We start from the raw sequence: 57,671 nt of genomic DNA, 5'->3' as shown, positions 1-57,671 counted from the left end.
AATACACGAAGCAATTTAGCCTGAAGATCAATCGGCATTTCTCCAATTTCATCCAGAAAGACCGTTCCTCCGTTGGCTTCTTCGAAAATACCTTTGCTGTCTTTTATTGCCCCGGTAAAAGCTCCGGCCTTATGACCAAATAATTCGTTTTCTAGTAATTCTTTACTGAAAGCCGCACAGTTAATGGCAATGAATGTTTTTTTACTTCTACCACTATTGTGGTGAATAGCTTGTGCAAAAACTTCTTTGCCTGTACCTGTTTCTCCATGCAATAAAACAGTAGCATCTGTTACTGATACTCTTTCTGCTGCGCGGATGGCTTCCTGAATAGAAGCTGATTTACCCAAAATGCTGGCAAAGGAATATTTGTTTTCTAATCTTTTTTCAAGTTGAAACAATCGTTTTGATAGAGCAACTTTTTCTAATGCTTTATATAGGAGGGGAATGATTTTATCGTTATCGTCTGCTTTGGTTATATAATCAAATGCCCCTTTTTTCATAGCCTGAACCCCATCCGGGATATTGCCATAGGCAGTTAACAAAATAACTTCAATAAAAGGGTATTTTTCTTTGATTTGCCCTAGCAGTTCTACACCATTGGTGTCTGGTAATTTTACGTCACAAAGCACAACATCCACAGAAAGCGTTTCGAGTTTTTTCAAAGCCAGTTTGGCTGTGCCTGCTTCTAAAACGTCAAATCCTTCCAATGAAATAATTCTGGAAAGTAAGGAACGAAGTTTTTCCTCATCGTCAATTATCAAAATGGTATTCACACTACAAATATATTGTTATCTGTTTTTAACGGGATATACGATTTTGAAGCTGTGCGCAAGCCATTTAGAGATATAGGGACGGAATTTACAGTAGCGTCCCGGATGGGCCACCAAAGGATATACTGTAAAAGTGAACGGGAAACCAGCCAATGTAAAAGCAGTGCCTGGATCCTATGTACAAATCAACAGGGTTTGGAAATCGGGCGATGTAGTAGAAGTGAAAATGCCGTTTCAGTTTCACTTAGATCCGGTGATGGATCAGCAGAATATTGCCAGTTTATTTTACGGCCCCATTTTATTGGCGGCTCAGGAAACCGAAGCCAGAAAAGAGTGGAGAAAAATCAGTTTCGATGCAAATGATATTGGCAAATCAATCAGTGGCGATCCAAAGCAATTGCAATTCAATATTGGGGATGTGGTTTTTAAACCGTTTTACGATTCATACGGTAGACATTCAGTTTATTTAGACGTACAGTTCAATTAGCATACGGGGGTTTTTTGGACGGGAAGCAGGATAACACTTGCTTCCCTTTTTTTTGATTAATTTGTGCGTAATCAAATTGAATCAAATGCGGAGGATGTTGGCTATTGCAATTGTATGTTTTGTTTTTTCTGCAGCGGCATTTGCACAAGTACCGAAAGCCTATCCCCAGCAAGTGCAGGGCAATGCCCAGACTGCTCAGCAAAAAATGGACAAAGCTTTGCAATTTTCCAAGGAAGGAAAATATGTGGCATCCATAGAATTGTATCAGGACCTGCTCAAGAACCATGTAGCAGAATTAAAAAAAGACATTGCACTCAAGTCATTGGTGTATCTGGAATTGTCTTTTAGTCATTCCAGTTTGGGAAATCAGAAAGAAGAAATAGACTATGTAGAGAAAGCCATTGAAATAATGGAGAGTCATTTTACACAGATCAAGGAAATAGACTATTTAACAGCCTACAATAATCTGCATTACTATTACGGAGAATACGACGATAAGCAAGGTGAGCAGAAAACCTATCAAAAATTTGCTACTTACTTTAAAGCCCGATTCAAAGGAAAAGAAGCTTCCCCTGCTTATTATTATGCCAGAAGAATACTTAGAAAAATGGAAGTGATTGCTGCCGGACTGGAAGATGATCCTAAAAAAGCCGTAGCGATTATTCAAAGCTTCCAACAGGAAATAAAGCAAAGTCCTTCAGAAGAATTACAGGCCGACAGGTCTTATTTACTTGCCTGTTATTCCAGCCTCTGTGACTATTACAATTACAATTCAACCGATCATGCCGCAGGTATTCAGGCAGGCAATGCTTTCTTGCAAACGGCCACTGCCTTGAAAGACTCTTTCAATATCATGTTGTCGCATTCCAAACTGGCCAATCAGTATCGGGAAATGGGCGACTATAAAAAAGCCCTGTATCATGTAGAATCCTCTTTGCAAAGTTTTCAATTTCCACCAACCAGCATCAGCCGCTTCAGTTTAGAAACCATGAAAGCCATGAATATGGCCAGTTTGCAAGATTATACACCCGCAATGGCCATTGTGGAGCGGAATATACTCTCCCTCTTGCAAACCCATATTGGTCCGAACCAACAGATACTGAGTTTTAACCCTCAACTGATTAAGCAACTGAACAATAGTCGCTATGTAAATATTTTTGCCAGTTCTGCACTGATCTTTATTGAAGCCTATCGGCAACAAAAGAAACCCCTGTACTTAGAGAAAGCAGAGAAGCTGGTATCAACCGCTTCCTTATTGTTTGGCGAGTATTACAAGAAAGGCAGTTACAACAGTACCTTGAATAACCTGCACAAAAAAATTGTGGAAGGATATTTATTTGTTGCAATCGAAAAATATCCCAATGCTTATCTCCCTAAAAAAAGAATTCTTGAGCAAATAGAGAAGAATACTTCCTTTCATTTAGCCAAGTCTTTTGAATTGCAGTTATTAAAACAAAATACCCCGATTGCAAAATTGATGCATGAACTTCAGTGGCAACAACAACAAAAAGAATTCTGGTCGCAGGAACAAATTGAAAAAGGGAAAACAGTAGACTATTCAACAAAAATTCAGGAACAGGTAGTAGCCATACAAAAACTGGAGAAGGAAATAGCCACTAAACAAAAAGCATTTACCAATTTTACGCTGGCCAATTATTCTGTAGACGCCTGCATGCAACTTCTGCAACCCCAACAGGCGATACTTAAATATTATGTGGCTACCAATTATGCCTTCCGTGTATTGATTACCCATGATGATATTGCCATCCAGCAGCTGGGTACCGTAAAAGCGCTGGCTGAAAAAGTAAATGAATACAATGCATTGATTAAAAAACCCAATAGCAATTGGAAGCCCTTGTCTGCTGCATTGTATGAGCAGCTGGTAAAAGGAATTCAACCGCAGCAACTCACCATTATCCCCGATAATTTTTTAAACTATTTGTCTTTTGAAAGTCTGTACAATGCAGCAACCAAACAGTTTTTGGTGAACCATTTTCCCATTACTTATAACTATTCTCTTTCCTTGTGGTACCTGCATCAAAAAAACAGAAACACTACTGATAAGGCAAAACTGGCCGCTTTTGCCCCGGACTATACACAAACGGTTTATAAGAATGCTTCTTTAGCAAAGCTTCCCTTTGCCAAAGAAGAAGCAGAGCAGGTAGCGGGCATATTCAAAGGAGATTCTTTTACTGGTAATGCTGCTTCCAAAGAAAATTTTTACGATCAATCCAACAAAGCCAGTATGCTGCATTGTGCTGCGCATGCGGTTTTGTACGATAACAATTTCAATGAATCCTGCCTCTTGTTCAATCAGGCCCAACCGCTGTATTTAAGTGAACTTTACACAAAAGCCATGCCTCTGGAATTGGTGGTACTCAGTGCTTGTAATACCGGTGCGGGTAAATTGGTAGAGGGAGAGGGACTGATGAGTTTGTCCAGGGCCTTTACCTATGCAGGAGTAAAAAGTACAGTGGTAAGTTTATGGCAGGTACCAGACAAAGAGACGGCAGCAATTATGGTTTTGTTTTACCAGTATTTAAATAAGGGATTGAATAAGGCAGCGGCATTGTCAAAAGCAAAACAGGATTTTGTAAGCCAATATCCATTGTATGCACATCCTTATTTCTGGAGTGGATTTATACTAACGGGGAATGATGCCCCCCTTACTTCATCATCGGGCCCATGGTTCTGGCTTGTTTTGATAGGAGCAGTGTTGCTGGTTGTATCAGGCGCTTACTTTTTGTTCTTAAGGAAGAAAGCCTAATTCAGTTCCTAGTTTTTTTGCGTTGCCTGCAAATGGGTTATCGGTTGCTGCCGTTGATTGAATCAATGGTTTCGCTTTTGCTGGCTGCTCCATTTTTATGTATAACAAACCCAGGTACCAGGTGGCAATGGGTGCCGTTTCTCCTTTTGCTGCTATGGCTGCTTCAAAACTTTTTCTGGCGGCTTCATTTTGGTTCAGTGCCATTTGAGCAATTCCCATATACAATTGCAGGTCTTTCCATTGATCGCTTTGTTGTAATTGCTGAAATGCATAGATGGCTTTTTCGTAATCTCCACCATCATAGTAGGCAAATGCCTGAGATAAACGGGTATCGGAATTGGCCGTTCTTTCTACGGGTGCAATGGTATTGGGATAGGGTTCGTAATAAGCAGCGAAAAGGGCATTATAATCGGGGCCACGCAAAAGCTGAAGGGTTGTAAATAAGGCAGCAACAACAATGGAAGCAGCAGCTGCCCATTGCCAGATATAGCGCTTCTTTTTTGCCGCAATGGATGCTTCCAAAGCCTGTAATTGCTTTTTAGCAGCAGCTCTTTCTGCCAGGTGAATACTGGTAGCTATTTTTGATTCTTCATCCATTGTGTTCGGCAATTAGTGTTTTGAGTTGTTTAATGCACCTTGATTTTTGCGATTTAACTACATCTTTATTTTCATATCCCAACAAGTGAACAATCTCTTCCAGTTTTTTCTCTTCATAATAGAACAGCTGCAGAATCTTTTTACAGTGCACTCCCATCTTTTCATAATAGGATTGCAATAAAACAATTTGCTCCTCTTTTTGGGCAGCTTCCATAAAATCCCATTCTATTTCGGGTAGTTCTTCTATTTCAATGGTTGGTTTTTTTTCTTTTTTAAATGATGAAACAACATGTATTTGCCAATAGCAAACAAATAAGTAGCAACCGAGCTTTTCACCGCAATGGGTTTGTTCTTTTTTATTTGTTCCATCAGCGCAACCACAGCATCCTGATAAATATCAATGGCCGTATCCTTTGAAACGGAATAACCAAGGGCAAAGCCAATGAACTTCTCCCGATTTTCAGTGTACACACGTTCCAGGTCAAAAGACTTGTTGTTGATCATTAGTGTAAATATCCTTAAAAGGTAAATCGGAAAAAAATAATCTCTTTTTGGGGTTTACTTTTTTGTCAATGGTACACTAAAGCTAGAAACCATTCTAAAACCTTCATTATGAATTCTTTAAAGTTATTGTTCTTTTTGAGTTGCTTCTTGATACAATTGGCAGTTCAGGCTCAGGAAGAAAAGAAAAACCTGTTAAAGCGCATTACAGAAAAAACAAAGACTACTTCAGAACAAAGGGCTGAAAATACAGGAGACAAAATCGGCAATAAAATTGGCGATAAGGCAGATGCGGCAGTGGATAGTTTACTCAGTGGAGCCTGGTTCAAGAAAAAGAAAAAGCCCAATGCTGAAAATGAGAAGAGCCAAACAAAAGGGAAGACAAAATCTAAAAAAGAGGGTGATGATGAAGAAGATTCGAATGAAGAAGGGGCCAACGGAGACCGCAAAGCCAATGTAAAAAATGGTCCGCAATCGGTTGGAGCTTATGGAAAGTTCGACTTTGTTGCGGGTGAGAAGCAATTGTATTTTGACAATTTCGATCGGTTGGAAGTGGGAGATTTTCCTGCAGAAATGAATACCAACGCCAGTGGCGAAGTAGTAAAGCTGGAAAACAAAGAAGGCAAGTGGTTGCGATTGAGCAAGAATGGCTCCTTTGTTCCGGATGCCATGCAAAAATTACCAGAGAACTGTACCATTGAATTTCAAGTAGGTATCAATGCCGACCCTACCAATAATATGTCTGGATTTGGATTGAATTTTACTACCATACAGGAAGACCTCATGAAAGATGCATTCTTTTCAAAGGGCACGTCTATCGTGTATCTGCATCCAGGTGCAGCAGAAGCTGGTATATTCATTAATCCTACCAACGGACCAGAAATAGACAATCAAATTAAAATGCCACAGTGGGATGTAAAATCGGGGGATCAGTTTGTAAAAGTTTCCATATGGCGTCAGAAGGGAAGGCTTCGGGTGTATATGAATGAAGACAAAATCATTGATGTGCCCAGGTTCTTTACAGAAACCAGCAGCTACGGATTTGCTTTTTTCAGAAGTTTCTTTAACGACTGCGATATCTATATTACCAATCTCCGCTATGCAGTTGCAGGAGCAGATACCAGAAATAAATTACTTACGGAAGGAAGGTTTACCACCAATGAAATTTTGTTTGATGTAAACAGCGATAAAATAAAACCAGAGAGCAATACCATTCTCTCCGATATAGGAAAAGTGTTGTCAGAGAATGCTACCGTGAATGTTAAAATCATTGGGCATACCGATAACGATGGAGACGCAGCCGCCAATATGGTCTTGTCTAAAAAACGTGCTGAAGCGGTAAAAATGAGACTGGTTTATGGATTCGGCATAGACGAAGCCAGAATTCAGACGGACGGAAAAGGTGCCAGCGTTCCCTTGAATGCCAATAAAACACCGGAAGAAAAAGCCATTAACCGAAGAGTGGAATTCATAAAATTATAATTCTCTAATTCAGAAATCATTGATATGAAAAAAATTATCCTGTTCGTATTGTGTTCAGCCGGTTTTGTAGCCAATGCGCAATTTCGTTTACACACCAAGTGGACCAATTCCTTACAACATACCAGTGGCCCTGATGCAGGTATCACCCGTATTGCCAGAGAATTGATTTTTGCCACACCTGAGGCCAATACCTTAAAGATGGTGGATCCTTTTACTGTTATTGCCCGACCTACCAAGCCAATCAGCATTGATATGGAGAATGGTGTATACGTGAATAATATCAGCGCTTTCGATGCAAAAATATTTGATGCAGCGCTCAACCGATATATCATTGCGCTACCCATGGTTCGTCTTTCCGATACCAAAATAAATGGCAAAACTTTTGGAAGAGGCAAGCGCGTTTATCTGGCTTTGTATAAAAATAATTTCGACAGTACCCGATTAACGGTAGTAGAAAAACACGCATCCCTTAACTGGACAATCGGCAATCAAAGTCCTGCGGTGCAGGTAAGTAGCCCCAGTATCAGCGAGTATACTACAATTGCTGTAAGGTTAGACAGTGTGGAGTTCAGAGCTGCTGCGGGAACCAGTACGGGTTCTTTTCCCAAGCTAATTGATCTTACTAAAGCTATGCCACAAAGTATTCAATCTAATCGACCGATTGTACTTCCTCCTAAACCTGATGATGACGATAGTACTCAGCTGCTGAATGTAACCAGAACCAGTACCAGTTTTCGTTTCATGGTAAAAAGTATTGAGACCCTGAATATTGATACGGATGACGAGAAAGTAGTGCCAAATGCTTCCTTTAAAAACAAGGCAGAGTATCTGGGCGTACTGGTGGCAGAAGCCATTACCAGTAACAAGTTTTTTTCAGTTAACTTTTTCAATTTTCCCTCAAGAACCAATAGTGCAGCCAATCCTGTTCGGTTGGCAATGAGAGAGAAACGTACTATTCCCAATAGCGGTAATACCATTTTTACCATACCCAGAAATCAGTTTGAAACAGCCAAACTAAGGTTCGCAGGAAGTTTATCCGAAATTGATGAAGACTACAAAGTTGAAATGTCGTACACATCTGAACTTATTTTAGACAATAACCAATTCAGAGAAGTCTTAATGAAAAATCTTTTCAGCGGCACCAATTATTTTGATATCAGGCGTACGGGCGTTGGGTTTACTTTGCGGGTCCATTTTGAGATAGAAGAACTGAATTGATTTATTCAAACAGCCTGGTAAAATGGTTCTCCAGATGACTTCTCATGCCATTTCTGAATTCGTCAGGAGAACCATTCTCTAATATTTCAACAAGTTCATTGTGTGAAACGAATGTTTTTAGCATGGGCTGTTTTTTCAGCAAACCACTATTATGTACAAAATCAAACACAGGCAGCAACATTTTCTGGAATTTCTTTAGCGTTTCATTACCTGTAATTTCATACAGCTTTCCGTGAAACGCAATCTCGTGTTCAATATTAAATAAGTGATATTGAGTAGCTGGGGGTTCACCCGCAACAATCTGTCTTAATGCTGCAATATCTTCTTTGGTAATTCTGTGAAATAATAAGTCGGCCATGCCTATTTCCAATACCAATCGGATTTCAAAAATTTCTTTTAATGTTTCAGGAGCTAGTATATGAGGATTCATACTCTTGCTCATCATTCCAAAAATATCCGGACTGGTTATCACAGATCCCTTTTTCTTTTTAGACTCAATAAGACCCATTATTCTCAGACGAGTTAAAGCTTCTCTGATTACGGTCCTACTCACTCCCAAAGCCTCTGCCAATTCAATTTCCTTTGGAATCACATCGCCCACCGATAGTTTTCTTTTTTGCAAAAGATCTACCAGGCTATTTTCCACTTTGTCCACCAGGCTACTAGTGTCCATGGGTTTTATTTCATTCTTAATGAAAGCCAGGGTCATTAGATTATGTATTACTTATTATTTGCGAAATCCAAAGTTACCAAAAATGTAGCGATTTTTCGAATAACTCGTAATGCATTAAAAATCAATATATTATAAAATTGTTAAAATTTATTTGGCAGTTAATAAAAAACATTATTAGTTTTATGTCATACATAATACCAAAATAAAAATTGCTTACCATGAACGTAAATCGCTTTAAACTCAGCCTGATTGCATTGTTTACAATGCTTTCCACTGTGTTGTTAGCCCAAACCAAAAAATTCTCCGGCACTATCCTGAGTGATGATGCCAAACCCATTGCCGGGGTTTCTGTTACCATCAAGGGTAAAAAATCGGGAACCCAAACCAACACTCAGGGTATATTTACCATTGAAGCCAACGAAGGATCAACCCTCGTTTTCTCTATGGTAGGTTTTACTACCCGGGAAGTAGTAGTTGGTAATAGTGCTATCGTAGATCTAACGCTCAGTGCTGTAGTTTCTGAGTTAGAAGATGTTGTAGTAACCGGTTATGGTTCTCAAAAAAGAAAAGAGATCACCGGTGCGGTAATTACAGTGAATCCCAAAGCTTTTGAACATTCACCAACCACAAACGTTGCCACTGTATTGCAGGGTAATGCACCGGGTTTAAGAATCCAGCAGCGTACGGGTCAACCCGGCACCACCCCTTCTATTACTTTCAGAGGAGGTACAGAATTTGGTGGCGGTGGTACCCCTTTGTTTATTGTTGACGGAGTAATTGTTCCCTCTTTGTATGGATTAGACATCAATGATGTAGCAACCATCGATTTATTAAAAGATGCCGCAACTACTGCTATTTATGGTGCAAGAGCTGCAAACGGTGTAGTGTTGGTTACTACTAAAAAAGGAAAGAAAGGTAAAGCGCAAGTAACTTACTCATATCAAAATACAACCAACTATATCCGTAAAAATCCCTCCGAGTATTTGAGTGCATCCGATTATATCCGTATGAACCGTCTGGGTATACAGGCAAGGTTCAGAGGAGATTCCTTAGACAACAATACCGGTGCAATGAACACAGACCGTGGACAGCTTTTAGGTGCATGGGGATGGGCAGTGAACTCAGGCTGGAGAACCGATTTAGGTTTATACACCACACAATTATTAAACAATGCCAACAGAGCACTTTTGAACGATTCCAGATGGAGATTATTGGTAGACCCTAATCCATTTGCTCCTGGCACAATGGATAGCATCATCTTTACCGATATCAGTGCAAGAGAAAGAGAGATGATGATATTGCAACAAAACAATACCAGTGAGCACAATATCAATTTCTCAGGTGCAAATGAGCAAGGTAATTATGCATTGTCGTTAGGTTCTGTAAGAGATAACGGTATGATTATCGGCTCTCAGTTAAAGAGAATGAATTTGAATTTTAACGGGGGATTGAATATTGGGGAAAGATTAAAAGTGTCTACCAATATCAGCGCGTACAATGTGGAACAGGCTTTGCCTTACGGCGGATTTGGCGGTGTTGATCCCGAGGGCGGTGCAGCGGGTGGATTGTTACAGCGTTTTGTAGGGGTGGCTCCAACCATTCGTTATACCAACTATGCAACCGGCGAAATTCTGCCTGGTCCAAACGATGTTACTTTAGGTAACCCGGCATACTGGAGTAATTTAACTGTAAACAATACCAACCAGCAACGTTTCCTGGGTGGTATTAATTTAGAATATACCATTCTGCCCTATTTAAAAATATTGGCAAGTGGATCAGGATATTATCAATACACCAACAATAATTTCTTTACCAAAGCTTATCAGCAAGGTAATGGTGGTGCTATGAATACCAACAGAGCTGCCAGTTTTAATACATCTAAAACCATGCAGTACACCACCAATGCATTCCTGCAATTCAGCAAGCGTTTTAAAGAACACAATGTAACGGCATTGGCAGGGATGGAATTTTATGATTACAAAAACTATGTTACTTCTGGTTTTGCGCAAGGGGCTCCAACCGATTTAATTCCATGGTTGGCAGCAGCTACACCTCCTAATGTGCAGGGAACTACCATCGTAAATCCTGCAGGTGCTTCTTCTAACTTTGATCAGTGGGAAAGAATTGCCTCTTCTATTGCACGGGTAAACTATTCATTTATGAATCGTTATTTATTAACCGCAGTAGTAAGAGTGGATGGTTCCAGCCGATTGAAGAAAGGAAATTATTATGGTACATTCCCCGGTGTTTCTTTGGGATGGAATATGCACGAAGAAGGATTCTATAAAAACTCTTTTTTGTCTAAGTTTATAACAAGAGTTAAACCCAGATTAAGTTATGGTGTTAATGGTAATGTAAGCTCCTTAGGATTCTTTGCTACTTCTCAGGTATACAACAATGCAGGAACCTATAATGGTTTCGGCGGTACCTATGTAGCCAACTATATCAATTCCGATGTTAGATGGGAACGTACGAATAGCTTGAACATTGGATTGGATGCGGGTATCTTAAATGAAAAAGTTACATTCAGTGTTGATTATTTTGTTAGAAACGTATTTGACAAATTAGCCGGATTAAATATCTCTTCTCAAACTGGATTCAGCAGTTTCACCACTAACCTGGGTCAATTACAAAATCGAGGAATTGAGTTGGTAGTGAATGCCAAAATTATTGAACCTAAAACAGACGGGGGATTTGCTTTATCTGTAGGCGCTAACTATTATCATGTAAAAAGTTATGCTAAAAAATTACCTTTCAATGGTCTGGAAGGTAACAGAACCAGCGGCTTCTTTGTATGGGATCCTAAAAATCCGGGTAAACAAATTTATGTGGGTGGTTTAGTAGAAGGACAGCGCATTGGCTTAGATGAAGTATGGGCGCCTAAGTGGGATGGTATTTACACCGATCCTTCAACCATTGCCAGAGATGCAAATGTTTATAATGCATTCTTGCCTTATAATAACAAACGCATTAAGCAATTGGGTGATGCACAATGGCATCAGGTAAATCCTAACGATACCATCGACAGCAGACAATTTGTTTATGTAGGCAGAACTACGCCACAACATATGGGTGGTTTTAATATTGCCAGTTCATTTAAGGGTATCCGATTATATGCACAGTTCGATTACGCATTTGGTTTTGTGGTTTTGAATAACCAGATTGTAAGAGGGTTAAGTCAGGTACAGGGTTCACAAAACTCTACCACAGATGTATTAAAAACATGGACGCCAAACAATCCTACTGCAACCATGCCCAGATACTATTGGGCAAACCAGGGTAGAAACTATGCTACAGATGCAAGTGGAAACAATCCTGCAGCCAACTTATGGGAGAAAGGAGATTATGTAATGCTGAGAGAATTAACCCTGGCATATGATTTACCCGGGACTGTTATCAGCAGATACTTAGCCAACAGAGTTAAAGGATTGAGCGTAAACGTTACTGGATCTAACCTATTCTACCTATCTGGTTACAGCGGTAATTTCCCGGAAGTGGGAGGAGTAGACCAGGGTAAATTCCCTCTACCCCGAAGATTAACCATTGGCGTAAGAGTAACCCTGTAATGGATTGTTCAATTATTAAAAAGAATGTAATGAAACACAATAAAATATTTACAACGGCTGCACTGTTACTTATGTTGGTAGCGGCAGCATGTACCAAAAAATTAGATGAAGTAGTGCCGCAGAGCAGCATTAGTAAAGATCAGGCACTAAAAGATCCCAATGCTGCCAGAACACTCTACTATGGTACTTATGGATTATTCCGTTCTTATGCCAGTACCTTTTATCAGCTGGGCGAGATGCGTGGTGATATATGGGTAGATGGTTTATTCACTGAAAGTGTTGACGGTGGTTTACAAAATTTATACCGTCACAATATTAGCAGTCTGAATGTACCATTTGCTAACTGGGGTGGTATGTACAATCTTTTATACAACTTTAATAATGTTATAAAGATTATACCTCAAACACCTTTGCCGGATGCTGAAAAAACAAGAATCCTGGCGGAAGTTCACGGGTTAAGAGCCTATGTATATTATACCATGCTAAGAACCTGGGGAGATGTTCCTTTGAACACCGAACCAGTTGAAACCCTTACCAATACAGCAGCTACTTACAAACCAAGAACAGGAGCGGATTCAATCATGCTTCAGGTAAAAGCAGATATTGCTAAATCTTTAGATCTGTTTGGAACGGCAACACCTGTATCTACTGATAAACGAGTGGTATGGAGTAAGCTTGCCACACTTGTATTAAAAGGAGATGTTTTTATTTGGTCAGGAACCCATATGGGTGGCGGAGCGGCAGATTTTACCACCGCAAAAGCTGCATTGCAAGAAGTAAGAAACCTGCAGGGTGCCAATTTAAATTTACAGGCTAACTACCGCGACATTTTTGATCCCACCAAAAAAGTGAACAATGCCGAAATGATTTTTGCAGTAAACTACGAATTGCAACAAGCACAACTGACTTTCTTTGGTAATTTCTCAGTTAACTCTATACAGGCAAATACCTTATCATTTGCACAGGCAGCTACACCAACGGTGGCTTCAGTATATCCTTATGTAAGTGGTGCCAACAGAGTGGGAATGAACCAGGCAATGATTACCCGTTTAACTTCAGGAATAGCAGATCAGCGAATCAGCAATACATTCAGAGTAATGTATTCCAATGCCGCTCCCTTTGCTATCAGAGGGGTAATGTTGACCAAATATTTGGGAACAGTAGCGGGCACATCACAAATTTACAATAATGATTATCCTATTTATCGTTATGCGGATGTGTTGTTGTTGTTAGCGGAAGCCAAAACCAAATTGGGAGAAGACCCTTCAGCTGAAATCAATGCGATTCGTTTGCGTGCATATGGATCGGGTTATACTCCTTTTGTGAGTGGAAGCCAATCAGCTAATATGAACGCAATTTTAGAAGAATACCTGCGTGAGTTTATTGGTGAAGGCAAGCGTTGGTGGGCACTTCGCAGAGCTGGCGATAGTTATGTGTATGCCAATACCAATACGGCTTTCCTGAGCCCAAGCAGTACAGCCAAGTTCTTATTGCCACTTTCTTTGACCATGCTGAATGCAGACCCATTGTTAAAGCAAACAGCTGGTTACTAAAAAATAGTTTATTAAGCAAGCATAAATGGTAGTTTTGAAAAACCAGGGGGGTAGCCATACCCCCCTGCATTTATCCTTATAAATTTTTGTTATGGAATTTACCCATTTGCAAGGATTGATTGCTGCCCCTTTTACACCGATGCATGCTGATGGTAGTGTGCATCTGGAATTGATTCCTGATTATTATGCTTTACTAAAAGCCAATGGAATTACGGGTGCTTTTATTTGCGGATCAACAGGTGAGGGTGTTTCCCTTACACTAAAAGAAAAGAAGTCTGTGGCAGAAGCCTGGGCGGCTTGTAGCAAAAATGATCCTTTTTTTTCTGTGATGCCCTTGTTAGGGGGAACCTGTATTGCCGATGCCAAAGAGTTGGCAATGCATGCAAAATCCATAGGATTGGATGCCGTTTCATTTACCGCACCTTCGTATTTTAAACCTGCCAATGTGCAAATGCTGGCTGAATGTTGCAAAGAAATTGCCGCAGTAGTTCCAGATATGCCTTTCTATTATTATCATATTCCCGTATTAACCGGAGTAGGTTTTCCTATGTACGATTTATTACAGGCAGTTGATGGACTGATCCCCAATTTTGCCGGTGTAAAATATACCCATGAAGATTTTATGGATTTTCTTTCTTGTTTACATTTTAAGAATGGCAAATACGATATGGTCTGGGGGAGAGATGAAAATATGCTTCCGGCCCTGGCTATCGGAACCAAAGCATCTATCGGCAGTACGTATAATTATGCAGCTCCTTTGTATCATCGTTTAATTCAGGCATTTGAAGCAGGAGATTTATTAAGTGCACAGCAATTACAACAACAATCTATTAATATGATCAGGTTGTTGGGTAAATATGGTGGAATAGCCACTGGTAAAGCCTATATGAAATTGATTGGACTGAATTGTGGTGAGTTTCGATTGCCTGTAAAGAATATGGATGCAATTGCTTTTGAACAATTTAAACAAGAGGTAGCAACCTTATCTTTTGAACAGTACTGCTCAAAAAAACCCATTGCAACAAAACAATAATCATGCGAGTTCATGTTATTATTTTATTCTTTATACTAATCTCGCAGCATGTGATTGCTCAATTACATTTCAATACTCATCTTAAAACTGCGGTTGCCGCAGAACTACCTAATATAGGAGTGGCAGGGCCTGTTACAGGAACTGTTAATAATTATTTAGTGGTTGCAGGAGGGGCTAATTTCCCTGAAGCAATGCCCTGGAAGGGAGGGGCAAAAAAATATCAGGATCAAATTTTTATTTATCAGCAAACAAACAGCAAACTAAATCTGAAGAGCAAGACACAACAATTGCCAGCGCCGGTTGCGTATGCGGCTGTTTGTAATTCTCCGCAAGGTATAGTATATGCTGGTGGAGAGAATGCCGAAGGTATCAGCAACAAAACCTGGTTGCTGGACTGGAATTCAAAACAAGAATCGGTTGTGTTAAAAGCCTTTCCTGATTTGCCCATTCCACTTACCAATGCTTCTGCTGTTTGTGTTCAGAATAAAGTGTATCTTATTGGTGGAGAAACTGCTGAAAATACCAGTGCCGCATTTTATTTTTTAGATTTAGAAAAAATAAACAAGGGTTGGCAGCGTCTTGGAAATATACCTGCGCCTTTGTCGCATCTGGTTTTAACTGCTGCAGAAGAAAGCAAGCATGCCTCGCTTTATATTGTGGGAGGGAGACAAAAAAATCCAGGCGGTATTAGTAGTTTCAGCAATAAAACCTATCGATACAATATAAAAAATGATTCCTGGGAAACAATGGAAGATATGCCTTATGCGCTAAGCGCAGGAACAGGTGTTTGTTGGAACAATAACCAAATAATCATTTTTGGGGGCGACCGTGGTATTGTATTTAATCAGGTAGAGCAATTGTTGGTTGCAATAGCCAATGAAACAAATACTGAAAAAAAGCAAGAATTGATTCATCAGAAAAATCAGCTACAGGAAAACCATCCCGGCTTTAGCAAAGAAATACTTGCTTACAATATAAATACGAATCATTGGAGTAAAATTGGAGAACTCACACAGGCAACACCTGTTACTACTACTGCTTTTTTTTGGAATAGTGCTGTGTTTATTCCGAGCGGAGAAATAAAAGCGGGTATACGATCTAATAAAATTTTACAAATTAATATTCAACCCCCGAACCGTGAATAAACATAAAAAGTATTCATGGATTGTAGTGGCGTTACTCTGGGTAGTAGCGCTGCTCAATTATATGGACAGGCAAATGCTGAGTACCATGAAACCAGCTATGCAGGCGGATATTGAGGCATTGAACAGTGCTACCAACTTTGGTTATCTAATGGCTGTATTTCTCTGGATTTATGGATTCATGAGTCCGGTATCCGGAATTGTTGCAGATAGGCTAAACAGAAAATGGTTGATTGTTGGTAGTTTGTTTGTATGGAGTGCCATTACATTTGCTATGGGTTATGCAACTACTTTTAATCAGTTGTATTGGTTAAGGGCAGGTATGGGCGTTAGTGAAGCATTGTATATTCCTGCCGCCCTTTCCTTAATTGCAGATTATCACGATAACAAAACAAGATCCCTGGCCATTGGAATTCATATGACCGGGTTGTATATGGGCCAGGCATTGGGTGGTTTTGGTGCAACCATTGCTGCCAGCTACTCCTGGCAATCTGCTTTTACCAGTTTTGGGTTGATTGGAATTGTCTATTCCATTGTGCTGATTTTGTTTTTACGGGAGAAGCCGAAGGAAATAGAGCCAGTAATTGTTAGTTTGAAGAACAGGATATTAACCAACGAACACAAAAAATCTTTTCTAAATCTGTCTGAAAAAAACAAACGAGAGTCTTTATTCAAGGGCCTGACTGTTTTATTATCTAATATTTCCTTCTGGGTCATCCTGTTTTATTTTGCAGTACCCAGCTTACCGGGATGGGGTGTAAAAAACTGGCTACCTACTTTGTTTGCAGAAAATCTGCAAATAGAAATGTCTTTGGCAGGGCCATTGTCTACCATCACCATTGCAGCTTCTTCCTTTATAGGTGTATTGTTTGGTGGAATTCTTTCGGACAGGTGGGTGCAAAAAAACATTCGCGGAAGAATTTACACCAGTGCTATTGGTCTGGGCTTAACCATTCCGGCTTTGCTTTTGATTGGATTGGGTAGCAGTATGCTGCATATGGTGGGAGCGGTGTTTTTCTTTGGATTTGGGTATGGTATGTTCGATGCCAATAATATGCCTATTCTCTGTCAGTTTATTTCGGCAAAGTACAGGGCAACTGCCTATGGTTTAATGAATATGACCGGTGTATTTGCCGGTGCATTCATTACGAATGTATTGGGGAAGTCTACCGACGCAGGAAGTTTAGGAAAAGATTTTGCATTGATGTCGATAGTTGTGGTTTTTGCCTTGGTTTTACAATTGACAGTGTTAAAACCGAAGCCAGTTGAATCTGAAATTTCATCTTAATTGTTTAAGTATCATTCTAATTATTCAGCATATAAATTCTTGCTATGAAAAAACTTTCTATAATTAGTGTATGTATTTTATTGTTGGTGCAACTCGGTTGTGCCAAGAAAGTATTGGCAGTTCCAGGTGAAGTAAAGGCAACCGCTTTTGCTCCGGCTATACCCGTTTTAAAAGGAATGGAACAGAATCCGGTTCTGCGTGTGGGTGTCTTTATACCGGCCGATTTGCCTCAGCAGGATTTTCGCAAAATCAATATGACAGTTAATTCAGGTGCATTAGCCGATATAGAAAAAATTCAATTCTATTTAACAGGCGCAGAGCCATTTAATGCACAGCAATTAATAACAAGTGTTCAACCAACGGCTACACAGATGGAAGTGCCTGTTTCATTAAAACTAAATCCGGGCGCTCATTTTATTTGGGTAAGTGTACAACTAAAGCCAACTGCTTCATTGCAGGGAAATATTGAAATCAGCGCTAAAAAACTCATTTCGGCTAACGGGAAAAACATTATGATTGCCGAACCCGCAGGCCCTTTTGTTAAGTTTAAAGGAAGTGCAGTTAGAAAGGCCAATGATGACGGGGTTCATACTTATCGAATACCGGGTATTATTACCACCAATAAAGGAACTTTGCTTTCTGTGTATGATATCCGCTATAAAAATACGGCGGATTTGCCTGGGAATATAGATGTAGGTTTAAGCAGAAGTACCGATAGCGGCAAAACCTGGCAGCCCATGAAAGTTATTATGGATATGGGAGCGCCGCACGAAAACAACGGTGTGGGAGATCCAGCCATACTATTTGATCCCATCACAAAAAAAATATGGGTAGCTGCCTTATGGAGTAAGGGAAACCGCTCCATTGCAGGTTCTTTACCTGGTATATCTCCGGATACAACAGGACAGTTTGTATTGGTAAGTAGTGATGACGATGGACTTACCTGGTCTGCGCCTTACACCATCACACCACAAATAAAAAATCCAAAATGGCATTTATTCTTTAATGGTCCTGGCTCAGGTATTGCCATGCAAAATGGCAAACTGGTTTTTGCTGCGCAGTATTGGGATGAAGTAAAGAAACCTTACTCAACCATAATTTACAGTGAAGATCATGGTAAAAACTGGGTAGGTAATGTAAATGGACCTAAATCTAATACAACCGAAAGCCAGGTGGTAGAAACTACACCTGGAACAATCATGTTGAATATGAGGGACAACAGAGGTTCTTACAGAAGTGTGGCAACAACATCCAATATGGGAGTAAGCTGGACGGAGCATGCAACTTCGTACAATGCCTTGCAAGACCCTGTTTGTATGGGGAGCCTTATAAAGGCCAGGGTAAAAGTAAAGGGTGTATTAAAGGACGTATTGTTCTTCAGCAATCCCAATACCACCAATGGTCGTTACAATATGACTATCAAGGCCAGTCTCGATTTGGGAGAAACCTGGTTGCCGGCGAATCAAATATTGGTTGATGAAAGAAATGGTTACGGGTACTCTTCATTAACACAAATAGATGCAGAAACCATTGGTATTTTATACGAAGGAACCCGCGATCTGTATTTTGTGAAAGTACCGGTTGCAGCCATTATTAAGTAAGAGAAAAATTTTTCAATTCAATTAATCCGATCAAAAAAGTGAAAATGATGTATTCCGTAAAAGAATTAGCTGAATTAGCTTCCTTCTACGAAAACCAATTGCTGAATAGTACGGTACCTTTTTGGTTTCCAAGGTCTTTTGACGAGGAGTTTGGTGGATTTCTGCTTATGCGTGATGCTGATGGATCGCTGATTGATGATGATAAGGCAGTGTGGATACAAGGTAGGGCAACCTGGTTGTTGGCTACATTATATAATACTGTAGAGCAAAAGCCTGAGTGGTTAGCAGGAGCTAAGCGCGGGTATGATTTTTTAAATCAGTATTGTTTTGATACAGATGGTCAGATGTTTTTTCATGTAACCCGTGATGGAAAACCTATCCGAAAGCGCAGGTATTTTTTTTCTGAAACATTTTATGTGATAGCTGCCGCAGCATATGCCAAAGCATCAGGAGACGAAGAGGCAGCAGCCAATGCAAGAAAAATTTTTGACCAATGTATAAAGTATACCATTACTCCGGGATTGCTGCCGGCTAAATTTACGGAAACGAGACCTGGTAAGGGTATCGGTGTACCTATGATTATGATGAATACTGCTCAGCAGTTAAGAGAAACCATTGGCCATGCACCCTGCGATGAATGGATTAGTCAATGGATCTACGAAATAGAAACCTATTTTGTAAAAGATGATATTCAGTGTGTAATGGAACAAGTAGCACCGGATGGATCTATCATAGACCATATTGACGGACGCACGCTGAATCCGGGTCATGCCATAGAAGGTGCCTGGTTTATTTTACATGAAGCAAAATATAGAAATAACGATCCTCATTTAATTCAACTGGGTTGTAAAATGCTGGATTATATGTGGGAGAGAGGATGGGATAAGCAGCATGGCGGCATTCTTTATTTCAGAGATGTATACAATAAACCTGTTCAGGAATACTGGCAGGATATGAAATTCTGGTGGCCACACAATGAAGTAATTATTGCCACTCTTTTAGCTTATTTAATGACCGGGGATCAAAAATATGCTACCTGGCATAAGATGGTTCACGATTATGCATATTCGCATTTTCTGGATATGCAGCATGGCGAATGGTTTGGGTATTTGCACAGAGATGGTACGATTGCTCAAACGGCGAAAGGTAATTTATACAAGGGGCCATTTCATTTGCCCAGACAGGAATGGTATTGCATGCAAATTTTAAAATCTTATTTATCATGAGACCCTTTGCTGTGCAATTGAGAATCTCTATTAGCTTCTTGATTGTTTGTTCTGTTATCCTTTTTTACAGTGCAAATGCTTCGTTTCATAGGGATTCACTGCTGTTTTCTGTAAATAGCATTTTTTCGGATCATATGGTTTTGCAGAGAGAGCAGCCCATTCATATTTGGGGTAAGGGTTTGCCTGGATCCATTGTTCAGGTTAGTTTAGCGCCTGCAGTTGATCCCAATAAAATAAGCAATCATTTGCAAAAGCAGGTAGCTAAATCAGTCGTAAAAAAAGACAGCAGCTGGTCGGTTTATTTGCCGGCGCAATCCGCCAATGCAGCACCACAGACATTACAAATAGCGTCGAGAAAACAAAAGCTTCAATTCAATGATATTTTAATAGGAGATGTATGGCTTTGTATAGGTCAAAGCAATATGGAGTGGCCCATGCAGCGGGAAATGAATTATAAGGAAGCCATTGCAACAGCCCAGCAGCCATTGTTGCGATTATACAATCCGACCTATGCAGGTAAAAATATTTTCAATCAATTTTTTACCGATTCGGTGCTCCAGCTATTGGCGCCAGAAAACTTTTTTGCAAAGACCCATTGGGAAGTAAGTGATAGCCATCATTTTAAGACCATGAGTGCGGTGGCGTATTATTACGGAAAGGAAATAGTAGAGAAAACCAAAGTTCCGGTTGGTTTAATCAATCTCTCTATTGCAGGTGCACCACTAGAAACTTTTATAGGAACCGATGCCCTAAAATTGAATCCTGTCTTCGCCTCTAAAGCCATGGAGCCCTGGTTAACTAACCCTTATTTACCCGTTTGGGTTAAAGAAAGAGGGAACCAAAATCTGCGAACAGGAACGAACCATCCTTTTAAGCCTGGTCATGTGTATGAAGCGGGTATCAAGCCCTTGTTTCCATTTGCCATAAAAGGGATTGTTAATTATCAGGGAGAAAGTAATGCGCAGGAAATAGAAAGAGTAAATGAGTATGTGGCCTTATCTGCTTTGATGGTGAAAGATTACAGAGCCAAATTTAAACAACCCAAACTACCATACTACTTTGTACAATTGAGTTCCATAGACAGTGTAAAGTACAAGGGGCAATTCTGGCATTTGTTTCGCAACGAAGAAAGAAAATTGCTGGAGCAAATTCCTTATTCGGGTATGGCTGTGATAACCGATCATGGCCTAAGGGATAATGTACATCCAACCAATAAAAAGATAGTAGGGGAAAGATTGGCCCAATGGGCATTGCACAATGACTATGGAAAAGCGGTTGTGCCATCCGGGCCTTTGCCAGATAAAGCTATTTATGAAAAAGGACAAGTAAAAGTGTATTTTAAATATGCAGCGGGGGGATTGCAAACAGCGGATGGTAAATTGTTGCGGGGTTTTTCGCTGGACGGAATTACAGCTGTAGCAGCACAGATTGATTCTTTAAAAAATTTTGAGCAAAAACCTGGCTCAAATCAAGGGAATTTTACGGTAGTGATTCAATCCCCAACCATGCCTGAATATGTTTATTACGATTGGAAACCTTATACAGATGGTAATTTAGTAAACAATGCAGGATTGCCAGCTTCAACATTTAAACTAGAAGTACTACAATCAGCTGTTTCTTCTTTAAACATCATTCCGGCTCCTGTTCGCCTGCAACAACAAAAAGGTGCTTTTCATATTCATGAGCAAACTGCCATTGAATTCTTTGCACAAAATAAAGCGTTGCTTTCTGCAGCCAGATTTCTTCAACAAGGCATCCGGGAAATTTCGGGATTCACCCTGCCTTTAAAGCCAGCCAATGGGCAACTAAAAGCGGGTCAACAAAAAATTGTATTGGCATTTATTACCGATACAACGCTTGGGAACGAAGGTTATCATTTAAAAGTAACGCCTGAACTCATTTCTGTACAAGCCAATACAAAGGCAGGTATCGTCTATGGCATACAATCTTTGATGCAGACATTGCCTGCTATCAGAAACAATGCAAAGCTGCTTGTTCCTTCAATGGAAGTTACCGATTATCCAAGATTCAAGTGGCGGGGTATGCACCTGGATGTGAGCCGTCATTTTTTTGCTCCTCAATTCATTAAACAATACATTGATTTACTGGCATCCTATAAGTTCAATACTTTTCATTGGCATTTAGTAGACGACCAGGGATGGCGTATAGAAATTAAAAAGTATCCAGCTCTAACTCAGACAGGAGCCTGGCGGGTAGACCATACAGATAAGGTTTGGGGATCAAGGCCGCAGGCTAAACTTGGGGAGCCTGCTAATTATGGTGGATATTACACACAGGAGCTAATTAAGGAAATTGTTGCATACGCTGCAGAGCGAAATATTACTGTGGTCCCGGAGATTGAAATGCCAGGTCATGTAGCATCGGCCATTAGTGCATATCCTTATTTAAGTTGTACCCAACAAAAGCAATTGCCGTTAACAGGCGGTAATTATACCGGTATGGCATCTAATTATTGTGCAGGCAATGATTCGGTATTTCATTTTTTAGAAGATGTATTAACAGAAGTAATAGCATTGTTTCCATCCAGATATATTCATATTGGTGGTGATGAAGTAGACAAGACATCCTGGAAGAAATGTGCCAAATGTCAACAAAGAATGCTTGCGGAGCATTTAAAAGACGAAGAGGAATTACAGAGCTATTTTATTAAGCGAATTGAGCGGTTCCTACAATCTAAAAAACGAAAAATTATTGGCTGGGATGAAATACTCGAAGGTGGATTGGCACCTGATGCAACCGTTATGAGCTGGCGGGGGGAAGCAGGAGGTATTGCAGCAGCCAAAATGAAGCACAATGTAGTGATGACGCCGGGTAATCCTGTTTATTTTGATCATTATCAGGGAGATCCTGCAACTGAACCTTTGGCCATTGGTGGATTCAATACCTTAAAGCGTGTATATGATTATGAGCCATTGCCCAAGGAATTGTCATCAGCTGAAGCCAACTATATTTTAGGGGCACAGGCGAATCTCTGGACAGAATATATCACAACACCCAAACAAGTTCAGTACATGGTATTACCCCGCATGTTGGCTCTGTCAGAAGTTTTATGGAGTCCTGCAAACAGTAAAGACTGGTCTAATTTTAATGAAAGACTACAATCTCATTTTATTGGATTTGATCAAAAGGGATTGCATTACAGCAAGGGAAATTTTAAAGTTGATATTAAGCCTTCTTTACAAGCAGGAAAATTATATGCAACGCTTTCTACCGAAGCTTATAAGGGCCAAATACAATATACCACTGATGGAACGCACCCTAATATCAATAGTAGTGAATACGCCAATCCTATTGAAATAAATTCCTCTGTTACCATTAAGGCAATCACAACAGTGAATGGAGAAGTGAAAAGTATTTTTCCTGCCGAGCAAAAATTTGCCATACATAAGGCAATAGGGAAGCAGGTAGTATATACAAACCCTATCAGCCGATATTATATGGCTGATGGTCCTAATTCCTTAACAGATGGCATCAAGGGAACATCTGCGGTTAATAAATTTTGGCATGGCATTTCTGCGAATGACTTAATAGCTACAATTGATTTAGGAGAGGAGAAAATAATTCAGACTCTATCCTTGGGATGTTTACAGCAATATGCAGATTGGATCATGATGCCAGAGTGGGTAAAGTTTGAATTTTCATTGGATGGTATCCATTTTACAGAAATAGGTACAGTTAACAATACAGTATTGCAGCAAGATAAAACACCCACCATCAAAGACTTTATTGCTTCGTTCACACCGGTAAATGCAAGATACGTAAGGGCTACAGCAAAAGTGTTGAATCAATTACCGAAGGGGCATTCAGGTGAAGGAAAACCAGCCTGGATATTTGTAGATGAATTCATTGTTGAATAGTATAACTATGAAACTAAAATTTGTAAATGTGTTATTGGTGATGTTATTCCTTGCTTTACAAAGTAAGGCCCAGATTCAATTGCCAAAATATCCTGATTCAATTTTTTCAACTTATTATCATCAGCGGATAAGTTTGTTTCAATCGTTACAGGGTTTCGATAATAGTAAAGCAGTAAATGAGCAAAATAACCAATCCATAATCTTCCTGGGCAACAGCATCAACGACGGAGCAGAATGGAATGAGCTATTCAGTGATAGTCGCATTAAGAACCGAGGTATCAGCGGCGACATTACTGCGGGTGTGATATATCGTTTGGATGAAGTTGCGAAAAGAAAACCAGCCAAAGTTTTCCTGATGATTGGGATTAACGATTTAGGCAGAGGCCTGACCCCGGACTCAGTTGTTAAAAATATTTTATTCATTAATGATTATTTGCAACAGGAAAGTCCGGAAACAAAGGTTTTCATTGAAAGCATTCTTCCGGTAAATCCATTGTTTGGAAAATTTGCCGGACAAACCAGTAAGACGAAAGAAATTTTGATTGCAAATACATTTCTCAAAAATGCAGCTGAAGCACATCAGTACACTTATATTGATCTGCATTCTTCTTTTACCGATAACCAGGGATATTTAAATAAAAAATATACCAATGACGGACTGCATTTGATGGGAGCAGGTTATCAACATTGGCGACATTTAATTTATCCGAAAGTTTTTGGACTTACAGATAAGCCTGCTTTAATTCCGCTGCCAAAACAGGTAGAATGGAAATCTGGTTATTATCTGTTACAATCCGGAAAAAGTATCAAAGAACAGGTTGCCATTCTTATTGAGAATAGTTCCGAGGGTTTTGAAAGGGATAAAAATGTTGTAGGGGCAAAAATCAAGAAATCGAAAGTAAATCTGCGTAAGGGTGATGCTAATGAATCCTATGAACTCAATGTCTCCGAAAGTCAAATCAACATCAAAGCAAAAACGCAAAAGGGCGTATTCAATGCCATGCAAACATTGGAACAATTGGCTCGCAATGGAAAAACCATTGATGCAGTGGAAATTAAAGACGAACCAGCTTTTGCCTGGAGAGGATATATGATTGATGTTGGAAGGAATTATCTATCCATTGATTTGCTGAAACAGCAAATTGATAGGATGGCAAAATACAAACTGAATGTATTTCATTTTCATGCCTCCGAAGACATTGCCTGGAGAATAGAGAGCAAGCGATATCCGCAGCTTACTTCGCCAGAATATATGCTGCGCAATAAGGGGTTGTATTATTCAGAAGCAGAAATAAAAGAGCTAATACAATATTGCAATGACAGAAATATTTTATTCGTACCTGAGATCGATATGCCCGGTCATAGTGCGGCTTTTAAACGCGCGATGAAAACAGATATGCAAAGTGATTCCGGATTGATTATTGTAAAAAATATACTGGAAGAGTTCTGTACTACTTTTGACGTTCCCTATATTCATATTGGTGCAGACGAAGTTAAAATCACCAACCCGAATTTTATTCCGGAAGTAACTAAATATATTCAAAGCTTTGGCAAAAAAGTAATTGGCTGGCAACCGGGTGGAAATTTTCTAGACAATACTATCCGCCAATTGTGGATGGATGACCTTGGTAAAATTACCAGCGATAAACAAATTCAGTACATTGATTCCAGGCATTTGTATTTGAATCATATGGATCCTTTAGAGGCCGTGACCACTATTTTTAATAGACAATTGGCCAACAAAGATCAGGGTGACCAAAATGCTTTGGGTGCCATTATCTGTACCTGGCACGATAGAGCGGTGGAGAAGCAGGAAGATATATTAAGAATGAATCCGGTATATCCTGCCATGGTGGCTTTTGCCGAAAGAAGCTGGAGAGGAGGGGGGCAACCAGGATGGATTGCTAATGTTAGTGATGGTGACAATAAAGCGTTTGCGGAATTTGAAGAACGGTTGCTCAATCATCGGCAGCAGTATTTTAGTGCAGCAAATACTTCAATTGCTCCAGTTGCTTTTTCTTACCAACGCCAAAGTCATATGCAATGGAAACTTTACGGTCCATTTGCAAAAGAGGTGAATGATCATCAAAACTATTTGAGTGAACAAGCAATGGCTGGCTCTTTTTATAAAAGAGTAACTGGCGGTACCGTGGTGTTGAAACATTGGTGGGCACCCCTGATTAAAGGGGCTATTGATACCCTTACACCCAACACAACTGTTTATGCCGAAACCGAAATCTGGAGTAAGGAAACCGCGGTGAAACCTTTTTGGATTGGATTCAACAATTTGTCTCGTTCACCCGCAACGGATTCGCATCCGAAAGGAGAGTGGAGTTTTAATAGCCCAACTGTTTGGGTTAATCAGCAAATGATTGCACCACCTGTATGGAAGCGTGGAGGTCAAAAAGGCCATTCAGAAATTCCTTTATCAGATGAAGGATATGAATACAGAGCGCCAACAATGATTCTTTTACAAAAGGGACAAAATAAAGTGCGTATCAAAATTCCTATAAAAGAATTAAAGGGCAAAGACTGGCAGAACCCTGCTAAGTATATGTTCACATTTGTACCGGTTGAATAAGCAAAGCATTGTTCCCATCAAAAGCCTCAATAAAAGTATCCGCATGAACAAAATAGCAAAGCGTAGCAGCGACGTCAAAATGTTAAAATTGTCAACATCTATGGGTAATCAAAAATGCTTTTTGATCAGTGTTGTATGGCTATCTATTTCCTTTTTAATGCAACCGAAATACTTATTGGCCCAGCGAGATACTGTTTGGCTGAACAGTAATTGGAAATTTAAAACAGACAAGCAATCAGAGGGTTTGAAAGCTGCCTGGTTTACAGCCCCACTAATCAATAGCAGAACGGTTTCCATCCCTCATACCTGGAATATAGAAGACAGCAATCAAATGCACTATGGGTGGGCCTGGTACCAGCGTAATCTGGAAATTCCTGCAACTTATAAAAACAAACAACTAGTGCTTGAATTCGGCGCCGTTAACCACACAGCGCATGTATACTTAAATGGTATAAAAGTTGCAGATCATATTGGAGATGGGTTCAATAAATTCAAAGTGGATATTAGTAAAGCCGTACAGCCGGGTAAAAACAATCAACTGACTGTTGCGGTTAACAATGATTACGGCAAGAATAAAGTACCTTATGGAAGTTCATTTGACTGGCCGAATGATGGTGGTATCATACGAAAAGTAAAAATGATGGTTACCCATCCGGTTGCTCCCAGTCAAATATGGGTAACACCCACTTTACACAAAGATTCATCTGCTACGGTGAAGATTAAACTGCCATTCAATGCTGCTATACTCGAAAAGAAATATGCAGGGCTAAAGTCTACATTGAAACTCAATATTCAAATTGCTCCTGACTTGGAACAATACAAACAAATGAATCGTCAGCCCAATTTAACAATGCACGAATTGGCCAGAACCCAGATGGTTACTGCCTTGGTAAAGCCCGATTGGGACGGCGTAAATGCTTATGCAACAGTTCAAATTCCAAAGGTAAAACCCTGGCATTTTGATTTTCCGCATTTGTATTTCGTTGGTGTTTTCATTGCGACAGATAAAGAACTGATTGATGTAATTGGAACGAATACTGGTTTCAGAAATCTTGCATTCATCAACGGACAAACCCATCTGAACGGAGAGCGGGTAAAACTGATGGGCGTTGAGTGGACGGCAGGCTCCAATCCGGATTATGGATTTGCAGAAACCGATTCTGTAATACTGGCGAATTGCAAATTGATGAAAAATGTAAATGCAATTTTCACCAGACAGCATTTTCAGCAGGACGATTTGTTTTATGAATTCTGTGACCGAAATGGCATATTGGTGCAACAGGAAGTTCCTTTGTGGGGGCCTGAAACCCCAGCCAGCGAAACCGTTCAGCAGATTGCCATGCAGCAATTGGGAAGCATGATTGATAATCTGTATAATCATCCCAGTATCTTTTCCTGGGGTGCAGGAAATGAATTGCGCGCCAGAGATGCAGACATGAAACCCTTTATTAGTGCATTAATGAAAAAGTCAAGAGAGCTGGATCCAGGCAGGAATACTGCCTACGTGAGTAATACGCTAACACATGGTTATATCACGAATCCCAATTTTGTTCCCGATGCAGCTGCGGAGGGAGATTATTTAATGATGAATGAATACGGGGGAAGTTGGTGGAGTATACCCACTGGGGAAATTCATTTGTATCTGGACAGTGTGCATATGAGTTACCCTGACAAGCCTTTTTTCATTTCAGAATTTGGTTTGTGTGAGCCTAATTTTAAAGGAGGTGATGAGCGAAGAGTAGAAGACCTTATTTATCATATGGCAATCTATGAAAGCAAGCCCTATGTAGAAGGCGCTATCTATTTTGATTTAACGGATTACCGAACGCACTATCCCGGTACTACCGATATTGGAAAGTTCAGAAGAAGAATTCATGGGGTGTATGATATGTATGGAAATCCCAAGCCGTCTATGAAAGTATTAAGGGAGCAATCATCGCCTATTGAAATTCAACACGTGGCCAATGGGGAAAAAGGAAAACTCAATATTACGCTGTATGGTAGTATGGGTTTGCCTCAGCATACAGTGAGTGGATACCAGTTATATATTTCTTCACAACAAGATAATTACCTGCAAACAAAACCTTATTTAATTCCAACGCTGAAACCGGGGCAGCGGCATAGCTTAAAAGTGGAAGCTATAAAGGGTTTAGGTTCTGGTGATTACTTTATTACAATTGTTAGGCCAACAGGCTTTGTAGCTTCGCAAAAAAGATTTGAAGATTAAATGTGAAAAGACTTGGTTGTACTATTTATTTCCGTCAATAAACTTTTCTAGTAGGTTTATTTTTTCTCTTTCACTTTTAAGCAGCGCTTCATAAAGTTCAACCACTTTATCAAATGGATTGAATGTACAATTGTGATTGATTACATTCAATGTGGAATGGTCGTGACTTGTGAATGTGTTAGACAATATGTTAATGGCAGTGTCTTCGTCAAAGTTTTTTATGGCATCAACAGGAACTTTTAAAACATTGGCTACTTTAATTAGTATATTGTCTTCAATCACTTCTTTTTGTTCAATTAAAGAAATTTTTCTTTGGTTCCAGTCTTCTCCCATTTCAGCTGCGAGTGTTTCTTGTTTTATCCCAAGAAGTTCTCTATAACGCTTAACGTTACGTCCTTGATGTATTGTTTTTTCCATGGAATTCCTTTTTTCAAATATAACAAAGAAATTCAGGTAAAATACCTTGCTTTTCAGGTAAAATACCTGTTTTAAAATTAGGATACCTAATTTCTTGATTACAATTTAGTAGCTACATTATTTTATGGAGCTAGTTAAATCTTTTTTTGATGCCTATTCACTGCAGTCTGCAAAATTATATGTCTCCAGCAGTTTTAAAGCAGCAGAAACCAGTAAGATTTGGAATAATGGAGCTCCGTATGATTTGATATACTTTTTTGAGCATTTGTCTAAATTGGTGCATGCCCTTCATAAGTGGGTTAAGCGTAACAAGAAGAAGTCTAATAATATAGTTATTAAGAATCTCATTCAAACATATTCTATAAAGCAGTGGGAGACTAATTTGAACTATATCTTATGCTATGCACTTTCAAATCATAGTTTATTTGAAGCAAGTGTAGACCTGGCAGTCTTGCATTTCTATGAAATAGTAAATCAATTAATAGAGAACGCTTATTTAATGATTTAGTTATGATAAATACATTCATTTATACTGAAGCAACGAAAGTGGTAGATCAAAAATTAAATTGTATTCAATCCATTCAAGATGCATATCAGCCAGATGCTATTTTTTTATTGGGTACAAAACATAATCAATATAAAACAGAAAGTATTTTTTCTGCTCTTTCCAATGAGGGAACATTCATTTCGCAATTGTTCTTATTGGTACTTATTCCAAAACCAGAGAAATATACAATATTGGAAATGCATGAGATGATGGAGCGAAAAGCCAGTAACATTTTGCCAACAACTTGTATACTTTTAGAAACCAGTACATTTATCCATTGGTGTTCTATAGGCCACTCTTTTGCTGTAAAAGTTGTAAACTCAAGTACTCCTGTTTATTGTAATAATCAGTATGCAAATTCTTTCCAGATACATGTTGAGTCAGAAATGAATGCTAATTTGCTTCAAAGAACTTATCGTGAGGGCTTAGAGAAAAGCAATGAATTCTTTTCTGGGGCAGAGCTTTATTTAATTAGAAAGCAATACCAATTAAGTCTTTTTATGCTGCACCAGGCAGCTGAACAGGCACTGAGTACTTTTATTAAAATGGGGTTGGGGTATTACATCCCTATACATAATGTGGAACGCTTATTACGTTATGCAGGCTGGACCAATCATGCTGTTTCATGTATTTTTCCTTTGAAATCAGAAGAAGATAAAAGAGTATTCAAATTGTTTCAACGATCCTATATTGACAGTCGTTATAATCCTGAGTTTACTGTTAAATATTGTGATTTAATTGTTTTGAGGGATAAAGTGTCGGAATTGCTGAATCAATTGAAAATGTTGTAAAATTCCATCATTAATGCCTATATTTGCTATTAATGGTGGAAAAAACCAACATAAAATGGCTTGAATTGACTGATAATGCTATTCTACAGCAATTAGGAGCCTTTATCAAAGAGACCCGTTTGTCCCAAAATAAACCCAGCAAGAACTGGCAACAGCAGCGGGTGTGAATCGTTCTACCATTGTTCAGTTAGAAAATGGGAATAGCGCCACTTTAATCAGTTTTATTCAGGTACTCAGGGCATTGGGTAAACTGGATTTATTTGAGCGATTCCAACAACCCACCATTATAAGCCCATTGCTTTTGGCAAAAAATGCCCTTTCTAAAAAGAAGAGAGTTTCTGCGCATATAGCTAAAATAAAACCAACACCTAAATCTAATTGGTAATGGTAAGCAATGCATTTATTAAAATCTGGGATCAACTGGTGGGTGCAATTGCATGGGATGCCGCTAAGGGCATTGCTTTTTTTGAATTCGAACCCGGATTCCTGACGCGTCAATGGGATTTGTCTCCACTAAAAATGCCCATACGCGAAGCCAATAGAACCATATTTTCCTTTCCTGAATTAGTCCGAAGCAACACATTTAAAGGCTTGCCAGGTCTTTTGGCTGATGTATTGCCCGATAAATACGGAAACAGGCTAATTAATGAATGGCTTGTAAAACAAGGGCGTTCCATGGATAGTATGAATCCTGTTGAATTGTTGTGCTTTATTGGTAAAAGAGGAATGGGCGCATTGGAATTTGAACCCGTTATACAAGATGGCTTTAATAAAGCAACCAAAATTGAAGTGAGTCAATTGATTGAGACTGCACAAGCCATTCTATCCAATAAAAAGCAATTCAATACAAACCTGTCCAGTGAAGAAACAAAGGCATTAAAGGATATCTTAAAAATAGGTACTTCTGCAGGTGGTGCAAGAGCAAAAGCAGTAATTGCCTATAATGAAAAAACGGGTGAAGTAAAAGCAGGGCAAGTAGAAGCGCCCAGAGGTTTTACCCATTGGTTGATGAAGTTTGACGGGGTAAGCGATTCAGAAATCGGCATAACAAAAGGCTATGGCAGGGTAGAAATGGCATATCATTTAATGGCTAAAGCGGCAGGTATTGAAATGATGGAATGCAGACTCTACGAAGAAAATGGAAGAGCACATTTTATGACCCGGCGTTTTGATAGAGTAGGAAACAAACAAAAGCTTCATGTACAAAGTTTTTGTGCACTCAATCATTTTGACTTTAACCTCGTTAATGATTTTAGTTATGAACAATTGTTTCAAACTATGCGGAGTTTAGGTTTGCCTTATCCGGCTGCCGAGCAATTGTTTAGAAGAATGTCTTTTAATGTAATGGCTCGCAATTGTGATGACCATACAAAGAATTTCTCTTTTATCATGGATCAGGAAGGGTTATGGTCATTGGCCCCTGCATTTGATATCTGTCATGCCTACAGACCAGAAAGTAACTGGGTAAGTCAGCATGCACTAAGTATCAATGGAAAGCGATCCAATATTACCAGAGATGATTTGCTGGCAGTTGCTAAAAATATGAATATCAAAAAAGCAACTGTCATATTGAATCAAATTAAAGAAACGGTTGCATCTTGGAAGAACTTTGCTGCTGAAACCAAGGTTGCACCTAAACTAAGAGATGCTATTGGACAAACATTGATTTTGCTTTAGAACATAAACGCACCGGCCATTTGATTTTGTTCTGTCCTTGAAATTCCAATTTGATTCGCAATTTTTTTCCAGTTCTGAACAGATAATTTAACATCATCAATAATGGAATCCATTTTTTTGGAACTAAGCTGAAAAAAAGCCCCCACGCTTTTTGCAAGTTCCAAATCCAATGAATTATTGTTCATGTCAATATTTAGTGCAAGCCCATTTTTATACACCGATGGATTAATGTCATAAGCTGGTGACAGGTGCCATCCGTTATTTTTAATTAGAAAACCATGATTTCTAAAATGGTCATCTGTATTGGATATGGTAATATTAAATACGATTCTTCTCCATAGTTGCTCTAAATCTGCAGAAATATTAGCTCCGTGAAATTGTATAAATTCTGCTATTTCCAAATAGCTTCCCATATTATCTCGTATCAGGTTTTCATTGTTACCTGTCATTGTCATGGCAGAAGCAAAATGAATTCTTTCTCCATTCTCTCTGTCAAATCTTTTAGTAAAAAATGTATGATGCTTTCCTGCAATTTTTTCAATTTTACTCTCAGACATTTGTATGCCTGCATCTCTTGCCAGTAAATAAGCCAGATATTCCCATGAAGCTTTATCTACATCATCCGTTTTTGAAGGAAATTTTGCAATCCATGGATGGTGTTGATTATCGAGGATATTAGCTTTAGGTCTAGCTCCACCAAGTGAAGAACCAGGAGCTATTAAAATTTCAAGCCAATTATTTATAAGGGAGTCGTCATTGTTTAATTCAATGGCTTTTGCTGCGTTTTGAAGTTCTTTAATCTTTGCCCAGTGAGGCGTTGATTTTTTTGGATTATTGTCTATAAATGGTCCACCCTGATCCGTTTTGAAACGCAATCCACCCATTCTGCTTTCGTCATTCACTCCCAATAAAAAATCTATATCTGTTAATTGTCTGTTTTCAATACCACTTTCTAAGGCAAGTTGAGCAGCTCTTTTTTTCATCAATGTTCTCCCCCATGTGTCTGGCATTGAATCTAGAAATACACCAAAATTTTCTTTATTGGTTGGGTGTTGCGTTCCTGTGAACCAATTAATATCCGGGTCTAATAAAAATTGTTCTTTTTGGTTTAACCAGGCATCATCATAGGTAAAACTAAAAGCAGTTTTGCCTCTTGCCATTTGAACAGTTAGCATGCCTATTGCTTTAGGTTCGTTTAAACCCAGCCAATGTGCATATACTAAAATGTTCTTTTTATCTGCCATTATTTATTTTTTGTCAGCAAATTCAGGTCCTGCAATTTCCTGCCATAAGTATCATCAGCCGCTATTTGTAAAAAATCTTCATGTAAACCCAAAACCCTTAAAGTATTAAAATACGCACCCATTGAAACACTAGGATTCCCTTTTTCAATTTCGTAAAGTGTGGATCTATCAATATTGGCTCTTTCTGCTGTTTGAATAGTGGTTAACTTCCTCCTTTTGCGTGCCAGTTTAATATTCTCTCCTAGTTCTGCCAGAATCCGCTGGTGTTTGGGGAATAATATTGTTTTCTTAGATTTCATGTTGTTTAATATCTACAAAATTAATAATATTGTTGAAAATAAGCAACAAATAATTTAATTCACCATTATCCCAGCCAAACAACCATTATGATGAAAATATTTCATAATTTCGACATAATAAATTTTGATGTCGAATAGACTGCCACCAGTTTGGGTTGATGTTGAAATTATCGCCAAAATTCATCATTATGGCTTTTAACCGAAAAATGTCTTTCAACGAGTTGCCCAATTTGCCTCCAATGGGTTTTGTTGAATCGCCCGAAATATTAAGACAACTAGCTAAAGCTGCTCGTTATTTGGGAGAGCTGAATGGCCTTTGTGCGTCTTTGCCAGATTCCCAAATACTTATCAATACAATTATACTACAAGAGAGTAAAGAAAGTTCTGCAATTGAAAATATTGTTACAACACAAGACGAATTGTATAAAGCTGCAGCAGAAGATGGTACGGCAAATCCAGGGGCAAAAGAGGTATTAAGTTACAAAGAGGCTTTGTATGTGGGATTGAAAAGAATGCGTGATCAAAAAAATCTTTTACTTACCAATACCATGGTAGAAATAGTTCAAACCATCAAGCAAAATAATGCTGGAATTAGAACTATACCCGGGACTGCTTTAAAAAATGCTATAAACGGAGAAATAGTTTATACTCCGCCTTGTTGTGAAGATGTGATAATTGAAAAGTTAAGTGCATTGGAACAATTCATCAATGACCCGGCATTATCTACATTAGATCCTCTGATTAAAATGGCTTTAATTCATTACCAGTTTGAAGCAATTCACCCATTTGCTGATGGAAATGGCAGAACGGGTAGAATCTTAAATGCATTATATCTTGTACAGCAAGACTTATTAACACAACCTGTACTTTACCTGAGTTCATATATCGTAAAACATAAAGCAGATTATTATCAGTTATTAAGATCCGTCACTGAAAAAGAAAATTGGAACGATTGGATCATGTATATGCTAACAGCTTTAATTGAAACAACACAACTCACTACAAAAAAAATAAAATCAATGCTTTCATTAAAGAGTGATTATGAAACTCAAATGAAAGTTGCCTTAGGGTCTTCATTTAGTTATGAATTACTTCAGTTGATGTTTACTTTACCCTACTTAAAAATAGATTTAATTGTAAATAATGAAATTGCACACAGACAAACTGCTTCAACTTGGTTAAAGAAGCTCACAGAAGCCAATTTATTGAGGCCACAAAAAATGGGAAGAACAACCTATTACATTAATTATCGATTGATGGAAATCTTAACAAGTAATTTTCTTTAACCAAAAATCGTAAAAACTTGCAACTTCTTTCTGCCATATTCAAACTGTTTTTACTAATTGCCATTCAGATACTTATTGAACAGGCACCGCAATTGATACTGGGTCATCCTGAAGTAGTTGTTAATCTCAGCTTTATCTTCATCATCAATTGCGGATTGCTATTGTTTACCAGCAACTATCGCTGGTTTTATATTCTGCAATATATTTCCCTGGCTATTTATGCCATCGTACTCGTGCCGCAGTTGTTCTTCTTTAATATGTTCAACTTTTATGCACGGATGAACTATATCTTTTTAAGTCCGGGTAATTTTATCATTGCATTTGTTTACTTGTTGATGGTAGCTGCCTTAATTACTGGCATTGTATGGTTACAGGTAAAGCTGATGAAAAGCATGGGCAGGCAGGTGTACGTGGTTCCTGTGTTTGCAGGGCTCTTGCTCATTGCCGAATTATTTGCGCCTCCTGCAGAGTTCTTATCTGCCCGTGTCTGGCGCAAACTGATTATTGACTATATCGGCAATAACAATATTGAGCAGATTCAAAAAGATTATGCCAAGTTCAGCAAGGGCAAGAAGTCTATTACGCCCTATGCCTGTGACGCAGCAAATGATGAGTTAACAGCCAGTATGGCTCCCTCCATGCAATACCTCTACGATACCAATGCCAAAAAAGATTTTTTATTGCTGATGGAAAGCTGGGGCGAACTGGGAGAACCCCGCGAACAGGAGAAACTGATGACCCATATTCGCAATTTGTTCAATCAACATGGTGCAGCACTAACCAATAACTACATATTGGAAATGGGACGCACTTGTTTTCATGGCAATACCAGTTCGGCAGAAGGCCGCGAAATGCTGAATATGAACGATGAAGAATCGTATCGTGCCTTTTTAGAACATGGAGTAAAACCCACGCATAATATTACCGAATACAAAAATCAGCACGGGTATCATACCATTGCCGGATTCACGGCTGCCAAACAATATGGTAGTAATTCCAGCAATGCAGAGGGATTCAGAAGAGCACTCGGTTTCAAGAGCCGCTTTTATTACGAAGAACTTAGTAAACATTATCCGGTTAACAAAGAGAATACCTATAAAGCCGTCTTCGACGAAAACCTGATCGACAGTATTCTGAATGAGAGCAAGCGCTACGAAAAAGTATTTGCCTATGCGCTCACCATTAATACGCATACCCCATTTAGACTGGATGTAAATAACAATATCGACGGCCGATTCTATTACAAGGTAAAGGGCCAACTTTTTAAAAGCTTTAAGGAAAACCAGCAGGCATACGACCAGTATTACCGGATTGCCTCCATCATTGATCATACGTTCAAGCGCCTCGCAGAAGGAGCCGCCACCACGGCCGGCCAACCCGCCACAACTGCCACCCCCTTCGACCGCGTCCTCATCATCGGCGACCATGCCAATCCCGATTTCCGGACCCGCGGCCTATATAATATGAAAACCGTTCCCTTCCTAATGATTCGTCGCAAAAAATAGCGAGGTAACAATTTGGTAACAATCCCGTAACAATTGCGTAACAGTGGCGTAACATTAAGGTAACACTGCGCTGGTAATTTTGCATCATAAAATATTCAAGTGATGCAACAACCCCCGGCAATCAGATTATTTTTTACCTTTTTCTTCACCATTTTGGCCACTGCAGTATTCTCGCAAGCCAAGATCAACGGTAAAGTAATCTCCGCCACCAATGAAAACTTATCCGGTACTTCTATCAAGTTAGAAGGGCCCACCAACAGAACCGTAGCAGCCGATGTAGAAGGTCGTTTCAGCATTTCGGTAAAGCCAGGAAAATACACCCTGACTTTCTCCAGAGTAGGTTATCAAACCAAGGTATTGGAAGATATAGAAGCCAAGGAAGGCATTGAAGGTAATGACCTGAACGTGGTATTGGATCTTAAGACCACCACCACTGAAGTAGTGGTTCGTTCCTCTGCCCGTAAAGAAAGTTCCAATGCCATGATTGTGTTTCAAAAAACCAACACAGCCATGTCAAGTGGATTGGCAGCGGACTTCATCAGAAGAACACCCGATAGAAATACTTCCGACGTATTAAAGCGTGTGAGCGGTGCTTCTATCCAGGACAATAAATTCGTAGTGGTTCGCGGATTAAGCGATCGTTACAATCAGGCTTTATTGAACAATGCTTTAATGCCCAGTTCGGAGCCCGATAAAAAAGCATTCTCCTTCGATATTATTCCGGCTGCCATGATTGATAATATTGTTATCAACAAAACCGCAACCCCGGATTTACCCGGTGAATTCGCCGGTGGATTGGTGCAGGTGAATACCCGCGATATCCCAACCAAGAATCAATTGAATATTACGGTTTCTTTGGGATACAACTCTCAGAGTACTTTCAAAAGCTTCACAGGCAATCAGCGCAGCAACACAGCCTGGTTGGGTTTTGATGGTGGCGACCGCAACCTGCCATCCAGCATGCCGAATACCGTTACGTACAGAGGCTTAACCGATAACGAGAAAATCGCCATCAGTAAGGATTTCAATGGCAATGCTTATACAGAGCGCAACAATACTGCAGCGCCCATCCGTACCATCAATATGGCATGGTCTAATACCAAGACTTTCAAGAACGAAGCCAAGCTGGGATCCATTGTATCTGTGTATTACAGAAACGCTTCCATCATTTATGATGAAGTAGAAAGAGGTCGTTACGAAAAAGTAAGAACCCCCATTTTCACGGGTACAGAAGTGCAGAATCGTTATTCAAGCAATGTAGGGGTAATGGCCAACTTCACTTATATGAAGGGTGCTACTAAAATCTCTTTCAGAAATATCCTGAATCAGGTGTACGAAGAAAATTATTTAAACAGAACCGTAGACAATATCGGTCGTTTACAAACCGTATCTCTACGTTCTAATTTCTTAAATCAGCGTTTGTTAATCAGCAGTCAGTTAGAAGGAGAGCATTTGTTAAGCAGCAACCGTGGTATCAAGTTTATCTGGAATGCCAACGGATCTTTCAACAGCAAATCACAGCCCGATTTCAGAACAGCTCAGTTTGCCAGAAGCTCTGCTACACCTAACGCACCCATGACATTGGATGACGATGATACCAGAAGATTCTTCTCTGAATTAAAAGATTACTCTACTGGTTTAAATGGTACGTTGATTGTTCCATTTAATATGGGGGGATTAAAACAGACGATGAAAATAGGAGGCTCTACCTTACTACGTTTCCGTGATTTCAACGCCCGTGTATTCCGTTACAGACCTGTGAGCAATACTGCAGATTTAACCCTGCCTTATGATCAAATGTTCCAGACCAGCAATATCAATAGCAATGGTTTGTTGATTGAAGAGCAAACACAAAACACCGACCGTTATTTTGGTATTTCAGCATTGAACAGCGGATACTTAATGTTCGATAACAAACTGACCAATAGTTTAAGAGTGATCTGGGGAGCCAGAGCTGAGTTCTTCGAACAGTTCTTAAGCAGCCGTGACCTTGCTTTGAACAGAGTAAGAGTAAATACACAGAAATGGGATTTCTTGCCTTCTATCAATATCACTAATAGTTTCAATAACCAACACCAGATTCGTTTTGCGGTATCTCAAACCGTTGCCCGTCCTGAGTTCCGTGAAATTGCACCCTTCCAGTTCTTCGATTATGAAAGCATCTGGGGTATTGGCGGAGAAACGGGTTTAAGAAGAACCAAGATCTTCAACGCAGACATCCGTTACGAATATTATCCTAAGTCTGGAGAAATGATATCCGTAGGCGTGTTCACCAAGAAGTTTACCGATCCAATTGAATTAAGAATGGACGGAGGAAGTAACGGAGACCGTTGGTTGTTCAGCTACACCAATGCAGCATCTGCAACCTTAGTAGGAGCAGAGGTTGAAATCCGCAAGGGCATGGACTTTGTAAGTGACAAATTAAAAGACTTCACTTTCATTGGTAACCTGACTGTATTAAAGTCAACCGTAAAGTTGAACTCAACACAGGCTAGTGGTAAAGAAACCACACAGAACAGACCTTTATTCGGTCAGTCACCTTACTTAATTAATGCAGGCTTCCAGTACACCAATACAGAGAAAGGATTTAACGCTTCTATCTTATACAACAGACAAGGCCCAAGATTGTCATTGGTAGGCGATCCTGAAGGGGCTGGTTTCTACGATATCTACGAACGAAGCAGAAACTTACTGGATGTGCAGGTTTCTAAGAAAGTAATGAACAATGCAGGTGAATTTAAAATTACCGTATCCGATATTTTCAACAACCAGTTTGCCTTCTACGATAATGCAGACAGCAAGCCAGGATACAGTTATGCAGCAGGAGACAGAATCAACTATGCATACAGACCCGGAACAACCGTAACGGTATCCTTCAGCTACGATATCAACTTTAAGAAGTAATTCAATCGAAGAGAATTCCAACAACTGAGAATAAAAAACTTAAAACAAATAAAATGAATAAGCTTACTCAAATTTTTATCGCAGGAGCCTTAGCGCTAACCGCAACTTCTTGCGTGAAAGTAAACTTTGAAGATCCGATTGCCAATACCGGAACCGGTACCAACGCAGACGATCCCAACACAACCAGAATTTTAAAAGGTTCTTATGAAAGAAGCATTACACTAACCGGTGGTACCTATACCATTCAGGGATATGTATACTTTCAGCAGGGAGCTACTTTAACCATTCCTGCAGGAACCATCCTAAAGAGTGATATATCACAGAAAGGCGCTTTGATAATTGAAAGAGGCGCGAAGATAGAAGCTAACGGTACAGCAAGCAATCCTATTGTATTTACTTCAGGTAAGCCTGCAGGATCAAGATTGCGCGGAGACTGGGGTGGTATCATCATCTTAGGGAATGCACCCACCAACAGACCTTTATCACCTGCGCCCCTTGTAGAAGGTGGTGTAGACAGAAGATATGGCGGTACTACTGCTAACGATAACTCAGGTTCTATGCGTTATGTACGTATAGAATTTGCCGGAATCGCCGCAGAGCCTGGAAGCGAAATTAATGGACTAACACTGGGGGGTGTTGGTTCAGGAACTACACTTGAATATATCCAGGTTTCTTACGGAAACGATGATGCATATGAGTTTTTTGGTGGTACCGTTAACTTAAAGTACTTGTTGTCTTATTCAACTTCAGACGACGATTACGATTTTGATTTTGGATACACAGGAAAGATCCAGTATGCAGTTGCACAACGTAACCCTGAAGTAGGTGATACCGATGCAGGTAACGGTGTAGAAGCAGATAACGATGGATCAGGAACTTCTGCCAGACCCTTCACTCGTCCGGAGTTAAGCAACTTTACCTGGATAGGTTCCAATGGTGCACCTAATACACAGGCATTTGAAAACTTTGCCAACAGATGGAGAAGAGGCGTACGTTTCTCTGTACGCAACTCTATCTTGATGGGCTTCCCTAAAGGTGGATTCTCTATGGAGTCTGCATTAACCGGAACTGCATTCAGCAACGATAGTTCTGAATTCAAGAACAACCTGGTACATGCTTTGGCAGATGCGTATAAAGTAGATGCATCAGCAGGTGGTGTAATTACTGCAGCAGCTGTAAAGACCAAGGCAGAAGCCAATGGTGGTATTACTTATGCAAATGCGGCAGATATTATGTTGACTGCTCCGTTTAATATTGCTGCTCCAAATTATTTACCCATGACAGGTTCACCTGCATTAACAGGAGCCAGCTTTACCGGAATGGATGCATTCTTTACACCGGTAGCATTCCGTGGTGCATTTGGCACATCTAACTGGACAACCGGTTGGGCAAGCTTTACGCCTCAAACCAACGCTTACTAGTATACTGCGGCCCGGCCGCAACTCAAATATTTAATGGCGTTTTATAACAGTTAAGTTAAGTACGGGTCCCATTTCTATGGGACTCTTTTTTTGGGGCTCCTCGGCGCGGAGGTCGCCGCCGAAATCAGGGGGGAGGTCTTGTGTCAAAATTGTAAATTTGCTAAAAAAATATACCAATAGTAATGAGCATATACTTCAAGCATATTTTTTCGCGCATTTTCGTTTTTGCAACAGTAAGTTTTCTGACCGTTGGGATTATAACTGGCTGTAATGGCGGAGGCGCTGATAAGCCTGCAGGTAGTGCTGCTAGTGCGGATACTACGCTGCAAAAGAACGAAGCCCCTGCAACGCAAACCGCTGTTGACCTTGCAGGTCTACGCGGCGCAGATAGTGTGCAAATTTTATTCTTTACAGATCCATATGGGAAAGACTCTTTACGATACACACGTTTTTTTAAACACTACAACACAAGTGATACAGCCATTGTAAATCCCTTGTTGAAAAACTTAGACAAGTTATTTGTAATGCGAAATGAAGTCATGAACTGCCGTTCAGAAGGAAAATTGTTTTTCTTTAAAGGAGAGCAGGAGTTAAAGACGGTTTATTTTAATACTGGAGCGAATGCCAAGGCTGATGCCAGCAACAATGAAAACTGTACGTTTCTCTACTTTATAAAAGATGGTGGATTTTACTACGTTCCTGTCAATGCAGAAATTGCGGCAATGCTAAATAAGCTTAAGCCAATGTCTAAGAAGCCGGTAGCAGAGGTGAATTAAGCAATGGGATAATGTTCCTCCTCGTATTTTTCAATTAGTAAACTCAAAATCTCCAATTCATTACCTTCCTCAGATCCAGGTTGTGCATCAAATATTTGCTCAAGTCTATTTAATGCAACTTGGTATTCCTTTTCAGATTTTATGAGTTTCATTTCCATACAATAGATTTTAATGCATTAAAGTCTAAAATTAGGATTTTAAATCATAAAGCCCAATACCAGGGCAAGGTTTCGGCGTAGTTTCAGCTTTTCTTCATGGTCTAGTTCACCTACTTTTTTTATCAGCGCTTCGGTATTTATAGAAGTTACTTGGTCAATAAGTACGGTGAATTCTCCAAAATAGTAAACATATGTGCTCATGCGCAATACAAAGCAACGCGGTGTGAACATTTTAGATAAGGGGCAGACTAAAGCAGATACAGGATTTTTGGTATTCATGTAATCACTATTAGGCCACTCGTAGGTTTTCATATACTTTTTTTAGAACTCCTGTGTTAGCGTAATCGTATTTAGTTCCTCCAATTCCTTTATAATAAATCTATAATAGGGGGTAGTTTCAAAGTTTTCGAATGCAATTTGTTCTTTGACCATTTTATAACGCTGGTAATGATTGAAAGCGTCAATGGCTAGATTGATGTAATTGTTTCTGTTGATTTTTAGTCTTTCTCTAACTGCTTCCATATTGTCCAAAACGGTTGGGTTTAGTTTCAGCGAAACTGGAATCATCTTGGATGGAGGAACTTCTTCAAAGTCGGGTTTAAATCTAGCCATGGATACTTATGTTTCGTTTTTGAAAAATTGGCAAAAAAATATATCAATAGTAAATTATTCAGTTTTGATCCAAAATGAATTAGGCAAACGAATTGGGAATGGAAATTAAAGCAGGCGAAATTTTAGAATTGCGTATTTATACGTAACAATTCAATTTTTTAACTAATACTAGTTAGGATAGTAGAATTTTATAATTTGCCCTTACTCTCAAAATATCTCTTTTTTAGATTTGAGGTCTTTTTGATATTTGGGGTAGGTAAATTCTCAATTCAACTTTTGTTACACAAGTCCTCCGGATAATTTCGGTACCTTTGTATAGTATGGATCTTAAGAAAACCTATATAGTGAGTGCCCTTTCCAATAAGTGCCCAAGATGCCGGGAAGGGGAGTTATTCGTTCGTAAATCTGCGTATGGACTAAAGGGTAGTGCTACCGAAATGCACGAAACCTGTCCGGTTTGTCATCAGCCCACTGAAATTGAAGTTGGATTTTACTACGGTACTGGTTATGTAAGCTATGCCCTTTCTGTTGCTTTAACCGTGAGCACATTTGTAGCCTGGAAAGTATTAATCGGAATGACTTTCGATATTGATGATAACCGCATCTTTTACTGGATGGGAACCAATATTGCCATCTTGTTACTACTACAACCCGTATTGATGCGACTGGCTAGAAGCCTTTGGTTAAGCTGGTTTGTGAAATATGAGCCCAATTGGAAGGAGAAGCCTTTAAAAGCGCCAGAGCGTATAAATAAGGATCAGTTTGCGAATTGGTAAGCCAGATTTTCGTTTGAGTAGATTAAGTACTTCAAACTAAAGCTTAGCACAGATTTCATCTGGAGAAAGTGCTGGAATTTCACTTCCTTTGAAATCTTTGATATTTCTAGTTACGATACAGTCCATTCTCTGAATACTGCAGGCAGCATACAATTGTAAAGCATCTTCGAAATCTCTTTGCTTTGATTTTAGTCCTTTGTTAATCATTGAACTGTCTATGGGTATCACTTTTACATATTCAATCAAACCAGAAAGTGCTTCCCTGAGTAACTTATCTTCTAAAAATTTTTTTAATAAATAGTAAGATGTTGCTATTGAATGCGAGGAGGTATAAAGAATAACTTGCTTGTTTTCAGCAGCTGAAAATATTTCCATCGCAAACTTGCTAAATGGTTTTCTGTCTGCCAGTAAGTCCACCAAAATATTAGTGTCTAAAAAAAGATTTCTCATAAATGCTTTTTCTCCAGATAGGAAAGGTATTCTTTCTTTTCATCAAAGTCTTTAGGTAGTTTTACTATACCCACAAGCTTTTTTAGTTTTGGTGAAATTTTTTGTTCTGTTTTTTCTTGCGTAATGCTATCCAGGTATTTTTCTACCAATTCAGACAAGCTTCTTCCTGAATTCTTTGCATAGGATTTAGCTCTCTCAATCACTTCTTTTTCAACTGTTAGTGTGAGTTTGGTAGTCATTGTACGTGTATTTATTTCAAATATACGTGTAAAGTTTGAATTATTGAATCACCTGCTCCATTTTCATAGACCGAGAGCCCTTTACTAAAATATAGCTATCCTGTGGATTCTGCTGCTGTAGCCAATCGCGGGCTTCCAAGGCATTGTCCTTGTAAATAAAGTTCGCGTTGGTGTATTGGGTGAACAAATCTTTTGTGTAGATAAAGTCTCCGCCTACCAGTACTACCTCTTTAAAGCCAAGCGAGGCAATCAGTTCTACCAGGGCTTTGTGTTCGGCAATGCTTTCTGCTCCCAGTTCCATCATTCCTCCCAACAATAAAATCTTGCGATTCGCATGAATACGGGCAAAGTTTTCAATGGCTACTTTCATACTACTTGGGTTGGCATTGTATGCGTCCAGAATAATATGATTGGTTCCCTGCTCAATTAATTGAGAACGGGAATTAGATGGAGCATAATCTTCAATGGCTTTGATCATTTTGGCTGTGGGCACACCGAAGAATTTGCCAATGGTTAGTGCGCAGAGAATATTGGGCAGATTATAATCGCCCACCAGCTGGCTTCGGACGATGATTTCCTGTTGCGGTGCTGTGGATGAAGAATCGGAGCCTGAAGCAACTGCCTCCAGCCCCGCGGTAATAGCCACCGTTAAAAATGGTTCGGAAGCTTCAATCCTTCCTTGCACCAAACCCTTGTTCTGTCCGTAGTGTACAATATTGGCGATGCCTGCACTCATGGGTTGCAGGTAATCGTAGTCGGAATATACAAAAGCGGTGCCGTTGTGATCCCGCAGAAACTGATAGAGTTCTCCTTTGCCTTTTCTAACGCCTTCAATCCCTCCAAACCCCTCTAAATGTGCTTTTCCACAATTGGTAATGACGCCATGGGTAGGCAAAGTATAAGAGCAATAACTTTCAATTTCTTTTTGGTGATTGGCGCCCATTTCAATCACAGCCATCTGTGCATCCTTGCGAATGCTCAGCAATGTGAGGGGCACACCAATATGATTATTCAAATTTCCCTGGGTGGTATAGGTAACAAAGTGCGAGGCCAGCACTGCATAAATCAATTCCTTGCTGGTGGTTTTACCGTTGCTGCCGGTAATCGCAATTAAGGGAATATTCAGTTGTTCGCGATGGTGTTTCGCTAGTTGCTGTAATGTTGTTAACCCATCGTCAACGAGGAGGAGCCGCTTTGAAATACCCGGCTCTGATAACTCTGCTGCAATGAGTTCGCTTTCAATGGGCATTTCATCAATCAATGCATATGCCGCCCCATTGGCCAATGCCTGCAAAGCAAATTTGTTCCCGTTAAAGTTGGGTCCCTTGAGTGCCGCAAAAAAATCTCCCTCTTTCAACTTGCGGGTATCGGTCTGAATGGAGGGATGTTGCAAGTATATTTTATAGATGCTTTCAATATTCATGAAAACAAATATACGCAGCAATCAGCAGCAATGTAGCTTTAGAACTCGTCGTTACTCAGGTTAAAGACCAATCCCAAACGCAAAGTATTCGAAAGCGGATTACGCGTAACGCCAGAGCCAGAAGGCACCAGGTAAGACACGTTGATCTCCATGAACTTGGCGTTGAAACCCGCACCAGCGGTGAAGTAGCGGCGATTGCCACGGGTTCTGTCTTCGTAAAAATAACCTGCGCGCAATTTAAACTGGTTGTTATAATTGTATTCCATACCTGCAGAAATCTGGAAGCTCTTGGTAAGGCTGCTGCCATCAGAGAAAGATTTCATCCAGGAACTTACCACAGAAGTATTTCTGTAATCGGACAAAGCTGCAGAGTCTACTGAAAAAACACCTGTTGTGGTAGGCGCAATCGGCACCAATAATTTATTTACATCCAAAGCAAAGCTGATGCTATTGCCTTCGCTCATTACTTTGGTATAAGACATACCCAAACCCAAGTTGGCAGGTAAGAAGTCTTTGTTACGGGCATCGTTGGTGTAACCCACTTTAGTACCCAGGTTAGAAAGTACTACCCCAAAATTCAAACCCTGACCATCTACGTCGCGGCCATTATAAAATAGCGACACATCCCCGGCCAAAGCATTGCCTGCTTTGTACACCACACCGGTACCTACATCACCCACCACCAAACGGGAATTGATATAACGCAAAGCCACAGCTAAGCTTAGTTTATCGTTTAGTACACGGGTATAACCTCCGTCAATAGAGAACTCGGTGGGGCGAACGGTATTGAGCACGTTACCAGAAAAATCCGTTAACTGAATATTGCCCAAGCTAAAAAAGCGCATGGATCCGGAAATTACGGAATAGTCGTCAATTTTTTTATAGGCAGCTGCACTGGCTAAATACACATCGTTTAAACCCAGGTCGCGTAACCAAGGAGTATAGTTTAAAGCCACCGCCGAACGCTTTTCTGCAAAAGCGGTTTTGGCCAGGTTCCAGAAAGGAGAGTTGGCATCGGGATTGGTAGCAATGGCTGCATCTCCCATCCCTCCTGCACGAGCATCCGGAGAAATACGTAAAAACGGAACAGCGGTAGAAACAATATTAATTGAATCGGCTTGCGCAATGGAAGCTGTTGGAATTGCAAAGCTCATGCAAAGACATAGCACTGCCCAAAAACGATTAGGTGCGATTTTCATACAGGAAATTTTTGAGTAGAAATTTATGCCATTCAGTTTATTTAGTGGCGCAGTGGGGAGCTGCTATACAATGATACGAATAAACTGCAAATTGTTGTATAAAAAAAGCGCAATAAATGCGATTGACATTTATTGCGCTTGAAACTACCAACTGGTTGGTATAGATCTAATTATTTAGTTGCATTGATAATACCGATGATTAAGGCACCCATACCTACAAAGCTGCTGGTTAAGCCCATGATTTCAGCAGTAGTCAAAGGTTTCTTGTTCTTGCGAACCGGCACATACAATTCCGCTCCTGCTGTTAGCTTAGGATAGGTTTTGAAGAATACATAGTTGTGAACCGTTTTAATTTTACCATTCGGGTATAGCACATAAGTGCCTTTTTTATTGGCATTTTCAGAGAAACCACCTGATTCGCTGATTAATCTGCGAGCAGACAAACCTCTGTAATACGGTACTTTTTTCTGAATGTTCACGCCACCAAATGCTTGTACAGAAGTAGGTGTTTTAGGAATGGTTATTAAGTCACCTTCTTCCAGGTAAATATCATCTGTTGAACCCGGATTCTCAATAGCATTGCGCAGGTTAACGGCTAACAATACTTTTTCTTTGGTTAGGGCACTATCCAGAAATTTCTTGGTTAAAGTATCTGTACTTAATTGCTTTGACAATGATTTTTTAATTTCCAATACTTCTCCTTTTAAGGCTTCCTGATAGGTATTGCGCAGGAAGAAAGCAGAGCCCAAAGATCCAGATTCTAAAATCCCACCAGCGCGTTTGAATAAGTCACTGATACGATCTTTTTTCGTATTCAATAAATAAGTTCCAGGGAACAATACTTCACCAGTAATGGTAACGGATCCTGCAGCCTGGTTGCGTGGCAGGTTCTTTACGTTTACCACATCAAAGGGTTCCAATTCAATGGCAGCTTGTTGCGCAGAAAAAGTTAAACTGTCGCTTAGATTAAAGCGAAGAATGGTATTGTACACAGCCGTATCCGACATGGTTTGGTCCTTGCGGATTCTTCTGAGTACTTCCACTTCTTTTAAGGAAGCGCGGTCTTTTAAACCACCTGCCAGTAAAATCACGTCTTCTAAACGAAGACCAGCGGCGTAGGTAAAACTATCGGGTTTGTTCACTTCTCCTGTTATGATTACGTAAGCTTTTTCTCTTAATCCTAGTTTGCTATATACATGCAAAGAGTCATCGTTTCGTAAGGATAGAGCCAGGTCAGCTGGTGAATCCAGATTCACCGCTGTAACCGTAGTGTCTTTGGTTTCATTGGTTCTAAATAACAAAGCCCTTCCCTTATAAGCATTCTCTTTTAGCTGAGCCGCTTTGATTAAAGCGCCTAAAGTAGGGTAGGAAGAAACAGCATAACTATTCGGGTAATAAATGGCACCAGCAGCAATTACGCGGTTCTCAAAACGCTTGGGTACAGCGCCTACTACCACTGAATCAGAACTCTTAATGGAGAATTTGTTTAATTGATTGTAGTCTACGTTTAGAATGGATTTACCTAAATCGCCAAATCGCTGAATGGTGATTTTATTTTTGTTAGCAGAGTCTGCAAAACCTGCAGCATATTTTTCAATTACAGTTGCCAAGTTCTCTCCCGGCTCTGATTCATAAATTGCGGGTCTTTTTACGGCACCGTTTACAAACAAGCGTACTGCATAGGGATGCACTTTAATGATATCGTCGTCTTTCAGTAAAAGGTTCTTAGTCAGGTCTCCGTTCAATAAGAAATCGTATAAATCAAAGGTTACCAATTTTTTACCATTACGAATCAAATCGATCTTTCTGAAAGAACCGTTGGTAGAAGGACCACCCGATGCATATAAGGCATTGGCCAAAGTAGCTAAGGAAGAGAGTTCATAAGTACCGGGTTGTTTTACTTCTCCAATTAAAGTAACACGGATACTTCTGATTTGTCCCAGACTAACCTGTAAAAATGTATTACCAGTTTTTAAACCCGGATAGGTCTTGGCCATCACGTTTCTCAATTTGGTCTTGGCTTCTTCTATGGTTAAACCAGCCAATACCACCGGTCCAATATTCGGAATACGAATTTGCCCTTCTGTATTGATTTTGTATTTAGAAGTTTTTTCAGAGAAACCATAAATATCAATCGATAATTCATCGTCTACGCCCAACACATAGTTGCTGGGTGTTGCCGTACGCATATTGGGTTCAAATGTTAAGTTGGCATTGGAGAAAAACTCTGAACCAAAAATTTGTAATCCTTCTTTTGATAAAGCGTTGAACTCGTTTTTAGTGTTTACCGGCTTTCTGGACTCGTAAGTTGCCCCAGTAGTTTTTTGTGTACCTGTTGCACCCGTTCCTATGCTACCCATTCTCGCTTTAATCTGTGCAATCTGAGCGGCAGATAAGCCTCTTTCTTTTGCTTTGGCTTCTAATTCAGCTTCAGAAAGACCGCTCAACTGAGCTTGTTGTACATATGCCTGAAACTGGGCGTCTGATAAGGCACTGATATCAATGCTGGAAACCTGTGGAATCGTAGGTAACTGTGCAAAAACCAAGGGTGTTGTGGAAACGAACAATCCCATCAACAAAGCTTTCATCCAAATTTTCTTCATGTGAACTATTTTATACTAACTGTTTACTTGTTTTATAGCGGGGGGATTGGGGGCGAAGATAGCCCGAAAACCCTAATACTCAAAGAATCATGATTTGTCCGGCAGCGCTTTGGGTGCCCAAACTTGGATTACCAGTAACAGCAACGGAAAGTTTGTAATAGTAGATCCCTGGCAGGCATTTTCTTCCCTGCTGGGTAGTGCCGTCCCAAGCAATTTCGATATTGCGGGTGCCTTGGGTGTTTAGCGTCCTCCGAATCCGGGTAACGGCGGCACCCGCCCCATCAACAATGTCTATCTGCACTTGCAAATCGGTATTGGGTTGGTTGTGTTCAAAAGCAAAGACCGTTTTCCCACCCAATGCTTTGAAAGGATTGGGGAAACTCCTGACCTGCGCTATTTTCAATTGCTCTTTATTTACCACCGTAAATTCTAAACTTGCTGAGTTGCTATTATTGACTAAATCCCAGGCTTTGAGTTGAAGTTGATGTTTTCCCGGTGGGAGTTGAGCTAACTGATAACGGAGGGTTCCGCGCTGGTATTCGTTGAGTTCGTTGCTGAAAAAGGAATTTAGTACCATGCTGTTGCGCTGGTCTCCATTGAGTATTAAAACAATATCATGCCCGATGCCATTGCCGGTAGCATTGATACCAGATGTGTCAAATAATTTCGCTATCAAGACTGGATTCTCATTTGTGATACCCCCGTTTTTAAACGCTTCATCATTTAGGTATAATTTGATTTCCGGACCCGTGGTATCACGGGTATTGTTCTCCGTATTTCCCACAATTCTCATGGGCAATGCACCCGCAGCTGGTTGCGTATTGTTACTGTCTGAACGCTGTGCAAAAAACTTGATATTGGCTTTGTTGGGGCCAAAGCTGATGTCTCTGGGTACTTTTAATTCAACAGTAAATCGTCCATTTTTAACACTGGCTTTTCCATTGAATAAAATGGTTTTCTCTGAAGTATAGCTGGTACGGGGGCTTTCCGGAGTATTGCCCAATGTGAAAACTTGCTGGGGCTGGTCATACAATTGTACGGACACAATACCGTTATAATCATTTGCCATACTGCCATTGGACTGATTAACTTGTCCGCTGATTTCATAGGTTTTCAAGGCAATTAAACTATCTGAGAACGGTATGATATTGCCCGTATTTTTTTCTTTTATCTGGTACACTTGAATAGGCAGTTCTGGCAAAGCCAATTGCAGGGCAGGGTCTCCCAATAGGGCAAATTTCCTGCTATTCAAAGGGTCACCGCTGGATTGTGTATTGCTCTGGTTACTTAGGTTCTTGGCAACCCGAACGGATTCACCCAAAGAGCGATATAAGTATGCATTATTTCCTGAGCCGCTATTGTTCATCGGCTCTAAAGCCGCTTTGATAAAATTTTGATTCATGATGCGATTGCTGTAAGCAAATACCAATCGGGTGGTCGTTAATAAAGCAATCGCCCCATTATTGCTGCCATACAACAAGGGTCGGGCAATCGAGGGTTTACCCGGTTGATCAAAGGCATCAAAATCGCAGCTCGCGGTAATGAAAAGCGGCAATTTGTCGGGATTGTTGAAACGATTGATTTCATTGGCGCTTATCACGGCTTCTTCGGACAAGCGCAGGTGATTGCCATGTCCTGAGTAGTTTACGATTAATGCCCCGGATAATACCTGGTTTACTATGGCATCACTAACTGCTGGATAACGCGCTCCTCCCGCACCGCTTACCAAAGGATAAGCATCCAGATAAATTTTATTGGCGGTTAATGCAGGATTAGCTGAAAGTGCAGTAGCAGCAATGCTTTCCGCATCATTGAGGTGCAGATTTTGGTCTTTGTCATCAGCAATAAAAACCAATTGGCTGCGCCAGACATTATCTGTGTTACTAGTGGATAAATTGTAATTGCTATTGGGTTGATGATAACGAATCAGTTTGTTGATGTATTGATTGGCTTCTGTAAGCGAACTAACAGGAATGCGACCTACTGCAATGGATAAGGGAGCATCGTTCAATTGATTCACATCATCGCCATTGTTGAGCATGGCATAAAAATCATCTGAAGTATAAGAAAGCAAGGGCGATAAGCTATTACTGCTTTGAAAAGTCGGAATCAGGTTGCGCTCATTGTATTGGGTATTCTGTAAAATATTTTTGGGATCATACGTGCCTGCTCCGAATAAGACAGTGTATTGCAGTGTTTTCCCATTGGCTGTTGAAGATGGTGCTGAATAGTCGTAAAATAATTTGAGTGTATTTCTGATGGCGGCAGGGTCGGGTATGCCAGCAGCAAATTCATTGTAGCATTGAGTAGTTGTGATAACCAAATCTTTGTATCCGTATTGGTTTTGGTGAAAATTGGCCATGCGATTGGCAGCAGAAAGTAAAGATGGATGAACAATGATAATGCCTCTGTAATCATTACTTCCTGAGCCAGTTGCATTAGTATTGGTTGTTCCTTTGGCCAGATCAAGAAGGTTTTGATTGGGCACATTGGGATTGTTGGGAATAATCGGCGTTAAAGCTTGCGCAGGGTTAAAGCATGCAAATTCTTTCCGTATTTCTACGATGGTTTTTACCTTGATTTCACTGCTGTTATTTGCAGAAACTACGATGGATGGATTGAGTGGATCACTGATATCCCAGACACGGGTGTCTGTGGAAAATACCGTAGGAGAACCGTTATTCAACGGTGCAGAGATCCGCAATTCTGCTGCTGAATCACTGGATAAATTACCCGTGTTTTCTCGGGTAATATTAAAGTAAAAGCCCTGCGTAGCATTTTGTGGTATCAACTGTTTTTGCCCCTGAATTGTAAACCTGTTTAACCATCCTTCGGAACCACTTATCCCATTATATTGGAATTGAACCGAAAGGTTATTGGCATTGCCTAAGTTGGCTGGTAAAATTGCATTTTGGTTTTTAGCTTCCCTAGCATAATCATCCAATAAGCCACCTGATACACCAGATAAAGTAATGCTCTGAGCCAGATTCCCGTTCATTAATGCTTTAAATTCGGCAGAAGCCCCAAGGCTTCTGGACGTCAGATGGGTAAAGAGCTTCAAAGGTTCAGTAGTAACTGCATTGGTCCAGGGAATAGAAAAGGTTCTGCTATTTACACTGTTATTGAAATTTTCGCCCACCCATTCTTTACCGCTGCCCAATAGATTGTCTTTTGGATTTTCGTATGCAAAGCGCTCTGTGTAGGTTCTGACAATTTTACCAATCGGCAGAGGGGCGACAGGTGCAGTTAGAATTCTCTTTGGCAAATTCCCATTGATGGGATTGGGATTGATGGTAATAAAATACCAGGTGGTATCGCTATAATGGTTTTTTTCAAAACTGAAGGACTGCGTGGTTGAATTGTATTTCCAATCATGGGGTCCAGTGGCAAAAAAATATGCGTAATTGGAACCCGTTTCAATAGGAATTTCTGTTAAACTTATAAGTGAAGCTGAATCTATTTTCTCAGGTAAGTTTCCTCCCTTTTTTCCAAAAATCCGGAGGCTATTGGTGGGGAAGGGGTTGGCGTTTAAACCCAAAGCAGATAGTTGCGAAGCTTCAATTTTATAAATGCCGGATTGGGTTAGACCTATCCTAATCCATTGACCGGCAGATAAAAAAGAAGTATTTAAAAAATTTTGTTGAGAGTTAATTTCAAGACAAATAAAGGAAAAGCCTAAAAATAGAATTACTTTTTTCATGCAATAATGCGAATTCCGTTTATCTATCAGGATAATGTTTGTTTTTTATTTCATCAGCAAGGGGCTCAACTGGTTTGCATGGATCAGGTATAGGTATGTATAATTGTTTGCACATTGTGCAAACAGTAAAGCATTTCATTGGTTTATCATTAATTGGGGTATCCAAATAGACATAAGAATTGCTATGTGGACTGTTGACTTTTATGATATTCCCTCTTGTGTCTTCTGCAAGGGGTGCAATTGTGCACCTATGAGCAATTAACCAATCGTAAAAATCGGCTCTTGTCATAATTAAGCAATAGATAAATTAAACTGCTTTGTTCTAACATTTGGTTGATGAAAACCGTTGTTTTGTTGGTGTTCAAAGACGGTTTGCACAGTTTGAATCAAATTTTTTGTTGCTTCCTCTTCTGTATCACCCTCAGCAATGATATTGGGTAATTGTGCAAAAAATGCAGTGAAACCTTTGTCAATTGGGTCCTGAACAAATATCCCTGTTAGCTGAAAATTTTGTGCTTTCATGTTTTTTAGGTTTACTGGTTGACGACACAAATTATACAAAAATTCCAAAAATATGCACCACACCGTGTTAAAACTGCCTATTTCAGGTAGTTGCCGCAAAGGTGATTGGTAAAATATTTATTCAAATACAACGTTTTAGGTAATTATTGGGTCTAAAATTAGGATTTTGCTAACTAATATTTCTATACATTCGTTGTTATAAAAAACCGAATTTTATAGGCCAATTATACACTCTAATCAGTATAACAAAATCAGACAATGCAGGTAAATAAATTTGTGCGGAACGCCGTTTTATTGGTTTCCCTAATGAGTGTAGCTACTTCTTGTAGTCTTTTCAAAGGAAAAAAAGAGAAGTCCACTGCTACGGGATGGAACTATAATGACCAGCAGTTTGGCAACTTCAATGTGGTTAAACCCAAGGATATTCAAACTGCTCCGGGACTTGTTTTTGTTCAGGGGGGGACTTTTACCATGGGCGCTACTCAGGAAGATATTATGGCTGACTGGAACAATATTCCGCACCGTGTAACAGTTAATTCCTTCTTCATTGACAAATACGAAGTAAGCAACCTGAACTACCGCGAATACCTATATTGGTTAGAAGGTACGTTTGGTGCTGCGGGTATGGATTCCATTGTTACCCAGGCTTTGCCGGATACCCTGGTTTGGAGAGAGGAGCTGGCTTATAACGAACCGATGGTGGAATATTATTTCCGCCACCCTTCTTATAACAACTACCCTGTGGTGGGTGTAACCTGGTTACAGGCTACTGAATACTGCAAGTGGAGAACCGACCGTGTAAATGAATTGGCTTTGATGAAGAAAGGTTTCCTGGATCCTAAAACACAGGTGAAGAAAACTTTGAATGGTGCAGGTCAGGACAACTTCAATACCAAGGCCTATTTGTTAGGCGAGTACCAAGCTGTTCCTGGAAGGGACGTGACTTCCAAGAAAAACCCATTGAAAGATGCACAAGGCCGTCCCAGAACCGTTGCTAAGTTTGAAGATGGTTTGATGTTTGGTGACTACCGCTTGCCAACAGAAGCGGAGTGGGAGTATGCAGCTTACGGTTATATTATGGAAAATCCACAGCGTAAGAGCAATAAGGGAATCAAAGGAGAGGAGTTGATTGCAAATAAATCTATTTATGCCTGGAGAAACGATGGTTACGATAATTTAAGAGCGACTAAAAAAGGTGCGGCTCAAGGCTCCTTCCTTGCTAACTTCAAAAGAGGAACGGGTGACAATATGGGTGTAGCAGGTGGTTTGAACGATAATGCTGCTGTTACTGCTGAAGTAGATCAGTTTGTACCGAATGGATATGGTATTTACAATATGAGCGGTAACGTGAGCGAGTGGGTAGCTGATTTATACAGACCATTGACGAATTCTGAAGCAGAAGACTTTAATCCTTTCCGTGGTAATGTTTTCCAGCAAATTGATATGAGTGGTGGACAAGGCAATTTAAGAGATGATAAGGGTAGAATTAAAATGAAGCCTGAACCAGATTCATTAACTCGAAACAGAAGAAATTACCAAAAAGCCAATGCGCTGAACTATTTAGACGGTGATTCATTAAGCTCAGTAACTTATGGTTACGGTATCACCACTTTAATCTCTGATAAATCCAGGGTTTACAAGGGTGGTAGCTGGAACGACCGTGCTTATTGGTTGAGTCCTGGTACCCGCCGTTTCTTACAAGAAGACGAAAGTACCAATACCATTGGATTCCGTTGTGCGATGAGCCATTATGGTGCACCAGAAGGAATTGGTAAAGGCGCCAAAACTGGTAATAATTTCCCTCCAAGAAGAAATAAAAGATAGACGCTAAAGATTAACATTATGCGCATAGGCTACGGGATTGATTTCCATCAACTGGTGGAAGGCAGAGACCTTATGATTGGTGGGGTAAAAATTCCGCATACCAAGGGCGCTTTAGGCCATAGCGATGCGGATGTGTTGTTGCACGCTATTTGCGACGCTTTATTGGGCGCAGCTTGTCTAGGTGATATAGGTGTTCATTTCCCTGATACATCCGCTGAATTCAAGAATATTGATAGCAAGATTTTATTGGCTAAGACCAGAGATTTGATATCTGCCGAAGGCTATGCTATTGTGAATATTGATGCATCCCTTTGCTTAGAAAAACCCAAGATTAAACCCCATATTCCTGCTATGCAGGAAACCATTGCCAATATCTTGGGTATTGGACTTAGAGATATTTCTATCAAAGCTACTACCAATGAGAAAATGGGATTTGTGGGTAGGGAAGAGGGGTTGGTTGCACATGCGGTTTGTTTGCTACAGTCTAAATGATTTACCTACACAAAATATTGCCGGTATTTGTGATGCCTATCATGCTAATTATTTACCTTTTGATTTTTGCATTGTGGAAGAAAAACAGATGGCCGATTTATACGGCTATTGCTTGTTTGTACATTTTTTCTACACCCATTTTCGCCAGTAACTTCTTTCAATTGGTTGAAGGCTCTGAATTGAGGAAAACACCTAAGGATATGCCCAATGCAGAAGCTATTGTGGTATTGAGTGGCATGATTAATCAGGTGAAATCAACTGATGGAGTATATCCGGAATGGGGGGATCCTGATCGTTTCTTTGGTGGAATAGAATTGTTTAAAGCGGGTAAAGCACCTAAAATTATTTTTACTGGGGGCAAAATGCCTTGGGATATTACTAATCTTACTGAAGGTGAAATCTTAAGACTATTTGCAATACAGCAAGGGATGCCTGATTCTGCTATTTTAATCACAAGTAATGTAGAGAATACAGCAGACGAGGCAAAAGCTGTTAAATCTTTAATTGGCGGCAATAAAAAAATGATATTGGTTACATCCGCCTATCACATGGCTCGTTCAAAAAGGCTTTTTGAAAAGCAAGGCTTTTCTGTTGTGGATTATTCCGTTGATTTTAAAGTAGATAAGAGTCAAAAAACAACCCTTATGGATTTCTTACCCAATGCAGATAGTTTTAGATTATTGAATACGGGGTATAAAGAATTGATTGGCAAGATAATTTATCTTATTTTTTGATTTTAAGAATGACATTATGAAAGAAGTTGCTATAGTTGGAGGAGGGATTTTAGGTTTAGCCATAGGGTATGAATTAAGTAAATCAAGTTCAAAGTATAAAATTTCCATTTTTGAAAAGGAATCTGCTCTAGGTAGACATCAATCTGGTAATAATAGTGGTGTTCTTCATTGTGGGTTGTATTATAAACCAGGATCACTTAAAGCCCAACTTGCTTTAGAAGGTATCAAGCAAATGATTTCTTTTTGCCAAGTTAATAATATCGATCATGAAGTTTGCGGTAAGATTGTTGTTGCTAGTGATGAAAGAGAAATTAAACTTCTAGATGATTTGGCAATGCGTGGGAATTTGAATGGATTGAGTGGATTGAAATTTCTTACTAATCAAGAATTGAAGATTAGAGAGCCGAATGTCAAAGCAATAAAAGCATTATTAGTACCTGAAGAAGGTATTGTTAGTTACAAGCAAGTCATGGAAGCTATGGCTAATTACATCAAAAGCGATAATGGAGAAATTTTTATTAATAATAAAGTGTTAGGGTTGTCTAAATTTTCAGAAAATTCAACGTTGCTAAAGACTGAAAAATTTGAGAAAACTTATGATTTAATCATTAATTGTACTGGTCTGTTTTCTGATAGAACTTTTACAAGTTTAACCAAACAAAAGAGCCCAATCAAAATTTTGCCTTTTCGAGGAGAATATATGCATATTGCGGATGAATACAAGCAAATTGTAAATCATTTAATTTATCCTGTACCTGATCCGCAATATCCTTTTTTAGGTGTGCATTTTACTCGTATGGTAAATGGTGGAAGAGAAGTTGGACCCAATGCTGTTCTAGCTTTAAAACGTGAAGGTTATAGAAATACTGATTTTTCACTAATAGATGCAATTGATGCTTTAACTTATAATGGGTTCCTAAGATTTCTTAGTAATAATTTTAAATTTGCCATTGGAGAATTTGCCAGTTCATTATCAACAAAAGCATTTGTAAACAAGGCCAAAAAATTGATTCCTGAAGTTGAAGATTATATGTTCACCAAAGGTGGAACTGCAGGAGTAAGAGCGCAAGCGATAAGTCCACAAGGCGAAATATTAATGGACTTTAATATTATAAAAGAAAACAATCAAATTCATGTTTTGAATGCCCCTTCGCCTGGTGCAACAGCTTCTCTTTCTATTGCAAAATATATAATACAAAACTACATTTAATAGACAGCCTTCACCACATTCCAAATTACCTTAGGTTTCCCCAAAGTATAATAGTGTAAAACCGGCACACCAAAAGCTTTCAGTTCCTTGCTTTGCTGAATCAGCCATTCGGTTCCCACCTGCTCACATTCTGCATCCGTTTTGCATTTGGAAATGGCATTGGATAAATCGGTTGGAATGTCTACGTGGAATATTCTGGGTAAAATAGAAAGTTGCTTTTTATTGGTTATGGGTTTTAGTCCCGGGATGATAGGGAACAGTAATTCGACCCT

General features: G+C 39.7%; 46 protein-coding genes and 1 pseudogene (1 of these 47 running past the window's edge). 28 read left to right on the top strand and 19 right to left on the bottom strand.

The window, feature by feature from the left end; all coding sequences use genetic code 11:
- Window positions 1-773, bottom strand: partial view of a sigma-54-dependent transcriptional regulator gene (locus P767_RS0108180; RefSeq protein ID WP_026764111.1) — the 5' portion only. The gene continues 562 nt to the left of window position 1, outside the view; the window shows 773 of its 1,335 coding nt (coding positions 1-773); it begins with the start codon at window positions 771-773; its stop codon lies beyond the left edge, outside the window.
- A 109-nt stretch (window positions 774-882) separates the two neighbouring features.
- Here P767_RS0108180 and P767_RS0108175 point away from each other — a divergent pair.
- A pseudogene (locus P767_RS0108175) lies at window positions 883-1,257 on the top strand (beta-L-arabinofuranosidase domain-containing protein); the annotation flags it as partial.
- Window positions 1,258-1,342: 85 nt separating this feature from the next.
- On the top strand, window positions 1,343-4,024 hold the full coding sequence (locus P767_RS0108170; RefSeq protein ID WP_084799877.1) for a CHAT domain-containing protein: 2,682 nt from the start codon (window positions 1,343-1,345) through the stop codon (window positions 4,022-4,024).
- Here P767_RS0108170 and P767_RS0108165 read toward each other — a convergent pair.
- From P767_RS0108165 to P767_RS0108155, 3 genes are read right to left on the bottom strand one after another with little or no spacing between them, the layout of a single operon-like run.
- A complete protein-coding gene (locus P767_RS0108165; RefSeq protein WP_026764108.1) occupies window positions 4,007-4,621 on the bottom strand; it encodes a tetratricopeptide repeat protein in 615 nt (204 codons plus the stop codon). The genes P767_RS0108170 and P767_RS0108165 overlap by 18 nt on opposite strands.
- Window positions 4,614-4,835 (bottom strand): RNA polymerase sigma factor, encoded by a 222-nt coding sequence (locus tag P767_RS0108160; protein ID WP_026764107.1) that lies wholly within the window; start codon window positions 4,833-4,835, stop codon window positions 4,614-4,616. Before P767_RS0108160 ends, P767_RS0108165 begins: the two co-directional genes overlap by 8 nt.
- Before the next feature lie 29 nt (window positions 4,836-4,864).
- Window positions 4,865-5,125, bottom strand: coding sequence for a sigma factor (locus tag P767_RS0108155; RefSeq protein WP_026764106.1), 261 nt, complete (start codon window positions 5,123-5,125; stop codon window positions 4,865-4,867).
- Window positions 5,126-5,233: 108 nt separating this feature from the next.
- Between P767_RS0108155 and P767_RS16415 the strand changes: the two genes are divergently transcribed.
- Window positions 5,234-6,604 carry an OmpA family protein gene (locus P767_RS16415; protein ID WP_084799875.1) on the top strand — a complete coding sequence of 457 codons (1,371 nt, stop codon included), beginning with the start codon at window positions 5,234-5,236 and terminating at the stop codon, window positions 6,602-6,604.
- A 24-nt stretch (window positions 6,605-6,628) separates the two neighbouring features.
- Window positions 6,629-7,822, top strand: a complete 1,194-nt coding sequence (locus P767_RS0108145; RefSeq protein ID WP_026764105.1) for a hypothetical protein — start codon at window positions 6,629-6,631, stop codon at window positions 7,820-7,822.
- A gap of 1 nt (window position 7,823) precedes the next feature.
- Here the strand turns inward: P767_RS0108145 and P767_RS0108140 are convergent, their stop codons facing one another.
- Window positions 7,824-8,495, bottom strand: coding sequence for a FadR/GntR family transcriptional regulator (locus tag P767_RS0108140; protein WP_245586862.1), 672 nt, complete (start codon window positions 8,493-8,495; stop codon window positions 7,824-7,826).
- Window positions 8,496-8,713: 218 nt separating this feature from the next.
- On the opposite strand from P767_RS0108140, the gene P767_RS0108135 reads away from it, so the two are divergent.
- The 10 genes from P767_RS0108135 (at window position 8,714) to P767_RS0108090 (ending at window position 28,590) form a co-directional block, all read left to right on the top strand.
- Window positions 8,714-12,061, top strand: a complete 3,348-nt coding sequence (locus P767_RS0108135) for a SusC/RagA family TonB-linked outer membrane protein (RefSeq protein ID WP_216593221.1) — start codon at window positions 8,714-8,716, stop codon at window positions 12,059-12,061.
- Between the two features lie 29 nt (window positions 12,062-12,090).
- Window positions 12,091-13,614, top strand: coding sequence for a RagB/SusD family nutrient uptake outer membrane protein (locus tag P767_RS0108130; protein ID WP_026764103.1), 1,524 nt, complete (start codon window positions 12,091-12,093; stop codon window positions 13,612-13,614).
- A 91-nt stretch (window positions 13,615-13,705) separates the two neighbouring features.
- Complete coding sequence (locus tag P767_RS0108125) at window positions 13,706-14,647, top strand: dihydrodipicolinate synthase family protein (RefSeq protein WP_026751175.1); 942 nt, start codon at window positions 13,706-13,708, stop codon at window positions 14,645-14,647.
- A 2-nt stretch (window positions 14,648-14,649) separates the two neighbouring features.
- Window positions 14,650-15,792, top strand: coding sequence for a Kelch repeat-containing protein (locus tag P767_RS0108120; protein ID WP_026764102.1), 1,143 nt, complete (start codon window positions 14,650-14,652; stop codon window positions 15,790-15,792).
- 73 nt (window positions 15,793-15,865) lie between these two features.
- A complete protein-coding gene (locus tag P767_RS0108115) occupies window positions 15,866-17,077 on the top strand; it encodes an MFS transporter (RefSeq protein WP_407636325.1) in 1,212 nt (403 codons plus the stop codon).
- Window positions 17,078-17,121: 44 nt separating this feature from the next.
- Window positions 17,122-18,678: a sialidase family protein gene (locus P767_RS0108110; protein ID WP_026764100.1), complete on the top strand. Its 1,557-nt coding sequence runs from the start codon at window positions 17,122-17,124 to the stop codon at window positions 18,676-18,678.
- A 44-nt stretch (window positions 18,679-18,722) separates the two neighbouring features.
- Window positions 18,723-19,904, top strand: coding sequence for an AGE family epimerase/isomerase (locus tag P767_RS0108105; RefSeq protein WP_026764099.1), 1,182 nt, complete (start codon window positions 18,723-18,725; stop codon window positions 19,902-19,904).
- The gene (locus P767_RS18175) at window positions 19,901-23,782 is read left to right on the top strand and encodes a family 20 glycosylhydrolase (RefSeq protein ID WP_172637530.1); all 3,882 of its coding nucleotides are present in this window, start codon (window positions 19,901-19,903) and stop codon (window positions 23,780-23,782) included. The genes P767_RS0108105 and P767_RS18175 overlap by 4 nt, the downstream gene beginning before the upstream one ends.
- A 7-nt stretch (window positions 23,783-23,789) precedes the next feature.
- Complete coding sequence (locus P767_RS0108095; protein WP_026764097.1) at window positions 23,790-26,363, top strand: family 20 glycosylhydrolase; 2,574 nt, start codon at window positions 23,790-23,792, stop codon at window positions 26,361-26,363.
- Between the two features lie 100 nt (window positions 26,364-26,463).
- A complete protein-coding gene (locus P767_RS0108090; RefSeq protein WP_216593220.1) occupies window positions 26,464-28,590 on the top strand; it encodes a glycoside hydrolase family 2 protein in 2,127 nt (708 codons plus the stop codon).
- A 21-nt stretch (window positions 28,591-28,611) separates the two neighbouring features.
- On the opposite strand, the gene P767_RS0108085 is transcribed toward P767_RS0108090, so the two are convergent.
- A complete protein-coding gene (locus P767_RS0108085; protein ID WP_026764095.1) occupies window positions 28,612-29,007 on the bottom strand; it encodes a helix-turn-helix domain-containing protein in 396 nt (131 codons plus the stop codon).
- 124 nt (window positions 29,008-29,131) lie between these two features.
- On the opposite strand from P767_RS0108085, the gene P767_RS0108080 reads away from it, so the two are divergent.
- The 4 genes from P767_RS0108080 (at window position 29,132) to P767_RS0108065 (ending at window position 32,022) form a co-directional block, all read left to right on the top strand.
- Window positions 29,132-29,515, top strand: a complete 384-nt coding sequence (locus P767_RS0108080) for a hypothetical protein (protein WP_026764094.1) — start codon at window positions 29,132-29,134, stop codon at window positions 29,513-29,515.
- 2 nt (window positions 29,516-29,517) lie between these two features.
- On the top strand, window positions 29,518-30,345 hold the full coding sequence (locus tag P767_RS0108075; protein WP_026764093.1) for a HEPN domain-containing protein: 828 nt from the start codon (window positions 29,518-29,520) through the stop codon (window positions 30,343-30,345).
- Window positions 30,346-30,490: 145 nt separating this feature from the next.
- Window positions 30,491-30,730, top strand: coding sequence for a helix-turn-helix domain-containing protein (locus tag P767_RS17945; protein WP_084799871.1), 240 nt, complete (start codon window positions 30,491-30,493; stop codon window positions 30,728-30,730).
- Complete coding sequence (locus P767_RS0108065; protein ID WP_026764092.1) at window positions 30,730-32,022, top strand: type II toxin-antitoxin system HipA family toxin; 1,293 nt, start codon at window positions 30,730-30,732, stop codon at window positions 32,020-32,022. Before P767_RS17945 ends, P767_RS0108065 begins: the two co-directional genes overlap by 1 nt.
- Here P767_RS0108065 and P767_RS0108060 read toward each other — a convergent pair.
- Both P767_RS0108060 and P767_RS0108055 read right to left on the bottom strand, forming a co-directional pair.
- Complete coding sequence (locus P767_RS0108060; RefSeq protein ID WP_037351697.1) at window positions 32,019-33,266, bottom strand: type II toxin-antitoxin system HipA family toxin; 1,248 nt, start codon at window positions 33,264-33,266, stop codon at window positions 32,019-32,021. The genes P767_RS0108065 and P767_RS0108060 overlap by 4 nt on opposite strands.
- Window positions 33,266-33,565 (bottom strand): helix-turn-helix domain-containing protein, encoded by a 300-nt coding sequence (locus P767_RS0108055; protein WP_026751183.1) that lies wholly within the window; start codon window positions 33,563-33,565, stop codon window positions 33,266-33,268. The genes P767_RS0108060 and P767_RS0108055 overlap by 1 nt, the downstream gene beginning before the upstream one ends.
- A gap of 188 nt (window positions 33,566-33,753) precedes the next feature.
- Between P767_RS0108055 and P767_RS0108045 the strand changes: the two genes are divergently transcribed.
- From P767_RS0108045 to P767_RS0108025, 5 genes are all read left to right on the top strand, one after another.
- Window positions 33,754-34,851 (top strand): Fic family protein, encoded by a 1,098-nt coding sequence (locus P767_RS0108045; RefSeq protein WP_026764090.1) that lies wholly within the window; start codon window positions 33,754-33,756, stop codon window positions 34,849-34,851.
- Window positions 34,852-34,868: 17 nt separating this feature from the next.
- On the top strand, window positions 34,869-36,356 hold the full coding sequence (locus P767_RS0108040; RefSeq protein ID WP_026764089.1) for an LTA synthase family protein: 1,488 nt from the start codon (window positions 34,869-34,871) through the stop codon (window positions 36,354-36,356).
- A gap of 102 nt (window positions 36,357-36,458) precedes the next feature.
- Window positions 36,459-39,260, top strand: coding sequence for a carboxypeptidase regulatory-like domain-containing protein (locus tag P767_RS0108035; protein ID WP_026764088.1), 2,802 nt, complete (start codon window positions 36,459-36,461; stop codon window positions 39,258-39,260).
- A 53-nt stretch (window positions 39,261-39,313) separates the two neighbouring features.
- Entirely contained in the window at window positions 39,314-40,681 is a 1,368-nt protein-coding gene (locus P767_RS16405; RefSeq protein WP_037351696.1) for a hypothetical protein, read from the top strand.
- 182 nt (window positions 40,682-40,863) lie between these two features.
- On the top strand, window positions 40,864-41,457 hold the full coding sequence (locus P767_RS0108025) for a hypothetical protein (protein ID WP_026764087.1): 594 nt from the start codon (window positions 40,864-40,866) through the stop codon (window positions 41,455-41,457).
- On the opposite strand, the gene P767_RS18170 is transcribed toward P767_RS0108025, so the two are convergent.
- From P767_RS18170 to P767_RS0108010, 3 genes are read right to left on the bottom strand one after another with little or no spacing between them, the layout of a single operon-like run.
- On the bottom strand, window positions 41,454-41,615 hold the full coding sequence (locus tag P767_RS18170; RefSeq protein ID WP_084799869.1) for a transcriptional regulator: 162 nt from the start codon (window positions 41,613-41,615) through the stop codon (window positions 41,454-41,456). The genes P767_RS0108025 and P767_RS18170 overlap by 4 nt on opposite strands.
- 39 nt (window positions 41,616-41,654) lie before the next feature.
- On the bottom strand, window positions 41,655-41,927 hold the full coding sequence (locus P767_RS18325; protein WP_157611423.1) for a type II toxin-antitoxin system PemK/MazF family toxin: 273 nt from the start codon (window positions 41,925-41,927) through the stop codon (window positions 41,655-41,657).
- A gap of 9 nt (window positions 41,928-41,936) precedes the next feature.
- Entirely contained in the window at window positions 41,937-42,227 is a 291-nt protein-coding gene (locus P767_RS0108010) for a hypothetical protein (RefSeq protein WP_026764086.1), read from the bottom strand.
- A gap of 320 nt (window positions 42,228-42,547) precedes the next feature.
- On the opposite strand from P767_RS0108010, the gene P767_RS0108005 reads away from it, so the two are divergent.
- Window positions 42,548-43,003 (top strand): hypothetical protein, encoded by a 456-nt coding sequence (locus tag P767_RS0108005; protein WP_026764085.1) that lies wholly within the window; start codon window positions 42,548-42,550, stop codon window positions 43,001-43,003.
- Window positions 43,004-43,039: 36 nt separating this feature from the next.
- On the opposite strand, the gene P767_RS0108000 is transcribed toward P767_RS0108005, so the two are convergent.
- The 7 genes from P767_RS0108000 to P767_RS0107965 all read right to left on the bottom strand — a co-directional run bounded on the left by P767_RS0108000 (window position 43,040) and on the right by P767_RS0107965 (window position 53,139).
- On the bottom strand, window positions 43,040-43,453 hold the full coding sequence (locus P767_RS0108000; protein WP_026751194.1) for a type II toxin-antitoxin system VapC family toxin: 414 nt from the start codon (window positions 43,451-43,453) through the stop codon (window positions 43,040-43,042).
- Window positions 43,450-43,692 carry a DUF6364 family protein gene (locus tag P767_RS0107995; RefSeq protein WP_026751195.1) on the bottom strand — a complete coding sequence of 81 codons (243 nt, stop codon included), beginning with the start codon at window positions 43,690-43,692 and terminating at the stop codon, window positions 43,450-43,452. Before P767_RS0107995 ends, P767_RS0108000 begins: the two co-directional genes overlap by 4 nt.
- A gap of 40 nt (window positions 43,693-43,732) precedes the next feature.
- Window positions 43,733-45,115: a UDP-N-acetylmuramoyl-tripeptide--D-alanyl-D-alanine ligase gene (locus P767_RS0107990; protein WP_026764084.1), complete on the bottom strand. Its 1,383-nt coding sequence runs from the start codon at window positions 45,113-45,115 to the stop codon at window positions 43,733-43,735.
- Window positions 45,116-45,153: 38 nt separating this feature from the next.
- Window positions 45,154-46,314 carry a type IX secretion system outer membrane channel protein PorV gene (porV, locus tag P767_RS0107985; RefSeq protein ID WP_071840062.1) on the bottom strand — a complete coding sequence of 387 codons (1,161 nt, stop codon included), beginning with the start codon at window positions 46,312-46,314 and terminating at the stop codon, window positions 45,154-45,156.
- Window positions 46,315-46,484: 170 nt separating this feature from the next.
- On the bottom strand, window positions 46,485-48,917 hold the full coding sequence (locus P767_RS0107980) for a polysaccharide biosynthesis/export family protein (RefSeq protein WP_084799867.1): 2,433 nt from the start codon (window positions 48,915-48,917) through the stop codon (window positions 46,485-46,487).
- 79 nt (window positions 48,918-48,996) lie between these two features.
- Window positions 48,997-52,617, bottom strand: a complete 3,621-nt coding sequence (gene porU / locus P767_RS0107975; RefSeq protein ID WP_026764081.1) for a type IX secretion system sortase PorU — start codon at window positions 52,615-52,617, stop codon at window positions 48,997-48,999.
- A gap of 291 nt (window positions 52,618-52,908) precedes the next feature.
- On the bottom strand, window positions 52,909-53,139 hold the full coding sequence (locus tag P767_RS0107965) for a type II toxin-antitoxin system HicB family antitoxin (protein WP_026751203.1): 231 nt from the start codon (window positions 53,137-53,139) through the stop codon (window positions 52,909-52,911).
- A gap of 258 nt (window positions 53,140-53,397) precedes the next feature.
- Here P767_RS0107965 and P767_RS0107960 point away from each other — a divergent pair, with 258 nt between their 5' ends.
- The 4 genes from P767_RS0107960 to lhgO are packed head-to-tail and all read left to right on the top strand — an operon-like array spanning window position 53,398 to window position 57,399.
- Complete coding sequence (locus P767_RS0107960) at window positions 53,398-54,963, top strand: SUMF1/EgtB/PvdO family nonheme iron enzyme (RefSeq protein WP_026764079.1); 1,566 nt, start codon at window positions 53,398-53,400, stop codon at window positions 54,961-54,963.
- Window positions 54,964-54,981: 18 nt separating this feature from the next.
- A complete protein-coding gene (gene ispF, locus P767_RS0107955; RefSeq protein WP_037351695.1) occupies window positions 54,982-55,455 on the top strand; it encodes a 2-C-methyl-D-erythritol 2,4-cyclodiphosphate synthase in 474 nt (157 codons plus the stop codon).
- Complete coding sequence (locus P767_RS0107950) at window positions 55,452-56,189, top strand: YdcF family protein (protein ID WP_026764077.1); 738 nt, start codon at window positions 55,452-55,454, stop codon at window positions 56,187-56,189. The genes ispF and P767_RS0107950 overlap by 4 nt, the downstream gene beginning before the upstream one ends.
- Window positions 56,190-56,205: 16 nt before the next feature.
- Entirely contained in the window at window positions 56,206-57,399 is a 1,194-nt protein-coding gene (gene lhgO / locus P767_RS0107945; RefSeq protein WP_026764076.1) for an L-2-hydroxyglutarate oxidase, read from the top strand.
- On the opposite strand, the gene P767_RS0107940 is transcribed toward lhgO, so the two are convergent.
- A partial coding sequence (locus P767_RS0107940) for a methylenetetrahydrofolate reductase (protein WP_026764075.1) occupies window positions 57,396-57,671 on the bottom strand: 276 nt, incomplete at its 5' end. The genes lhgO and P767_RS0107940 overlap by 4 nt on opposite strands.

Source organism: Sediminibacterium salmoneum NBRC 103935, from assembly GCF_000511175.1.
Lineage (GTDB): Bacteria > Bacteroidota > Bacteroidia > Chitinophagales > Chitinophagaceae > Sediminibacterium > Sediminibacterium salmoneum.
This window is presented reverse-complemented; position numbering and strand designations above follow the sequence as displayed.

What these genes read in the sequence shown, in the direction of transcription:
- P767_RS0108075 (WP_026764093.1), top strand. Translation starts at nt 29,518, where the DNA reads ATGATAAATACATTCATTTATACTGAAGCAACGAAAGTGGTAGATCAA.
- P767_RS0108115 (WP_407636325.1), top strand. Translation starts at nt 15,866, where the DNA reads ATGCTGAGTACCATGAAACCAGCTATGCAGGCGGATATTGAGGCATTG.
- P767_RS0108095 (WP_026764097.1), top strand. Translation starts at nt 23,790, where the DNA reads ATGAAACTAAAATTTGTAAATGTGTTATTGGTGATGTTATTCCTTGCT.
- P767_RS0108105 (WP_026764099.1), top strand. Translation starts at nt 18,723, where the DNA reads ATGATGTATTCCGTAAAAGAATTAGCTGAATTAGCTTCCTTCTACGAA.
- P767_RS0108170 (WP_084799877.1), top strand. Translation starts at nt 1,343, where the DNA reads ATGCGGAGGATGTTGGCTATTGCAATTGTATGTTTTGTTTTTTCTGCA.
- P767_RS16405 (WP_037351696.1), top strand. Translation starts at nt 39,314, where the DNA reads ATGAATAAGCTTACTCAAATTTTTATCGCAGGAGCCTTAGCGCTAACC.
- P767_RS0108080 (WP_026764094.1), top strand. Translation starts at nt 29,132, where the DNA reads ATGGAGCTAGTTAAATCTTTTTTTGATGCCTATTCACTGCAGTCTGCA.
- P767_RS0108145 (WP_026764105.1), top strand. Translation starts at nt 6,629, where the DNA reads ATGAAAAAAATTATCCTGTTCGTATTGTGTTCAGCCGGTTTTGTAGCC.
- P767_RS0108155 (WP_026764106.1), bottom strand. Translation starts at nt 5,125, where the DNA reads ATGATCAACAACAAGTCTTTTGACCTGGAACGTGTGTACACTGAAAAT.
- P767_RS0108120 (WP_026764102.1), top strand. Translation starts at nt 14,650, where the DNA reads ATGCGAGTTCATGTTATTATTTTATTCTTTATACTAATCTCGCAGCAT.
- lhgO (WP_026764076.1), top strand. Translation starts at nt 56,206, where the DNA reads ATGAAAGAAGTTGCTATAGTTGGAGGAGGGATTTTAGGTTTAGCCATA.
- P767_RS18325 (WP_157611423.1), bottom strand. Translation starts at nt 41,927, where the DNA reads ATGAAAACCTACGAGTGGCCTAATAGTGATTACATGAATACCAAAAAT.
- P767_RS0108125 (WP_026751175.1), top strand. Translation starts at nt 13,706, where the DNA reads ATGGAATTTACCCATTTGCAAGGATTGATTGCTGCCCCTTTTACACCG.
- P767_RS0107950 (WP_026764077.1), top strand. Translation starts at nt 55,452, where the DNA reads ATGATTTACCTACACAAAATATTGCCGGTATTTGTGATGCCTATCATG.
- P767_RS0108055 (WP_026751183.1), bottom strand. Translation starts at nt 33,565, where the DNA reads ATGAAATCTAAGAAAACAATATTATTCCCCAAACACCAGCGGATTCTG.
- P767_RS0108140 (WP_245586862.1), bottom strand. Translation starts at nt 8,495, where the DNA reads ATGGACACTAGTAGCCTGGTGGACAAAGTGGAAAATAGCCTGGTAGAT.
- P767_RS0108035 (WP_026764088.1), top strand. Translation starts at nt 36,459, where the DNA reads ATGCAACAACCCCCGGCAATCAGATTATTTTTTACCTTTTTCTTCACC.
- P767_RS0108010 (WP_026764086.1), bottom strand. Translation starts at nt 42,227, where the DNA reads ATGGCTAGATTTAAACCCGACTTTGAAGAAGTTCCTCCATCCAAGATG.
- P767_RS0108160 (WP_026764107.1), bottom strand. Translation starts at nt 4,835, where the DNA reads ATGGAAGCTGCCCAAAAAGAGGAGCAAATTGTTTTATTGCAATCCTAT.
- P767_RS0107990 (WP_026764084.1), bottom strand. Translation starts at nt 45,115, where the DNA reads ATGAATATTGAAAGCATCTATAAAATATACTTGCAACATCCCTCCATT.
- P767_RS0108065 (WP_026764092.1), top strand. Translation starts at nt 30,730, where the DNA reads ATGGTAAGCAATGCATTTATTAAAATCTGGGATCAACTGGTGGGTGCA.
- porV (WP_071840062.1), bottom strand. Translation starts at nt 46,314, where the DNA reads ATGAAAATCGCACCTAATCGTTTTTGGGCAGTGCTATGTCTTTGCATG.
- P767_RS18170 (WP_084799869.1), bottom strand. Translation starts at nt 41,615, where the DNA reads ATGGAAATGAAACTCATAAAATCTGAAAAGGAATACCAAGTTGCATTA.
- ispF (WP_037351695.1), top strand. Translation starts at nt 54,982, where the DNA reads ATGCGCATAGGCTACGGGATTGATTTCCATCAACTGGTGGAAGGCAGA.
- P767_RS0108085 (WP_026764095.1), bottom strand. Translation starts at nt 29,007, where the DNA reads ATGGAAAAAACAATACATCAAGGACGTAACGTTAAGCGTTATAGAGAA.
- P767_RS0108130 (WP_026764103.1), top strand. Translation starts at nt 12,091, where the DNA reads ATGAAACACAATAAAATATTTACAACGGCTGCACTGTTACTTATGTTG.
- P767_RS0108025 (WP_026764087.1), top strand. Translation starts at nt 40,864, where the DNA reads ATGAGCATATACTTCAAGCATATTTTTTCGCGCATTTTCGTTTTTGCA.
- P767_RS0107965 (WP_026751203.1), bottom strand. Translation starts at nt 53,139, where the DNA reads ATGAAAGCACAAAATTTTCAGCTAACAGGGATATTTGTTCAGGACCCA.
- P767_RS0108000 (WP_026751194.1), bottom strand. Translation starts at nt 43,453, where the DNA reads ATGAGAAATCTTTTTTTAGACACTAATATTTTGGTGGACTTACTGGCA.
- P767_RS16415 (WP_084799875.1), top strand. Translation starts at nt 5,234, where the DNA reads ATGAATTCTTTAAAGTTATTGTTCTTTTTGAGTTGCTTCTTGATACAA.
- P767_RS0108045 (WP_026764090.1), top strand. Translation starts at nt 33,754, where the DNA reads ATGGCTTTTAACCGAAAAATGTCTTTCAACGAGTTGCCCAATTTGCCT.
- P767_RS0107995 (WP_026751195.1), bottom strand. Translation starts at nt 43,692, where the DNA reads ATGACTACCAAACTCACACTAACAGTTGAAAAAGAAGTGATTGAGAGA.
- porU (WP_026764081.1), bottom strand. Translation starts at nt 52,617, where the DNA reads ATGAAAAAAGTAATTCTATTTTTAGGCTTTTCCTTTATTTGTCTTGAA.
- P767_RS0108110 (WP_026764100.1), top strand. Translation starts at nt 17,122, where the DNA reads ATGAAAAAACTTTCTATAATTAGTGTATGTATTTTATTGTTGGTGCAA.
- P767_RS18175 (WP_172637530.1), top strand. Translation starts at nt 19,901, where the DNA reads ATGAGACCCTTTGCTGTGCAATTGAGAATCTCTATTAGCTTCTTGATT.
- P767_RS0108090 (WP_216593220.1), top strand. Translation starts at nt 26,464, where the DNA reads ATGGGTAATCAAAAATGCTTTTTGATCAGTGTTGTATGGCTATCTATT.
- P767_RS0108005 (WP_026764085.1), top strand. Translation starts at nt 42,548, where the DNA reads ATGGATCTTAAGAAAACCTATATAGTGAGTGCCCTTTCCAATAAGTGC.
- P767_RS0108165 (WP_026764108.1), bottom strand. Translation starts at nt 4,621, where the DNA reads ATGGATGAAGAATCAAAAATAGCTACCAGTATTCACCTGGCAGAAAGA.
- P767_RS0108060 (WP_037351697.1), bottom strand. Translation starts at nt 33,266, where the DNA reads ATGGCAGATAAAAAGAACATTTTAGTATATGCACATTGGCTGGGTTTA.
- P767_RS0107980 (WP_084799867.1), bottom strand. Translation starts at nt 48,917, where the DNA reads ATGAAGAAAATTTGGATGAAAGCTTTGTTGATGGGATTGTTCGTTTCC.
- P767_RS0107960 (WP_026764079.1), top strand. Translation starts at nt 53,398, where the DNA reads ATGCAGGTAAATAAATTTGTGCGGAACGCCGTTTTATTGGTTTCCCTA.
- P767_RS0108135 (WP_216593221.1), top strand. Translation starts at nt 8,714, where the DNA reads ATGAACGTAAATCGCTTTAAACTCAGCCTGATTGCATTGTTTACAATG.